Origin of the sequence: Bradyrhizobium hipponense (assembly GCF_008123965.1) — a bacterium.
Taxonomy (GTDB): domain Bacteria; phylum Pseudomonadota; class Alphaproteobacteria; order Rhizobiales; family Xanthobacteraceae; genus Bradyrhizobium; species Bradyrhizobium hipponense.
This window is the reverse complement of sequence record NZ_VSTH01000092.1, coordinates 1-47,972: the sequence shown is the minus strand read 5'-3', so window position 1 is coordinate 47,972 and position 47,972 is coordinate 1. Positions and strand designations below refer to the sequence as shown.

The window sequence follows — 47,972 nt, the reverse complement described above, 5'->3', positions numbered from 1 at the left end:
CATTACAGTTGCTTTTGTTGCGGGCTTCTGAATCCATGGGTAACCATGATTCGGAGGTCGTGGACGCCAGCAGCGTCGATCGAGGAGACGCTTGCGTTGTGGGCGGCGTCGCTTCGAGAGATCAAGAAACGGATACGTCCGTTGTTCACGCAAGAGCGTGTGGCGACGAATGCAGGCCTGTTCCTGGAAGGTCTGCTCGGAGATGAGCAGCGCAAGACCGGTTGGATGCGGGCGGAGGCGGCTGGCGATCCCGGCCCATGGCGGCAGCAGGCAATTCTGGGCCGTGGGGATTGGGACGCTGATGCCCTGCGCGATATCGTGCGCGACTATGTCATCGAACATTTGGCGGATGACGATGCAGTGCTGGTGATCGACGAGACCGGCTTTCTCAAACAGGGCAAAGCGTCATGCGGAGTGGCGCGGCAATACACTGGTTCGGCAGGGAAGATCACGAACTGCCAGATCGGCGTCTTCGCTGCCTACGTTTCGCGTCATGGCCATGCGTTCATCGATCGCGCGTTGTATCTTCCGAAGGAATGGACCGACGATCCAGATCGTCTGGAAGCCGCCTATGTGCCTGCCGATGTCGGCTTTGCGACCAAACCAAAGCTTGCGACGAGAATGATCGCACGCGCGATAGCCGCGTCTGTACCATTCAAGTGGGTTGCCGGTGATACCGTCTACGGTGTTGGCAACATCGAACAGCAACTGCGTCGGGCAGGCAAAGGCTACGTGCTTGGGGTCAGCAGCGCTCATGTGTTTCGATCCTGGGGCAAACGACCGCCGGTCGCCGGTACGGCCGCAGACATCGCCCGGACGCGGCGCTCATCCGACTGGAAGCGCCTGTCGGCGGGAGCCGGAACCAAAGGACCGCGGCTGCACGATTGGTGTTATCTCGAATTGGCGGATCTCGAGGCCGAGCAGTCCAACAGTGCAAATGACGGTTTGTGGACGCGCGGTCTACTGATCCGTCGTCGCATCGCCGATGATGACCTCGCCTTCTTCACCACCTGGTGCCCAGCGGGAACAGCCATTGAAACGCTGGTCGCGGTCGAAGGCCATCGATGGGCGATCGAGGACAGCTTTGAAACCGCGAAAAACGAGTTCGGGCTCGATCACAACGAGAGCAGATCCTGGCATGGCTGGCACCGTCATGTGTCCTTGGTGATGCTCGCCTTCGCCATGATGGCCGCGATCCGACATCGCGCTAACCCGCCACCGCCCAAAAAAACGAAACGGCGCCCCCCGGCAAAAGCCAAAGCATAACCACGGCGCCACTGATCTGCTGGTCAATCCAGGAAATCCGCCGCATCGCTATCAGACTTGCTCGAAAGCGGATTCGACCCGCACACATCATCGCATGGTCTTGCTGGCGCAGAGCTCACCAGGCTGCCGCTCAACGCGCCCACTTCAAATCAAAAAAACAACTGTAATGCTAATGTTTCAACCGGTATTCTTACGGTATGGAACGCTTGTAGGTGCCGGGTGCACCGAGGCGTGCATGTCACCCGATCCGCTTCAGGCCCTTCTTGAAGCGCGGGCCGTTGGCGACGTAGAATCTTGCCGCGCTCCCCATCCTCTGCACCTGGGTGTCGTCAAGCGTGCGGACCACGCGCGCGGGCGAGCCGATGATCAGGGAGCGCTCGGGAAATTCCTTACCCTCGGTGATGACGGAGCCGGCGCCAACGATGCTGTTGCGGCCGATCCTGGCGCCGTTCATCACGATCGAGCCCATGCCGACGAGCGCGCCCTCCTCGATGGTGCAGCCGTGCAAAATGACGTTGTGGCCGACGGTGCAGTTGTTACCGACGACCAGCGGAAAGCCGAGATCGGTGTGGCAGGTCGAACCGTCCTGCACGTTGGCGCCCTCGCCGATCTCGATCCACTCATTGTCGCCGCGCAGCACCGCGCCGAACCAGACGCTCGCGCCCGGCTTCAGGCGTACGCGGCCGATCACGGTCGCGGTCTCCGCGATGAAATAGTTGCCGTCGGCGGGAAGATCGGGCGCCTGCCCGTCGAGCTCGTAGATGGCCATGGGGGTCTCCTGTCACGCCACCTGCATAGCGAAACGCGCCGCATCAGGCAAAGAGCCACCTGCCCGGGCGACCGCGTCGGTCAGGTCAGGTCAGAACGCCGGCTGCGCGCAGCGTCATCAGGAAGAAAGTGCCGCTCATCATGCTCCAAAAGCCGGCGATGACGGTCGCCATCATCACGAACTCGACACGGCGGCTTTCCACCCGCATGCCGCGCAGCGTGTTGCGCATGATGATGAAGGGGGCGGCGAAGACCAGGAACGGCACTGCCGCAAAAGTCTTGGGGGCCACGCCCTCCTGCAACAGCCCGAAGCCGGCGGGCCGCTGCGCCAAGGCTTGGTATCCGTTCACGAGGGCGCCCGCGAGCGCGAAGCCGATGCAGATCGAGAAGAAAGTATTGAAAGTTTCAGGTGTCATCGGAACGGTCCGCCCTTACGCAACGCCGGCGTCTTCCTGTGACAAATAGTGCCGGTTAACGCTACATTATCCTTAAGCGAAGGTTAACGCCGCCGCCCCGCCAGCGCAGAGCCCTCTCCCGTTTCCCGGTAGCCAGGAACCCTCCGCGAAATCGCCGCCGCGTGGCATATTCGCGCTGATTCGTCGGCCACCGGCCGACCTCCGGCTCAATCGCGCAAGCTCCATGACGTTGTTTTCGGCAACTTCCCCTCCGTCCCGCAGCACGCGAACCCGGGCTCATTTGCTCCCGATCGCGCTGAGCGGCGGTTGCGCGGTGATTGCCATCGCGCTGGTCGCTTATCTGTTGTGGCCGACGTGGGGCGCCGGTGGCGGCGCGAACGCTCCGGATAAGCTTCCGGTGAGCGTCGGTGGCACGCTGTTCAACCTGCCGGCGGCCGCGATCCGAATGAAGATCCAGCGCCACTCCGGGCCGCAGGAGCGCATCGACCTCGACTTCCTTTATCCCTCGCTCGAGTCGCCGGGGCCACCGAAGCATGTCACCGTCGACAGCGTGGATACGACGCTGCAAGCGATCGACCGCATCTTCCTGTCGATCGCAGCGCATCACGATGCGCTGGCGCCGGAGCAGCGCGTCGGCACGATCTATCCGCGCTATCTCGACCAGGCCGTGACGACGCCCGAGGACGGGCTGACGATGCGAATGTTTCGCAGCGATACGCCCTATGCCGGCGAAGACCTCTATTCGGCTGCAAGCCCAGCACTGACCGCACGTTGCACGCGCGACGCGGCCACCCCGGGCATGTGCCTTTCCGAACACCGCGTCGGCGGCGCCGACCTCACCTTCCGCTTTCCGCGCAAATGGTTGTCGCAATGGCGCGAGGTGACTGAAGCGATGGACAGGCTGGCGCTGCAGTTGCGCGGGCCGAGGGGCTGAGCGCGGCCCCGCCGCGGGATCGGCTGGAGCCTCCAAAATAAAAACTCGAAAACAACCCCATGCACAGTAGCCAAGCATTGGCAGCATCGAGCATTTTCGTATTTTTCGAATAGCCGTTGATCCGTCGGGCAAAACAAGCGCATAATGGGCATCATGGGGCAATCGATTTGAAACGATGCGGTGATACATCTCCTACCTGAGCCGAGTTGCTTGGACGGCCGCAGAGATGTGTGACTGACATCACTGATCGCAGATTTGCTTTTGGCCATTCTGCGAATAATCTGACGCTATTGCATTCGGGGGCTGGAATGCGGCTTCGGCTGTTTGGTTTACTGATTATTGCGAGCTGCCTAGCGACCTGGCTTGGGACCGGCTCTGCGCTGGCGGAGAAGCGCGTCGCGCTCGTCATGGGCAATTCGGCCTACAAGAACGTGGCGAAGCTGGCGAACCCGGCGAACGATGCCGCGCTGGTCGGCGGCATGTTCAGAAAGGCCGGCTTCGATACGGTCGACGTCAAGCTCGACCTGAACGTGGCCGAGATGCGCAAGGCGCTGCGCGATTTTGGCGGCAAGGCACGCGAGGCCGACGTTGCGGTGGTCTATTATGCCGGTCACGGCATTGAGCTCGACGGGACCAATTACCTGATCCCCACCGACGCGACGCTCGAGACCGACAGCGACGTCCTCGATGAAACGCTGCCGCTCGACCGTGCCCTGTTTGCCGTCGAACCCGCCAAGCAGCTCCGCCTCGTCATCCTGGACGCCTGCCGCGACAATCCGTTCGCCAAGACCATGAAGCGGACGATTGCCGCCCGGGCCATCGGCCGCGGCCTTGCCAAGGTCGAGCCGACCAGCCCGAACACCATGATTGCCTTCGCGGCGAAAGCGGGCTCGACTGCCTCGGACGGTGACGCGAAGAACAGCCCGTTTGCCACGGCGCTCGTCGAACGTCTGCCGATGCCGGGCCTCGACCTGCGCAAGGCCTTTGGCTTCGTCCGTGACGACGTTCTCAAGACCACCGGCTACAAGCAGGAACCATATGTGTACGGCTCGCTTGGAGGCGATGACGTGCCGCTGGTTGCAGCGAAGCCCGTTGTCGCCGGGCCGCAGGCCAACCCGGATGCCGAAATCCGGCGCGACTATGAGCTGGCGCTCCAGCTTGGCACGCGTGACGGATGGACAGCCTTTCTCAACCGCTTTCCCAGCGGTTTTTATGCCGACCTCGCCAAGGGGCAATTGAACAAGATCGCCGCTGAAGAAACCCGCGCTGCCGCTGCGGAAAAGGCCAGGCAAGCCGAGGACGAGAAGGCAAGGCTGGCACTCGACCGCACCAAGAAGACCGAACAGGAGAAAGCCGCTGCAGCCGCGAAGGCCGCTGAGGACGCCAAGGCGGCGGCGGAGAAAGCCAAGCAGGTCGAGGAGGCCAAGGCGGCCGCAGCCGAGCAGCGCCGGAAGGAGGCCGAGGCCGCAGCGGCCAAGGCGCTGGCCGACAAGCAGGCCGCCGAGAAGGCGCTTGCCGAGAGGCTGGCAAATGACACCAAGCAGGTCGCCGAACAGCGGACTACAGAGAAGCAGCAGGTTACCGACACCCCACAGAAGGTTGCGGCTGTCGCACCAACCGCATCGCAGCCGAGTCTGTCCCCCGCAGAGACGGCGAAGCTGGTTCAGTCCGAGCTGCGCCGCGTCGGCTGTCTGACGACCGCTGCCGATGGCGACTGGAATGCGTCGTCGCAACGTTCGCTGACGCTGTTCAACAAATATGCCGGGACGAAGTTCGACGCCAAGCTCGCGAGCTTCGACGCGCTCGATGCCATCAAGGCCAAGCCGGGCCGGGTCTGCCCGCTGGTGTGCGATCACGGTTTCAAGGCCGATGGCGACGCTTGCGTGAAGATCGCCTGCCGCGCCGGCTATCGCGTCAATGACGATAATGAATGCGAGAAAGTTCAGGACAAGAAGCCCGTTGCGACCCGCGAGGATACCAAGAAGCGAGACGCGGAGCGGAAGCAGATCGAAGCCGCACCCGCGAAGCCGCAGGCGTCTGGTCAAATCCTTTGCAACACTGGAGGCTGTCGGCCGGTCAAGTCCGGCTGTCGCATTGTTAACCCGAGGAATGGAAACCTCGGAGGATCTCAAACGGAAGTGTGCGACTGAGCCGCGACCGAGACGCAAGCATTCCCTTGCAGGCCAGATACGTAGGCGCCAATGCGGCGACCGACTGTTGAAGGGATCTCTTGACGACGCGGCAGCAAATCTGCCACCAGGCGCCCAATTGCTTGGACGCGAATGGCTCGGCTTGGACGAGGGCGGGCATGCCTGATCCATTTCCACGCGCAGCCCGCACCAACAGTCATGGGACGATCCAACGTGTATTCTTGGCCGCCATGCTGGATTCCGCCACCGGGATGGGCGCTGGCCGCGCTGTCGCCCGACCTGACGGTGGTCACAAAGAGCCTGAATACACGCTTCCTGAAGCCCGCGACGGTTGGGCCGATCACGGCGCAAGCGCGCGTTGTCGAGCGGACGGAGCGCGACATGATTGTGCAAGCGGAGCTCATCGATACGGAGGGGCGCATCGTCGCTGATGCCACGGCCCGCCTGCGCATTCTTGCAAGAGATAGAGTTATGCAGCCGCGACGCTGATGCTCGTCACTGCGAGCAAAGCAAAGCAACCCAGAATCCCTCCGCAGAAAGATTTCTGGATTGCTTCGCTTCGCTCGCAATGACGGAGAGAGAGCGCGCCTATTCCTGATCGACGAGATCGTCCTCGAGGATCGCCATCTGGAACTGGAACGAGCGATCATCGTCCTCGTCGTCGACGAACAGCACGCCGATGAACTCCTCGCCGATATAGACCTCGGCGGAATCATCCTTCTTCGGCCGCGGCACGACGCGGATCTTCGGATTGCCGAATACGCGCTTCAAATACGCGTCGAGCTTCCTTACTTCCTTGACGTCCACGGCAAGTCTCCAATCCAAATCTGGGTTGGCGGGGTTTTAGGACGAGACGCGACGAACCGCCAGCATCAATTGTCAAAGAATTTGGGGGCGAGAAAGGGCCGGAAAATCAGGCCCTCTTCAAGCTCAAAGCCCCACCTCAGAGTCCCATCGCGTTGATCATCTGATCCATGGTGCGCGAGGGCTCGGCGCAGCCAGCTTCGCCGACGATCTTGGCGGGCACGCCGGCGACCGTGACGTTGTGCGGCACCGGCTTCACCACGACCGAGCCGGCGGCGATGCGCGCGCAATGGCCGATCTCGATATTGCCGAGGATCTTTGCGCCTGCACCGATCAAGACACCGTGGCGGATCTTGGGATGACGGTCCTCGTTCTCCTTGCCGGTGCCGCCGAGCGTGACGCCGTGCAGGATCGAGACGTCGTCCTCGATGACAGCGGTCTCACCGCAGACGAAACCGGTGGCGTGGTCGAGGAAGATGCCGCGGCCGATGCGCGCGGCGGGATTGATGTCGGTCTGGAACACCGCCGACGACCGGCTCTGGAGGTAATACGCAAAATCCTTGCGGCCCTTCAGCCAGAGCCAGTGCGCCAGGCGATGGGTCTGGATCGCGTGAAAGCCCTTGAAGTAGAGCAAGGGATCGATGAAGCGCGAGGTCGCGGGATCGCGGTCGTAAACGGCGACGAGATCGGCGCGGAAGGCGTTGCCGAGATCCGGATCGTCGCGCAGCGCCTCATCATAGGTCTGGCGCACGAGATCGCCCGACAGCGCGGTGTGATCGAGCCGGTCGGCGAGGCGATGGATCACCGAATCTTCCAGACGGCTGTGATGCAGCACCGTCGAATAGATGAAGGTCGCAAGCTCTGGCTCGCGATGGACGATGTCCTCCGCTTCGCCCCGGACCCGCTGCCAGATCGGGTCGAGCGATGCGAGCTTTCCTCCCGGATTGACCTGATGCACTGCCATGGAAACTGCTCTTTCGAATTGGCCCGCTTTGCTGGCTCTATAGCACAGTATAGGCGACAAAGTCCTGACCGGCTTGCCTGAGAGTGAACTGCACCTTGCCCCGCGAAAGCCTGCCAACGCCTTGAATCACAACACTTTCCCCTGACGCCCCAGGCGGCAGGGTCGGCTCAAAGTGGTCAGAGTTCTGCCAAATTCAAGCCGGGCGGCGTCAAACTATTGGTGAATTCCGTCCGGACCCTTATTGCGGTCATGGTCCGAACGACGATGGAGCGGTTTTGAGCACCACCACCGAAAGTTTGCGCGCGCGCGCCGCGGGCTCGTTCTGGCTGCGGCTGGCCGCGCTGGCCCTGCCCCTCTTCATGCTCGCGCCGGCGTTCTGGAATGGCTACCCCCTGCTTCAATGGGATACCGGCGGCTATCTGGCGCGCTGGTACGAGGGCTATCTCGTCCCGAGCCGCTCCACCGCGTTCGGCCTCTATCTGCACTATGGCGAAAGCTACGGCTTCTGGATCAACCTCGCCGTCCAGTCGCTGGCGACGCTGTGGCTGCTGCAGCTCACGCTACGCGTGCTCGGATTGATGCAGACGTACCGGTTTGTCGCGATCAGCCTGCTCCTGATCCTGTCGACCGCCCTGCCCTGGCTTACCAGCATGCTGCTCACCGACATCTTTGCAGGGTTGTCGGTGCTGTCGCTGTTTCTCCTCGTCGTCGGGGGACGTCGGATCTCGGCACTCGAAAAGGTCGCACTGTTCGTCTTCACCGCCTTTGCCGCGGCGACCCACAGCGCCACGCTCGGCGTGCTGCTCGGGCTCTGCGCCGCCGGCTGGATGGCGCGGCCGCTGGTGGGACGCCGGCTGCCGCTGTCGGGGTTGGCGCAGGCGAGCCTGTCCATCGTCGCAGGCAGCCTGATGCTGGTGTCGGCGAATTTCGCGCTGTCGGGCCAATGGGCCTGGACGCCCGGCGGCTACGGCGTCGCGTTCGGCCGCATGATGCAGGACGGCATCGTCGCGCGCTATCTCAGCGATCACTGTCCGCGCGAACGATTCAAGCTCTGTCCCTATCGCAATGAACTGCCGGCGACCGCAGACGAGTTCCTGTGGGGCAAGAGCATGTTCAACACGCTCGGCCGGTTCGAAGGCATGAACGACGAGATGAGCTACATCGTCGTCCATTCGCTCTCCGACTATCCGGCCTGGCAGGCCGGTGCCGCCTTGCGGGCGACCGGGCAGCAATTGCTCCATGTCGCGACCGGCGAAGGCGCCAATGGCTGGATCCCGCACACCTACGGCATCATCGAACGCTATATTCCGGCGCAGGTCGCGCCGATGCGCGCGGCGCGCCAGCAGCACTGGGCCGTCAATTTCGACACCGTCAACTGGCTGCACGTTCCGGTGGCGCTGGTCTCGATGCTGGCGCTCGTCGCACTGCTCGCGCATTCGCTGGCGAAGCGCAGGCTCGACGATCTGACGCTGCTGGCGGCGACCGTCACCTTGGCACTGCTCGGCAATGCCTTCATCTGCGCCGTCATCTCCGGTCCGCACGACCGCTACGGCGCGCGGATGGTGTGGCTGGCGACCTTCGTGGTGCTGACGGCGCTGACACGCCGTTTGGGCGACGACGAGCCCGCGGACGACATCTCAGCCGCGGCGTGAGAGGAAATCGAGCACGCCGGTCTTGTAGACCTTGTCGCCGACGGCACGCATGTGGTCGCGGTTGGGGATCTCAAGCACTTCCGAGCCGGGGATGAGTGCGCCGAGTGCGCTGGCGGAGCCTGCGACGTCGTCGGTGCTGCCGACCGCGATCAGCACGGGCACGTCGATACCCGCGGCTTCCTCCTTCGTCATGAGGTCGCGCGTGCCGCGCAGGCAGGCGACGAGCGCATGACGGTCGGAACGGGTCTGATCGGCGAAGGCGCGGAAGGTGCGGCCCATGGGATCGGTGACGTCATCGAGCGAGGGTGCTTCCAGCGCCTTCGCCACGTTCTCTCCCGGCCCGGTCCCATCGATCAGGCCGCCGATGCCGATGCCGCCGAGGATCGCCGAGCGCAAGCGCTGCGGTTCGTTGAGCCCGAGCCACGCGGTCATCCGCCCGCCCATCGAATAGCCCATGATGTCGGCCTGCGGGATCGCGAGATGATCCATCAGCGCGAGCACGTCGCCGGCCATGGTCGGGATCGAATACTGCGCGGGCTCGTAGAGCTTTGCGCTTTCGCCATGGCCGCGATTGTCCAGCGCGATGACGCGGCGTCCGTTCTTGCGCAGCTCGGAGACCCAGGTCGGATAGACCCAGTTCACGTTCTTACTGGAGGCAAAGCCGTGCACCAGGATGATGGGGTCGCCCTCGCCCTCGTCGAGATAGGCAATTTCAACGGCGCCGTTGTGAAAGCTCGGCATCACTTGTTCCGCGGTCTTGAGGGGAAGGTTGTGGTTATTGTTTGAGCATGATCTTTTCGGAAAGCCGCTGGGCACTTTTCCGGATCATGCTGTGAGGGCCGCGTTCGCCAGATCGGCTTCGCCGGCGATCCGCGCCCGGCGAAGCCGCCGCGCTCGTCTGCGATCGCACCAGGACTGGGTCAGGCGCTCGGCGGTCGTCTTGATCGAGGACAGAAGGCCAAACAGCGTCAATGCGGCGCCGAACAGCCAGAGCGTGAGATCGAACGCGCCGCCCACGAGCAGCAGCGCGCCGCGACCGAGCAGCTTCATGATCGCGCGCGTCTTGCCGCCCTGCGCTTGCGCAAGCCGCGCCGCACGCGCGACATCTTTCGGGCCTTCGGCAATACGCAGCGTGTCCATGGCACCGCGCGCGCCGGTCTTTTCGGCGACGCGCGTGACGTCCTTGCCGAGCCGGACCAGCGCGCCGGCCTTTTCGGCGTGGAATGCTGCCTTAATGGCGCGTGCGGTCTCGCCCGGACGTAGCACCGAACCAGAGGCGACCGCGTTCTGAAGCATCGGCGTATCGACCACCTCGCGCGCCGACCGGCCGGCCCATTTGGCCAGCCCCTCGCCGAGCCGCCCGACCTTCCGGGCATCCTTGACCAGCGTCAGCCCGGCGCGAACCGGCGCCGCGCCCCCGACGGACACGTAGGTTGCCGCCGTCACCGCAAGCCCCACGGCCGCGAGCCCGAGAACGAGACGGTCAGTGTCCTCGCCCATAGCGAGATGCTTGCCTTCGCGAACGACGTCCCTGATGTCGCCGATCACGAAGAGATCGCCGGCTACGGTTCCGGACAGGCTTGCGACGTCATCCGCGCTGCCGGTGACGAGGCCGGTGGCGAATCGCCTGGCGAAATACGAGGTCGAATTTTCCTCTTTGACCGCGTCACTCACGCGCGTGAGGATGTCATCGGGAAGCGCGATATTGCGCTCGCGCGCGAGCACGACGAAACTGTTCGCGAGATCGGCATCGCCCGATGCGAGCGCAGCCTCGATGTTGTCCTGAACCAACCGCTCGTTCTGTCGCAGAACCGTATCGAGCTTGAGCTCGGACAGCGCGGCCGGATCGTCCTGGGCGGCGAAGATCGCGCCGGCCTGGCGAGCATGCGGCGCTACCTGCGCGAGCACGAAGCTGCATGCCGCAATCCCGATCAACGCTGTGCTGATTCGCAGCCACTTCATGCTGAAAGCCTGGACGCCTGCCTGATGGTTGGTTTTTTGCCGCAATTACCCTCGTGCGCAGACATAGTATGCCAAAATTGCGACACAACGTCCCCGACGAAAGAAGGGCTTCTCTCAGGCCGCAAGATTGTGTCGAATTTGCAAGAGCAAATGAGCATGGGGCATTGCGAACCTTTCGGTTCCGCCGGACTAGCAATCACCTTCCCTCGCCAGTATGGTCCGCGGCGCCTTAAAGAAGCCGCGCCAGTTGTTGATTGTGTTCGCTACCATTGCCACTCCAGGATGAGTTACGATGTCCGACCATGTCGTCCCGCACTTCCATAACGATGCCGGTGTTCCCGTCATCGAGATCGGCTCGCAAGAGTTCATGTGCGTGGGCGCCAATCCTCCGTTCGATCATCCGCACGTGTTCCTCGACCTCGGCAACGACAACGAGATCATCTGCCCCTACTGCTCGACGCTGTACCGCTTTGCCGCGGACCTGAAGCCCGGCGAGGCGCGTCCGCCGGAATGCGTCCTGAAGGACAAGGTGGCCTGACGGTCGCTTCAACCAGGGGTGGCGCTCTCTCGAACAATCGTCATCGCCGGTGCCGGAATCGGAGGCCTGACGGCCGCACTCGCGCTCGCGGTCCGTGGCTTTCGTGTCGTGGTGCTGGAAAAAGCCGAGCGCCTCGAAGAAGTCGGCGCGGGCCTGCAACTCTCCCCCAATGCCAGCCGTGTCCTGGTCGAGCTCGGCCTGACCGAGCGCCTCAGGCTCCGTGCGGTGACCCCCGAGGCGGTCAGCATCATGAGCGCGCGGGCCGGCGGCGAATTGCTGCGCATGCCGCTTGGCGAGGCGGCCTCGGCGCGGGCCGGAGCCCCCTATTGGGTTGTGCATCGTGCCGACCTGCAAGCGGCGCTGGCCGGCGCGGTCTCCGACCATCCCGACATCGAGTTGAAGCTCGGCGCGACCTTCGAGGATGTCGCGTCTCACGCCAAGGGACTGACGGTTGTCCATCGCAGCGGCACGATACGCCGCAGTGATCTCGCGAGCGCGCTGATCGGCGCCGACGGCATCTGGTCGACGGTACGCCAGCATCTGTTTCCCGAGGTGCAGCCGCGGTTCTCCGGACTGATCGCCTGGCGCGGCACGATCGATGCCACGCAATTGCCGAAGGACTACACCGCGCGCCGGGTGCAGCTCTGGATGGGGCCAAACGCCCATCTGGTCGCCTATCCGATCGCGGGCGGGCGCCAACTCAATGTGGTGGCAGTGCTGCCGGGCACATGGAACAGGCCGGGCTGGAGCACGCCGGGCGATCCTTTCGAGGTGATGGACGCCTTCGCCGCGCCGCGCTGGCCGCCACAGGTGCGGATGATGCTCGCCGCGGTCGACAGCTGGCGCAAATGGGCGCTGTTCGGCGTGCCCGAGGGCTGCCCCTGGAGCAAAGGCCAGGTGGCGCTGCTCGGCGACGCCGTGCACGCGATGCTGCCCTTCGCCGCCCAGGGGGCCGGCATGGCGATCGAGGATGCCGCCGTGCTCGCCAGGCACTTGAGCTTTGAGGCAGCCGAAAGCGCAAGCAGCATCGCTGCAGCGCTGAAGCAATACGGCCGAACGCGCCAGGCACGCGTGCGGCGCGTGCAGCGAACGGCACGGCAGCAGGGCCGCATCTATCATTTGAGCGGTCCGCTTGCGCTCGCGCGCGACCTTGCGATCCGCTCGCTCGGGCCGGAGCGCATGCTGGCGCGGCAGGACTGGATCTACGGCTGGCGGGGCTGAAGCGCGGTGCGATTAGCGGCGATCGTCATCGTCAGTGGATGGCGTCGCCGGATTTCGAGCCCAGCAGCTTCGACGGCTTGGCCGCGCCTGCCGGTGCAGGCACAGGTGTCGGCTGAGCCGGCGGATTGGCTGCCTCCATGTCGCTCTCGCGGCATCTGTCCCTCCGCCAGGTCTCTTCCAGCAACTTTTGCTGTCCGCGCACGGCGAGGTAGTCGTTGCGATAGGCAAGCTCCGACACGACTGCGCCGCCTGCCCCGGTTTCAGCCTTCGCCATCAGCCGCTCCAGCTCGTCACGGCGCTTGATGAGGGTTTTCCGCTCGGGCGCGAGTTGCTTGCAATCCCAGAGGTCATAGCGGGCCGGATCGACGAAGGCCGGGCTGATGGTCTCGGTGATACCCGCGCAGCCGCCAACCACCGCGCAGAGTCCCAGCAGCGGAAGCAGCACACGCGCAAGGCGAGTTTGGTGGAGAAACGAGACAGGCATGTCGGATTGGTAGTCCCCGTAGATTGAGATTGCCTAAAGCAAGCCGAGATGTCCGGATTGAGGCTTTGCCTTGCGCGGGCGGCTCGCTTAAGGAAGAGACAACCCGTCCGGCTTCCGCCACCAAAAGCGGCCGAAACGGGACTTAAGTCGTTGATCTCGTTGGATGTTGATCTCGTTGGATCAAGCGGGCATGGCGGAATTGGTAGACGCAAGGGACTTAAAATCCCTCGGTGCGCAAGCGCTGTGCCGGTTCGACCCCGGCTGCCCGCACCACCTGAACTGACGGCGCCGATCGCGCCAACAGCATGATCCAGAAGCAGGCGAGCGCGACCGCGATCTGAATGAAACTGCCCTCGATCGTCTCCCCCGTGAGCGAGACAACAGTCGGGATGGCGACGCCGATGGTCAGCACGGCTGCAAGCGTCGCGGCCGGAAGATCGACGATCAGGACGGCGGCGTAGACCGCCAATTCGAGAAAGGCATATTCCTTGAGGCGCGGCGAACAGAGATAAAGTCCGTACATCGCAAGCACGCTGAAGCGCATGGCTGCATCCGGATGATCGATCAGCCAGCGGTCGAGGCGCGCCGGCAGCGATCCCTCACCATTGCCGATCGTGCGCAGCATCGACCAGCCGAGCGGCGCCAATACCAGCGCGGACGCTGCCAACGCATAGACGGCGAACACGATCGCCTCGCTGTCGGCGAGGCCGACGCGGTCCATGACGCTTCGGGCCAGCAGCAGCAGCGACGGATTGATTTCGTCAAGCTGGACCGAATGCTGGTCGGGAATCCCTCCCGTGATCGCGAGCAACCAGCTCGATGACAGCTGTGGATAGAAGGCGATCGAGGACAGGATCGGGAGCGCGAAGCCGACGGCACCCACGATGATCAGCACGAGTTTCCGCCGACGCGGCAGCGGCAGGAAATAGAGCGCGGCCAGCACCGGGCAGAACACCAGCTTGAGCGAAAGGACGAGCCCGAGCAATGCAGCCCCTATGATGCGAAATAGCTCATCTCGACCATCGCGCGCCGCAGGTGCGGCGGGGCGAAGCAGCAGCGCAAGCGCGACGGCGGTCAGCGCGCCACCCAGGATCGCGAAATTCCCCGAGGCCACAACCCATTCGAAGCCGACAAATGCGCCGAGCACCCAGAGAATCCTGAGTGCGACGTCAGGCAGATTGCGCGTCCGGCCGAGACCAGGCAGCAGCAGGCCGCAGAGGATGGCGAGAGCGAGATAGAGTCCTCTGTAATGACCGACGAGAAAGCCGCCCGCGCACAGAGGGCGGAAGGCGTCCAACGTCACCGGCAGATAGGGATAGGAAAGCTTGGTGCCCTTCAGATTCTTGACGAAGTAGGGATCGAGCCCATCGACATGGGCTTCGACTGCCGCGCAATTGACGCGAACATCCCAGCCATACTTCATGTCGAGCCTGGCGTCGTTGACGAGATTGCCGAGCACCAGCAGCGCCACCAGCACGATCAGGCGGACAAGCCAAACGCTCCGCCGCTCGGCCATGTCGGCCGACGGCCCAAACCATCGTGCTGTTCCGGTCACGTCGGACACAAATAGATACCTTTGCCTGGACTTCCCTCAGCGCCGCCAACGCTGCGCCTCATCGATCGGCCACCACAGTGAACAGGATGGGTTTTCATTTCATCCTGCCGTATCGATAGACGCTGCCGGGGCGCCGATCTTTGGACGCACATGGTAAATCGCTGGTTTCGGGCCGGCAGCCAGGGCGCTCCCATCCGCCGAATCTGCGGCGCCCTCACCAATTCTTGTCCGTCCCCGCCCCGCCTGACAGCCATCTCGAAACAAGGGTTGTGCATCGCAGCATGAGGGGTAGACAAGCCTCTGAAATCAGAGGTGAGCTTCCTTGTCCGACGTTAACGCCGACAGTTGGGTGTCCTCGGGACACCGCCCGATGGGCTTTCCCGAATTCGTCATCGTGGTGGCGTCGATCATGGCGCTGAATCCGCTCGCCATGGACATGATGCTGCCGGCGCTGCCCAATATCGGGGCGGCATTCAAGATTCCCAACGCCAACCATCTCCAGCTCGTGTTGTCGACCTTCCTGATCGGCTTCGGTGTGGGCCAGTTCGTCATGGGCCCGCTGTCCGACCGCTTCGGCCGGCGTCCGATGCTGCTGGGCGGCATGGCGGTCTATGCGGTGGCGAGCGTGCTGGCGGTCGCCGCACCCTCGTTCGAAACATTGCTGCTGGCGCGGGCGCTGCAGGGGCTCGGCACCTCGGCGACGCGCGTGATCGCAACCTCCATTGTGCGCGATTGCTATGTCGGGCGCCGCATGGCCAGCGTGATGTCGCTCGCCATGATGGTGTTCATCGCGGTACCCGTGATCGCGCCCTCGTTCGGACAGGCGGTGCTGCTGGTGACCCAATGGCGCGGCATCTTCGTGGTGCTGATGCTCTACGGTCTGCTCGCGCTGGCGTGGAGCGTGTGGCGGTTGCCGGAGACGCTGCCCGAATCGGAGCGCAGGTCGCTCGCGCCCGCCGACGTGCTCGCGGCCTTCCGCCAGACCGTGACCAACCGCCAGACCATCGGCTACGCCGCCGCCGCCGGCAGCGTCATGGGCGCGCTGTTCGCCTATGTGTTCTCGGCCCAGCAGGTCTTCACCGGCATCTATCATCTCGGGCACTATTTCCCCCTCGCCTTTGCCGCGATCGCCGCCGGCACCGCCATCGCCGGCTTCCTCAACGCAAAACTGGTCGGACGGCTCGGCATGCGCGTGATCTCTCACGGTGCGCTGACGCTCTACACCGCGGTGGCGGGCGTGATGCTGCTGACGGAAAGCCTGGGCGCGCTGCCGCTTGCCTTGTTCATGGCGCTGTCTGCCCTGATGATGTTCTCGTTCGGTATGATGGTCGCCAACTTCACCGCGCTCGCGATGGAGCCGCAGGGCCATATCGCCGGCACCGCCTCCTCGCTCTACGGCTCGATCACGACACTGATCGGCATTGTCGTCGGCATGGCCATCGGCCAGAGCTTTGACGGCACGCTGCTGCCGTTCTCGGTCGGCTTCTTCCTCTCGACGCTCGCAGCGCTCGCGATCGTGCTGGTGGTGGAGAAGGGACGGCTGTTCAAGCCGCATCATCGCCCGATCGCGTGAGGAACTTCCTGGCCGCCTCGATGTTGTATTGCAGCAATCGAAAAGCCTTCTGATGAAACCGGAACACCGCGAAGACAGCCACAAGCCGGAACCGCAGACAGAACGGCAGACGAAGGAACGTCCGGAGCCGAAGGCTGAGCAGGCCACGTTCACAGCGCCCTTCGCGAGCGAAGGACTCGAGCAGGTGCGAGACAATCACTGCTGAGCGCGAGACTATTCGGTCGGTCGCCGGCTGGCGCTGAAATCATCCGCAGCGCTCTCGGGCACCGCGCCGCTACCACCCGGCGGCGCCATCAGCACGATTACTTCCCGCGTCAGACCGGGCCAGCCCCACAACGACGCCTGCACGGTAAACTCGCGCCTGACGACGTGCCCCTCCTGGGCGGCCACCCACTCCATCCACCGGTTGCAAGAGTCCTGGTCGCGGAAACAAAGCGCCGCCCAGCCGGGCTTGGGCGGCGCTTTGCGCGGTAGACCCCAAGTGGATTGATAGTCGAACGGCCGCGCGCAGTGTGGGTGATCGGAGCTATAGAACGCCACCGCGAAGGCCAGCGCCTCATCGCCACTCACGGCGCTGAGCGGCTTGCCGGTCAGTTCCCGCCACTCGCGGGTCAATTCAGCTGCCGCCTGCGCGTAAAAATTCCGGCCCTCCTCGTAGCCGTAACTGTTGCGATAGACGGCATGGATCGGTGCTGCGACCAGAACGGCGGCGAGCGCGATGCCGGCCGCGATCACCGTGACGTTGACGGTATAGAAGCGCTCGATCGGGTAGCGCGCGCCGCAGACGACGAGCATGACGAACAGGAACAGCCCCTGCAACGCCCAAAGCGACGGCAGATCCGTGCCCAATGCCAGCGATGTCAGGACCGGCAGCGCGATAGTGCCGATCGCGGTGTAGAAGAGAAGCCGCAGGCCCGGACTCATCGCGGCGAAGTCGGCCGGAAACTGCTTGAGCCGCCTGCCAGCGATGAACACCCAGGAGATCGCAACTGCGCTCATGGCCGCCATAAGTCCCAGAAGGAAGTTCTTCACTTCGCCGAGCGAGCTCACGGCATCGCCGTTGGCGTGGACCAGCGCATAGGTGAAGGTCGACGCGCCCGTGGCTACGAGCCAGTAGATGTGCGGCGACAGCACCGCGAGCCCGGTGACCAACGAGATCCAGGGCGAAGCAGAGGTGAAATAGGTGCGTCGCGCCGGATGGGCCAACGCGGCCAACGCAAAACTCGCGACAAGGAAGACCGAATAGTACTTGCCGACCATCGCCAGCGCCGTTGCGCATCCCACCGCGACCGCCCAGAAGGCGCTGCGGGTTTCGAACGCGCGCAGGAAGCAATAAGTTGCCAGCGGCCAGATTGCGAGCAGCACCGCATTGGCGTTGAAGCGCTGGGCGTGGAATTGATAGGCCGGCGTCAGCATTAGCAGCAGCAGGACCAGGATGCGCTTGTGCCCTCTTGCGAATTGCCGCGAGATCAGGTCGACGAAAAACAGGGCGAGCCCCGCATTCGTCATCGCCATCAGCTGCAGCGACCAGTCGCTGAGCGGGAAGACGAAAGTCCACGCCGCCGTGACCCATCCCATCAGCGGCGGATGCTTGTGATAGCCCCAGGCGAAATTCCGCCCCAGCGTCCAGCCCTCGAGCGTATCGGGATGCAGGCCGCTGCCGGCATAGGCGATGACCAGATAGAGGGTCCAGAGCGCAACGAAGCAGGCCAGTAGCAGCGGTACGGCCCAGCACGCCTCGACCGCGTCGAGCCAACCGAGAAAAGGTCGGCGCCATCGCGCCGGCGCGCGATCGGACCGTTCGGCCATCGCCTGAAATGCAAAATCGATCGGCACGGGAATCAAATGGAGGAAGGGAGAGTGATGCGATGAGACGGCACATCTATTTCAGAATGGAAACAAATAGCAATGATTGGATACTGGAAGTCTTCAAGGCTCCAGGCCTTTTGCCGTAGCGAGGAGAAAACGAAAACGGCGCCGCTGCTGACAGCGGCGCCGTGTCCTGATCGGGACGAAGGGCGCGGAGCGCGCCCTCTCCTCACTCCGACTTGTCGACGTTCCAGAACACCGGGGTTGCCGGGCCGTCAAGCAAGCCGGTGAGCGACTTGCGCCAGCCGCTCGGCAGAAGATACTGGCCGAGCGGAATGTAGATCACTTGCTCATAAGCTTCCTTCTGGATCTCGGTCGCGATCTTCTTCTGCTCGTCGAGCGAGGGCGCGCGCACGAAGGCGTCCTTGAGCTGCTCGATCTTGGCGTCTTCCGCCCAGCCGAACCAGCCGCCTTTCTTGCCCTGGCCGCCGATCGAGAGATTGGCGATCGGATTGGACACGTCGGCCGCGACCCAGTTGGTGAAGAACATGTTCCAGCCGCCCTCCTTCGGCGGTTTCTGGCTGGCGCGACGGCTCACCACCGTCTGCCAGTCGGTTGCCTGCAGGTCCACCTTGAAGCCGGCTTCGCGCAAGAGCTGGGCCGCCACGATCGGCTGCGCCTTCAGCGTGGTGACATCGCCCGGAGCCATGACCACCACCGGCGTGCCGTCATAGCCGGACTCGGCGAGCAGCTTCTTGGCTTCCGCCATGCCACTGCCCTTGATCAGGCTCTCGGCGCCGGCGTCGCTCGCAAACGGCGTGTCGCACACGAAGAAAGCGCCGCAGATTTTCTGATATTTGGGGTTGCCGACGAGCGCGTCGAGAACGTCCTTCTGGTTCATCGCCAGCAAGGCAGCGCGGCGCACCTTGACGTTATCGAACGGCGGATAGAGGAAGTTCATGCGCCCGAGCGTCTGGAATCCGAACTTGTTCGAGACCTCGAGCGTGAGCTCCTTGTTCGCCTCCAGCACCGGAAGCATGTCGTACGGCAGATTTTCCATGAAATCGATGTCGCCCGACTGCAGCGCGTTCACTGCGGTCTGCGAGTCCGGCATGGTGATCCATTCGACACGGTCGACCTTCACCACCTTGCCGCCGGAGGTCCAGCTCGACGGCTCCTTGCGCGGGACATAGTCGGTGTTCTTGACATAGACCGCCTTCACACCGGGCTGGAATTCCGACTGCACGAACTTGAAGGGGCCGGAGCCGATCTGTTCGGGGATCTGCTTGTCCGGCGGCGTCTCCGCGAGGCGCTTCGGCATCATGAAGGCAACGCGCGAGGACGGCTTGCCGATCGACTCGAGCACCAGGCTGTAGGGCTCCTTCAGCTTCAGCGTGATGGTCTTGGCGTCGGTCGCCTCGATGCTCGCGGTGAAGTCCATCAGCTTCTGGCCCATGCCGTCGACCGCACCCCAGCGCTTCAGCGAGGCGACGCAATCCTCCGCCGTCACCGGCGCGCCGTCATGCCACTTCAGGCCATCGCGCAGCGTAAAGGTGTAGGTGAGCTTGTCGTCGGAGATCTTCCAGTCCGCCATCTGCGGCTGGATCTTGAAATTCGAATCAGTCGCGATCAACGTGTCGTAAACCATGTAGCCGTGGTCACGCGTGATGTAGGCCGTGGTGAAGATCGGATCGATGATGCGCAGATCCGAATGCATCACCGCCGTGAGGGTCTTGCCGGCCGCAAGCACGGGCGAGGCCAGTGCCGTCGAAAGCGCGACGACCGACAGCGCAAGTTTGGAGGCGAACGCGCGGCGCCCCCGGCGCATGAGTTGGAACATTGAAGTTTCTCCTGACGTGAAACTGGTCAAAGGCAGGTTATTGGTTGAGCAATCGGATCGTTCTTTAGGCGAACTAACCTCATGCAATGCCTTCATCTTTTCGAGACTTGCAGAGAGCATCGAGTCCGTCAATCCGCATTCAGTGCATGCCCATGGGGGCCTTCGCACGGGCTCCACAATGATCGCTTTCACTCTACAACGTTGTCCGCCGATCCTCCCCCATCGCGCGCTGCACGCGCAAATCCATCGTTCTAAGCCGAAGAGACCCAGATGAATCCAGCCAATCTTCCCTTTGATTCCGAGGCAATGCTCGAGGGCCTGCGCAGCTGGGTGGAATGCGAAAGCCCGACCTGGGACGCCAACGCCGTGAACCGCATGCTTGATGTCGCAGCGCGGGACATGGCGGTCATGGGTGCGACGATCGAGCGCATCGCCGGCCGTCAAGGTTTTGGCGGCGTCATCCGCGCGCGTTTCCCGCACCCGAAGCAGGGCGAGCCGGGCATCCTGATTGCGGGGCACATGGATACCGTCCACCCGGTCGGCACGATCGAGAAGCTGAAATGGCGGCGCGAGGGCGGCAGGTGCTACGGCCCCGGCATCTACGACATGAAGGGCGGTAATTATCTCTCGCTGGAAGCGATCCGGCAGCTGGCACGCGCTGCCTTCACGACGCCTCTGCCGGTCACCGTGCTGTTCACGCCGGACGAGGAAGTCGGCACGCCCTCGACGCGCGACATCATCGAGGCGGAGGCCGCGCGCAATAAATATGTGCTGGTGCCCGAGCCTGGCCGTACCGACAACGGCGTCACCACGGGACGCTATGCGATCGCCCGCTTCAATCTCGAGGCAACCGGACGGCCGAGCCACGCCGGCGCGACGCTGTCGGCGGGACGCTCGGCCATCCGCGAGATGGCGCGGCAGATCCTCGCCATCGATGCGATGACGAGCGAGGACTGCACGTTCTCGGTCGGCGTCGTGCACGGTGGACAATGGGTCAATTGCGTTGCTACGACCGCTACCGGCGAAGCCCTTTCAATGGCCAAGCGCCAGGCCGATCTCGACCGCGGCGTCGAGAGGATGCTGGCGCTGTCGGGCACAACCAATGATGTCAGCTTCAAGGTCACCCGCGGCGTGACGCGACCGGTGTGGGAACCGAATGCCGGCACCATGGCGCTCTACGAAAAAGCCCGCGATATCGCCAATTCTCTCGGCGCGGAACTGCCGCATGCAAGCGCCGGCGGCGGCTCCGACGGCAACTTTACCGGTGCGATGGGCATCCCGACTCTCGACGGCCTGGGCGTGCGCGGAGGCAACGTCCACACGCTTGAGGAGTATATCGAGGTCGACAGCCTGGCCGAACGCGGTCGGCTGATGGCGGGGTTGCTGGCGACGCTGGAGTAATCAAGTCATTTGCGAGTCCGAGGCGATGCGACGGCATCGACCTCGGGAATGGCTGAATGAGGCGTCCCCCAAACGACTAGCCGCACTGCAAAACCTGTGGCCCCGATGGCACGGGAATTGCTGAAATGTTAGGCTGGTGGCAGAACAGCCAAAGACCGCTGCTGCCGACTTGACTCTAATCTGACGGATCCAACTTGCTCGGATATCTCCTTCGCCGAATTTTCGCCGCCGTGCCTGTGATGGGCGTGGTCGCTCTGTTCGTCTTCCTTCTGCTCCGACTCACCCCCGGCGATCCCGCCGCGATTCTCGCCGGCGACAACGCGACGCCGGAGCGGCTGGAGCGCATCCGCACCTCGCTCGGCCTCAACGATCCCCTGATCGTGCAATTCGTCACCTGGGTGGGCAAGCTCCTGCACGGCGATCTCGGGACTTCGCTGATCTCCAATCTGCCAGTCATGAAGATGATCGGTCAGCGCGTCGAGCCGTCGATCTCGATCGCGCTGTCAACCATCATCCTCGCCGTCGTCGTCGCCGTTCCCCTGGGGGTGATCGCAGCCTGGAAACACGGCACCTGGATCGACCGCTTCGTGATGGGGCTGTCCGTGCTCGGCTTCTCGGTCCCGGTGTTCGTGGTCGGCTACGTCCTGATCGAAGTCTTCGCCATCGATCTGCGCTGGGTGCCGGTGCAGGGCTTCCGCAGCATCTCGAACGGCTTTGGGCCGTTCTTCGAGCGCATCATCCTGCCGACCTGCGCGCTGTCCTTCATCTATATCGCGCTGATCGCGCGGATGACGCGCGCCGCGATGCTCGACGTGCTCGGCGAGGATTATGTCCGCACCGCGCGCGCCAAGGGCATCAACGAAGTCGCCGTGATGATGCGGCACGCGCTGCGCAACGCCGCCGTGCCCGTGATCACCGTGATCGGCACCGGCTTTGCGCTTCTGATCTCCGGCGTCGTCGTCACCGAGAGCGTGTTCAATATCCCCGGCATCGGCCGCCTCACGGTGGATGCGGTGCTGGCGCGCGATTACCCGGTGATCCAGGCGATGATCTTGCTGACGTCGCTGATCTACATCGTCGTCAATCTCTTGATCGACGTCGCCTACACCCTGCTGGATCCGCGGATCCGGTACTGAGGCAAGGACAACCAAGGACAAAAATGTCGGTCGATACCCTTCCCCAGTCGTCCATTCCGATCACGTCGCCGCTGCGGCCGCGCTTCGGATTCCTCACCTCGACGCCGATCATCGCGGCGGCAACGGTCTGCCTCGCGCTGATCGTGCTGGTCTCGATCCTGGCGCCGCTAATCGCGCCGCACGATCCGATCCAGCTTGCGCCGTCGCAGCGGTTGAAACCCACCACCGCGCAATTCCTGCTCGGTACCGACGCCTATGGCCGGGACCTGCTGTCGCGTGTCATGTATGGCGGCCGCATCTCGCTCCTGATCGGCATCGGTTCGGCGGTCATGGCGATCGTCATCGGCCTGGCGATCGGCCTCGTCTCCGGCTTCTTCAAGCTGGTCGATGCCGTCATGATGCGCGTCATGGACGGCCTGATGGCGATGCCGAGCATTCTGCTGGCGATCGCCGTGGTGTCGCTGTCCGGCGCCAGCATCTGGACCGTGCTGATCGCGATCACGATCCCCGAAGTTCCGCGCGTGGCCCGCCTGGTGCGCTCGGTCGTGCTGTCGGCGCGCGAGGAGCCCTACGTTGAAGCGGCGATCTCGGTCGGCTCGTCCCTGCCGAAGATCATGTGGCGGCATTTGATGCCGAACACGATCGCGCCCCTGATCGTGCAGGGCAGCTACGTCTGCGCGTCCGCGATCCTCACCGAGGCCATCCTCTCCTTCCTCGGCGCCGGCATCTCGCCGGAGACGCCGACCTGGGGCAACATCATGGCCGAGGGCCGCCAGTACTTCCAGCTCAAGCCGACGCTGATCTTCTGGCCGGGCCTGTTGCTGTCGATCGCGATCCTCAGCATCAACCTGATCGGCGACGCCGCCCGCGACGCACTTGACCCCCGCATGAAGCAGCGGGAGGGGAAGTGAGGATCATCAATTCAGTCATTCCGGGGCGCGACGAAGTCGCGAGCCCGGAATCCATTTCACCACCGACGCCGCGGCCCGATGGATTCTCAGGTGCGCAATTGCGCACCGTAGTTCGCGCTACGCGCGCCCCGGAATGACGGCGGAGAGAATTGACGTGACCAACCCTATCCTCGACATCAACAACCTCGTCGTTTCCATCGGCAGGAAGCCGAAGGGTGCGAGCATCCTCGACGGCATCTCGATCCAGGTCCACGAGCGCGAGACGCTGTGCCTGGTCGGCGAAAGCGGCTCGGGCAAGTCGGTGACATCGCTCACCACGATGGGCCTGTTGCCGAAGGGCACGCTGGTTCCGTCCGCCGGCAGCGTCAAGCTGGTCGGCGAGGAGTTGCTCACCGCCACCGACCGCCGGCTGCGGCAGCTGCGCGCCACGCAGATGGCGATGATCTTCCAGGAGCCGATGACCGCGCTCAATCCGGTGGTGCCGGTCGGCCGCCAGATCGACGAGGTCTTGCGGGCCCACACCGATCTCGACGCGAAAGCGCGAAAGAAGCGCATCCTCGACATGATGGAGCAGGTGCGCCTGCCCCAGGTCGAGCGCATCTTCGCCTCCTACCCGCACCGCCTCTCGGGCGGCCAGCGCCAGCGCATCATGATCGCGATGGCGCTGGTGCTGGAGCCAAAACTCTTGATCGCCGACGAGCCGACCACCGCGCTCGACGTCACCACCCAGAAGCAGATCCTGACCCTGATCCGCGACCTCCAGCGCGATCACGGCACCGCGGTGTTGTTCATCACCCATGACATGGGCGTGGTGGCCGAGATCGCCGACCGCGTCGCGGTGATGCGGCAGGGCCGGCTGGTCGAGACCGGCACGCTCGATTCCATCCTGCGCAATCCGACCATGGAGTACACCCGCAACCTGCTCGCCGCGGTGCCGAGCCTGGTACCGCGCGCTCCACGCGAGGAGACCAAGGAACCGGTGGTGCTGGAGGCCAACGATCTCAGCAAGGTCTATCGCGAGCGCGCGTTCTTCGGCAAAGGCCGCGAGGTCGTCGCCGCCGACAAGGTCACCCTCACACTGCGCAAGGGCCGCACGCTCGGCATCGTCGGCGAAAGCGGCTCGGGCAAGTCGACGGTGGCGCGCTGCATCGTCCGCCTGATCGACCCGACCTCCGGCGGCGTACGCCTTGCCGGTCGCGAGATCTCCGACATCTCGCGCCGCCTGCTGCAGCCGCACCGGAAGAAGATCCAGATCGTGTTTCAGGATCCCTACCGCTCGCTCAACCCGCGCGTCACCGTCGGCGAAAGCATCGCGGAAGGCCCGATCAACTATGGCGTCTCGCACGCCGACGCGATGAAGCGGGCCCGCGAGCTGCTTGAGCTCGTCGGCCTGCCCGCCGACGCGGGGTCGCGCTATCCGCACCAGTTCTCCGGCGGCCAGCGCCAGCGCATCGCCATTGCCCGCGCGCTCGCGCTCGATCCCGACGTGCTGGTCGCGGACGAAGCGGTCTCGGCACTCGACGTCTCCGTGCAGGCGCAGGTGCTGGAACTCTTCGACGAGATCCAGAAGCGGCTCGGCATCGCGATCCTGTTCATCACCCACGATCTGCGCGTCGCAGCGCAAATCTGCGACGAGGTCGTGGTGATGCAGCACGGCCGCGTCGTCGAGCAGGGTCCGGCCGCCGAAGTACTGACGCATCCGAAGGAGGCGTACACCAGGGCCTTGCTCGAGGCAGCTCCGGGCCGAGGCTGGGATTTTGCGAACTTCCGGCCGGTGGCGGAGAGTTTGGCGAGCGCGTAGCCCCTTCCTTTCGTCATTGCGAGCGCAGCGAAGCAATCCAGACCGTCTCTGCGGAGGGACTCTGGATTGCTTCGCTTCGCTCGCAATGACGGTGATTGTGGCAAGTATTCCCAAAACAGCTTGAGGCCATGCGCAGCACGATTGTCTGCCTCGCTTGCTCTTGCCGCAAAGGCGGGTAACGTCGCGAGCATCATTTGCGTGGGACTGACTTGATGACACGTATCGCCGTCGGCGGCTTTCTGCACGAGACCAACACTTTTGCGCCGACCAAGGCGACCTTCGCTGACTTCCAGCATGGCGGCGGCTGGCCGGCGATGACGCAAGGCGCCGACGTGCTGAAGGTGATGCGGCGCATCAATGTCGGCCTCGCCGGCTTCGTCGAGAGCGCCGAAGCCAATGGCTGGGAACTCATTCCGACGATCGCCTGCGGCGCGAGCCCGTCGGCGCATGTCACCAGGGATGCGTTCGAGCGCATCGTCAAGGTGATGATCGACGGCATCGCAGCCGCCGGCTCGCTCGATGCCGTCTATCTCGACCTGCACGGCGCGATGGTGACCGAGCATCTCGACGACGGCGAAGGCGAGATCCTGGCGCGGGTGCGCCGCGTCATCGGCAAGGACATTGCGCTGGTCACGAGCCTCGACCTCCACGCCAACGTCACGCCCGAAATGATGGAACATGCGGACGCGCTGATCGCCTACCGCACCTATCCGCATGTCGACATGGCCGAGACCGGACGCGCCTGTGCAGAACATCTCGCCCTGCTTCTGAACACGAAGCAGCGCTTCGCAAAAGCGTTCCGGCAAGTGCCGTTCCTGATCCCGATCAGCTGGCAATGCACCAACGACCGGCCGACCAAAGGCATCTACGACAAGCTCGCCGCCCTCGAAAACGACATCGTGCCGACGCTGTCCTTCGCCCCCGGCTTTCCCGCCGCCGATTTCCGCGACTGCGGGCCGAGCGTGTTCGCCTATGGCAAGACGCAAGCGGATGCCGACCGCGCGGCGGATGCGATCGTCAAGCTGATCGAAAGCCATGAGGACGATTTCGATGGCAAGATCTGGTCGCCTGACGAAGGCGTGCGCCATGCCATGGAACTCGCGAAGGGCGCGAGCAAGCCGATCATCATCGCCGACACCCAGGACAATCCCGGCGCCGGCGGCGATTCCGACACGATGGGCATGCTGCGCGCGCTGGTGCGCAACAGAGCCAGCGCCGCGACCGGCGTGATCTACGATCCGGAATCGGCCAAGGCTGCGCATACAGCCGGCGTCGGCGCCAGCGTGACGCTGTCGCTCGGCGGCAAGTCCGGCATTCCCGGCGACGAGCCCTATCGCGAGACCTTCGTCGTCGAAAACCTCTCCGATGGCCGCTTCATCGCACCCGGCCCCTATTATGGCGGCCGCGAGATGGAGATGGGCCCGTCCGCCTGCCTTCGCATCGGCGACGTCCGCGTGGTCGTGAGTTCGCACAAGGCGCAGCTCGCCGACCAGGCGATGTACCGCTATGTCGGCATCGAGCCGACCGCGCAGAAAATATTGGTCAACAAGAGTTCGGTGCATTTCCGCGCCGACTTCGAGCCGATCGCGGCAAAGCTGATGATCTGCGCCGCGCCCGGCGCGATGCCGGCCGACACCGCATCCCTGTCCTGGACTCGCCTGCGTCCCGGCATCCGCATCAAGCCGAACGGCCCCGTCTTCAATCCCCCATCACGCTAACCGGACAGAACACATGCCCACGATCGACCGTATCGACGGCTACGCCGACGAACTCACCGCCATTCGCCGCGACCTCCACGCCCATCCGGAAATCGGCTTCGAGGAGGTGCGCACCTCCGGCATCGTCGCCGACAAGCTGACGAGCTGGGGCATCGAGGTGCATCGCGGGCTCGGCGGCACCGGCGTGATCGGTGTCATCAAGGGCAAGGGTTCGGGCGGCAAGCGCATCGGGCTTCGCGCCGACATGGACGCGCTGCCGATGGAAGAGAACACCAATCTGCGCTGGCGCTCGACCATTCCCGGCCGCTTCCACGGCTGCGGCCATGACGGCCACACCACCATGCTGCTCGGCACCGCGCGCTATCTCGCCGAGACCAAAAACTTTGACGGCACCGTGCATCTGATCTTCCAGCCGGCCGAGGAAGGCCTCGGCGGCGCCCGCGCGATGATCAAAGACGGGCTGTTCGAGAGGTTCCCCTGCGACGAGCTCTATGGCCTGCACAACGCGCCGGACCTCAACCTCGGCGAGATCGCGATCCTGCCCGGCCCGGCAATGGCCGGCGCCGACTTCTTCGACCTCCGTATCACCGGCTATGGCGCGCATGGCGCGATGCCCGAGCGCTCCAAGGATGCGGTGATCATCGCGACCACGCTGGCGCAGGCGATCCAGACCATCGTCAGTCGCAACGTCGAGCCGCTGCAATCCGCCGTCATCTCGATCACCCAGATCCATGCGGGCTCCGCGTATAACGTGATCCCCGGCGAAGCGCATCTCTGCGGCACCATCCGCACCTTCTCGAACGAAGTCCGCGCCATGATCAGCGAGCGCATCCGCACGATCTGTGCCGGTATCGCAAGCGCCTTCCAATGCGAGATCGAAGCCGATATTCGCGACACTTTCGGCGTGCTGGTCAACCAGGTCGAGCAGTCCAAGGTGGTCGAGGCCGCCGCGCGCACCGTCGTCGATCCCGCCAAGGTGATCACCCGCACCCAGCCGAAGATGGGCAGCGAGGATTTCGCCGACATGCTGCAAACCATTCCCGGCGCCTATTTCTGGGTCGGCCATGACGGCTCAGTGCCGGTGCATAATCCCGGCTATGTGCTCGACGACAAGATCCTGCCGATCGGCGCCAGCGTGTTCGCTCGCATCATCGAGACCCGTATGCCGGTAGGTGCCCATGCATAAAAAGGGGGTCGAAGAGGCGGTCACCCCGCTGCACGATCTCTCCGCGGTCGATCTGATCGCGGGCTATCGCGCAAAGCAGTTCTCGCCGAGCGAGGTGCTGGAGGACGTGCTCGAGCACGTCGCCGCGTGGGAGCCGCACCTCAAGGCGCTTTATGCGTTCGACCCCGACGCCGCACGCGAGGCCGCAAAGGCCTCGACTGCGCGCTGGACCGGCGGCGAGCCGTCCGGCCCGCTCGACGGCGTGCCGGTCACGATCAAGGACAACATCGCGACCAAGGGCGTGCCGGTGCCGCTGGGCGCGGCCAGCGTCAAGCTCGTGCCGGCCGAGAAGGATGCACCGCCCGCCGCGCGCCTGCGCGAGGCCGGCGCGATCATCTTCGCCAAAACCACCATGCCCGACTACGGCATGCTGTCGTCCGGCCTCTCCAGTTTCCACGCGCTCGCGCGCAACCCCTGGAACCTCGCCAAGAATCCCGGCGGCTCCAGCGCTGGTGCAGGTGCTGCCGCTGCTGCCGGGTATGGTCCGCTGCATCTCGGCACCGACATCGGCGGCTCGGTGCGCCTGCCCGCCGGCTGGTGCGGCCTGGTCGGACTGAAGCCGAGTTTTGGGCGCGTGCCGATCGAACCGGCCTATGTCGGCCGCGTCGCCGGACCCATGACCCGCACCGTCGACGATTGCGCGCTGATGATGAGCGTGATCGCAAAGCCCGACCGGCGCGACGGCATGAGCCTGCCCGCCGAGCCGCTCAACTGGAAGGGGCTGGAGAAGTCTCCGCGCAAATTGCGCATCGGGCTGATGCTCGATCCCGGCGTCGGCCAGCCGCTGGAGAAGCCGGTGCGCGACGTCGCGGTGAAGGCGGCGAAAGCGTTCGAATCCGCCGGCGCCGTGATCACCGAAGTCGACGGCATCCTCACGCGCGAGATGCTCGACGGCCTCGACAATTTCTGGCGCGCGCGGATGTGGGATGATCTGTCGAAGCTGACGCCCGCCGAGCAGGCCAAGGTGCTGCCCTACATCTTCAAATGGGGGCAATCCGGCGCAAAGCTGTCCGGCGTCGACGTGATCCGCGGCTTCAACCAGACCATGGCGATCCGCGCCGCAGCGTCAAAACTGTTCTGCGAGCTCGACTATGTGATCTCGCCGACCGCACCAAACGTGAACTATCCGGCGGAGTGGGCATCGCCGACCAACGATCCCATGAAGCCGTTCGAGCACATCGCCTATACCGTGCCGTGGAATATGTCGGAGAACCCGGCGATCTCCATCAACGGCGGCTACGACGCCAAGGGTTTTCCGATCGGCGTGCAGATCGTCGGCCGCCGTTTCGACGATATCGGCGTGCTCGGCATAGCCAAGGCGTTCGAAGGCCTGCGCGGCCCGCAGCGGCCGTGGCCGAGCCCGCCGGCGAAATAGCTGAACGCCCGTCATTCCGGGGCGCGCCTTCTTGGGCGCGAGCCCGGAATCCATTCATCGACCATACGAGCTACGCAATGGATTCCGGGCTCGCGCTTCGCGCGCCCCGGAATGACGTGATAGAGATGGCAACAAGAAACAAGCGGAAGGAAACCACCATGGCGTATGAGACGATCAAATACGAGGTCGCCGAGCAGATCCTCACCATCACGCTGAACCGGCCCGACAAGCTCAACGCCTTCAACGCGCGGATGCAGGCCGAGCTGATCGACGCGTTCGATGCCGCCGACAAGGACGATAACGTCCGCGCCATCATCGTCACGGGTGCCGGCCGCGGCTTTTGCGCGGGCGCCGACCTTTCCTCCGGCGCCGACACGTTTGATCGCGACGCACGCCGCGGGCCGGTGAAACGCTTCGCCGACGGCAAGGTTGATTACAGCGATCCGCAGGTGCGCGACGGCGGCGGCCAGGTGACGCTGCGCATCTTCAAATGCCTCAAGCCCGTGATTGCCGCGGTGAACGGCCCCGCCGTTGGTATCGGCGTCACCATGCAGCTGGCGATGGATATCCGCATTGCGTCCGAGGCCGCACGCTTCGGCTTCGTGTTCTCCCAGCGCGGCATCGTGCCGGAGGCCGCCTCGAGCTGGTTCCTGCCGCGCATCGTCGGCATCTCGCAGGCGCTGGAATGGTGCTATTCCGGCCGCGTCTTCCCGGCGCAGGAAGCCCTCGCCGGCCGCCTCGTCAGCAGGGTCGTGCCGCCGGATGATCTCTTGCCCACCGCACGCGCGCTCGCCAGGGAATTTTGCGCAAAGACCGCGCCGGTATCGGTGGCGCTGATCCGCCAGATGATGTGGCGCATGATGGGCGCGGACGATCCGATGGAAGCCCACAAGGTCGACAGCCGCGGCATCTACGCCCGCGGCCGCTCCGATGATGTCAAGGAAGGCGTGGTGTCGTTCCTGGAGAAGCGCCCCGCCCAGTTCAAGAACAAGGTGTCCAGCGATATGCCGGACTATTTCCCGTGGTGGAACGAGCGGGAGTACAAGTGAGGCGTCGTAGGGTGGGCAAAGCGAAGCGTGCCCACCATTCCGGCTTCGCCCGTCGATAGATGGTGGGCACGGCGCAAGGGCGCCTTTGCCCACCCTACAGCACCGTCATTCCATCACCAGCGCGACCCGCCCGATCGCCTTGCGGTCGATCAGCAGCCGCATCGCCTTGGCGCAATCCTTAAGCGGCAGGCGATGCGAGACGTTGGGGCGCAGCTTGCCCTCCTCCGCCCACTTCAGCAGCGCCTTCAGGCGCACCTCGCCAAGCGCCGGATTTTTCCGCACGGCTTCGCCGGCACGCACGCCGAGCACGCTTGCGCCCTTGATCAGCAGCAGATTTGTCCTGGCCGAGCCGATGCCGCCGGTGAAGCCAATCACCAGCAGCCGCGCGCCCCACGCAATGCAACGCATCGAGTCCTCGAACACCTCGCCGCCGACGGGATCGAACACGACGTCGGCGCCGCGGCCATCGGTGATGCGCTTGACGGCATCGCGAAACGACTCGCGGTCGTAACGCACGAGATGATCGGCGCCGCGCGCCTTGGCAATGGCGAGCTTCTCGTCGCTGGAGGCAGTTGCGATCACGGTCGCGCCCAGCATCTTGCCGATCTCGACAGCGGCAAGGCCGACGCCGCCGCCGGCGCCGTGCACCAGCAACACCTCGCCGGGCTCAACCCGGCCGCGGTCGATCAGCGCGTGATAGGCGGTGCCGTGGCCGGCGAGGTAAGTTGCAGCTTCCGCATAATTGAACGTCGACGGCATCGGCGTCATCTGCGACGGCGTCACCACCGCTTCTTCGGTGAACGCGCCGTGACGCATTTTCACGATGACCTTGTCGCCGACCGCAATGCCCGTCGCCTGCGCGCCAATTTCGGTCACGTCACCCGCGGCCTCCATGCCAGGCGTGAACGGCAGATCGGGCTTGAGCTGATAATCGCCCGCCGCCATCAGGACGTCTGGAAAATTCAACCCGGCGGCGCGGATCGCCACGCGCACCTCGCCCGGCCTCAGCGGCCGCGACGGAAACTCCTCCAGCCGCAATGTCTCAGGCGCGCCGAGTTCGCGGCAGACGACCGCCCGAACCATCAGGCCGCACTCGCCTTGCGGCGCAGCAGCGCCTCGCGGATCAGCGGCAAGCGGTCGTTGCCGAAATACATGTCGGTCTTGCCGACGAAGATCGTCGGCGATCCGAACCCGCCGCGCGCAACGACCTCCTCGGTGTTGGCCTTGAGCTGGTCCTTGATCGCCTGCTCCGAAATGCCGGCGAAGAATTTCTGCTCGTCAATTCCGACCTTCCTGCAGATCTCGGCGAGCACCGCGTCCTGCGAGATATCCTTGTCCTGGCCCCAATAGGCCTCGAACAATGCGGTCGCGAACGGTACCATGTCTTTCCCGAGCCAGATGCAGCCGCGCATCGCCTTGACGCTGTTCACCGGGAACACCGTCGGCGGCATCTTGATCGATAGGCCCGCTAAACGTGCCCAGTCCTCAAGATCCTTCTTCATGTAGCGTGCCTTCAACGGCACCGGCGTCTCGCGCTGCGCATAGACGCTCGGATTGACGGTGTTGAAGATGCCGCCCACCAGGATCGGCCGCCAAATGATCTCTCCGCCGAACTCCTTTGCCATAGGTTGGATGTTGTGGAAGGCGAGATAGGTCCAGGGGCTGGAACAGTCGAAGAAGAATTCGATCATGGTGTTTCCTTGTGTTTGTTCCGCTCTCCCCTCGTCTTGCGAGCGCAGCGAAGCAATCCAGGCTGCCACCGCGGAAAGATTCTGGATTGCTTCGCTGCGCTCGCAATGACGAGTATGGGAGGAAGCCACCTTTCTTGTTCTGTACCTCGACGTTAAGACATGGCAGGAAGGGACGCAATCACAACCCGCCGGGAGGGCCGCCATGCTGTTTCCAACCACGATCGCCGGCTCCTTGCCGAAACCGGAATGGCTCGCCGAGCCCAACATGCTCTGGGCGCCCTGGAAGTCGCAAGGCGAGGAGCTTTCTCGCGCCAAGCGCGACGCGACGCTGATCTGGCTGAAGCTCCAGGAGGACGCCGGCATCGACATCGTCACCGAGGGCGAGCAGGCCCGGCAGCATTTCGTGCACGGCTTCCTCGAGAAGGTCGAGGGCATCGATTTCGCCCACAAGGTCGAAATGGGCATCCGCAAGGACCGCTACAAGGCGATGGTGCCGCAAGTGGTCGCGCCGCTCCGCCTCAAGGGCCGCGTCCATGCCGACGAGGCACGCGTCGCACGCACGCACACCAAGAAGAAGCTGAAATTCACCCTGCCCGGCCCGATGACCATCATCGACACCATCGCGGACCGCTACTATGACAATCGCGTCAAGATGGCGTTCGCTTTCGCCGAGCTCCTGAACGAGGAGGCCAAGGCGTTGCAGGCCGATGGCGTCGACCTCGTGCAATTCGACGAGCCCGCCTTCAACGTCTACATGGACGAGGTCAACGATTGGGGCATCAAGGCGCTGGAGCGCGCGGCGCAAGGCCTCACCTGCGCTACGGCCGTGCACATCTGCTACGGCTACGGCATCAAGGCAAATACCGACTGGAAGGAGACGCTCGGCGCGCAGTGGCGGCAGTATGAGCAGATCTTTCCGGCCATCGATGCAAGCCCGATCCAGCAGGTCGCGATCGAGTGCCGCAATTCGAAGGTGCCGCTCGATCTGCTCGCGCTACTCAACAACAAGATCGTACAGGCCGGCGTGATCGACGTCGCCAGCGATACGGTCGAGAGCGCCGATGACGTGGTGCAGGTGATCGATGCGGTGTCGAAATTCGTTCCCAAGAGCAACATCATCGCCACCACCAATTGCGGCATGGCGCCGATGCGGCGGGAGGTCGCCGAAGCCAAGCTGATGGCGCTCGGCGCCGGCGCCGCGCTGGCGCGCGAGAAGCTGGGGTGATTGCCGAGTCGCTGCGCTAGGGCAGCGCCGTCGGATGCAACACTGGCGAGTAGCCGGAGTTCAATGTCCGCAGCGTCGAGGGCGGTGTCAGCAGAGCTGCTTCGCCAAGCTGGCGCTCGACCGCGGAATAGCCCGCCGGCGACCACAACAGCGCTCTGCCCTGCGTCACCAGAAAGCTCTCCGTGCCCTGCTGAACCATCGCACCATCGGGGAGCTGGTCGAGCGGTACCAGCAGTGCGTGCAGTCGTTTCCTGCCGCGATCGAGCCGCTCGTGATGCAGCACCGTGTCGATATCGTGCATGCGGACATCATGCACGCGGTTGCCTTGCTCCCACGCGGCCCGGAATCGGTTGGCTTCGTCCCGGCGGCAATAGAAGCAGGGACGATGCCCGGCGGCGAACGCAGTGGCCTCGTCGAGGAAGAATAGCTCAGTCCAGCTTCGCTGCGCCATCACCTCGCGGCGGCGGCCGCGGAACTCGCAGGCACAGGTGAGCCAGGCCGGCGACGACCAGCGCTTGCTGAGCAGCGTCTTGGTCGCGGGATCATGGATGATGCCGCGATTGCCGGTGAACATCCCGCGATGCGGCGTGGCGATGATGTCGCCGGTAGGCGTGACGCGGTTTTGCAGGGGCATGGGTGCCTCCGCGTCATTGCGAGCGAAGCGAAGCAATCCAGAAATGCATCCACGGAAGTAGACTGGATCGCTTCGCTTCGCTCGCAATGACAGCGATGATCACGCCGCGCCGTCGCGGAGCGGCGGGAGGTAGGAGAGCGCGGTGTCCCAGGGGAAGAAGATCCAGGTGTCCTGCGAAACTTCGGTGATGAAGGTATCGACCAGCGGGCGTCCCTTCGGCTTGGCGTAGACCGTGGCGAAATGCGCATCGGGCAGCATTTCGCGCACCAGCTTGCCGGTCTTGCCGGTGTCGACGAGATCGTCGACGATGAGAAGTCCCTTGCCGGTGCCGCCGCCAAGCTTCATCGCCGCGTCGGATATGCCCTTGAGGACCTGAAGGTCGCCTTGCTTGGTGTGGTCGTAGCTGGCGATGCAGACGGTATCGATCACGCGCACGCCGAGCTCGCGCGCCACGATCGCGGCCGGCACCAGGCCGCCGCGGGTGATCGCGATCACCGCGTGAAACGGACCGACCTCGTTGAGCCGCCAGGTCAGCGCCCGGCAATCCCGGTGGAATTGGTCCCACGAGACCGGAAAGGCCTTGCCTGCCCGCTCCTGCGCGCTCAGTTCCGGTGTTTCACCGCCCATCGTCCTCTCCTGCCAATCATCGTCCAGCAGCTTTCCTGCCCAAGCATGATCCGGAAAAGTGCGTAGCGGTTTTCCGACAAGATCATGCTCAAATAAAGAGCTAAAGCGCACGGCAAGCCGGGCGCTTTAGCGGGTGACGTTCAATCCCGCGAGCATTTCCTTTACCGCCGCCATCGCCGCCGCGAGCTTATCCGCATCGCGCGAGCGCACGACCAAATTGGTGTTCGGCTTGGAGTCCTCGTCCATGAAGGGATAGCTGCCGATGATGGTGTCGGGGTGTTCGGCGGCGATCGCCCGCAGCGGGCCGCCGATATCGCCCTCCCGCGCGTTGGCGCGGACCGATTCGGAGAGCATCCGGACACCAGACTTCAGCTTGGGCGAGACGATGTCCATCATGGCCTGCATGATCGACGGCACGCCCGCCATCACGATGACATTGCCGATCTTGAAACCGGGGGCGAGGATGGTCGCGCTCTGGATCAGCTCGGCGCCCTCGGGGATGCGGGCCATGCGCAGCCGGGCCTCGTTGAGGTCCTGCTCGCTCCAGCGCTCGCGGAAACGCGCGACCACCTCGGGATGGTGGTCGATGCCGACGCCGAACGCCTTGGCGACGCTGTCGGCGGTGATGTCGTCATGGGTCGGCCCGATGCCGCCGGTGGTGAAGACATAGGTGTAGCGATGCCGCAGCGCATTCAAGGCGGCGATGATGTCGTCCTCGTCGTCGGAGACGACCCGGACTTCCTTGAGGTCGATGCCGATATTGGTCAGGTATTCGGCGATGAAGCCGATATTCTTGTCCTTGGTCCGGCCCGACAGGATTTCATCCCCGATGACCAGAATGCCCGCCGTGACGATCTCGCTCATGCCTTAAGTCCCTCACCTGTCGGGCCGAATTTGCCGGGGTAACGCGTTGAAGTCACGCGGTTTTGCTGCCGAAATAAGCAGTCCTCAGCCATTTTTTCAGGCAAACTTTCGGCCGTCCTCGCCAAATGCCGTCAGTCCATTGCATATCGCGCTGGCCCGGCCCTTGCTACCACCTAGGGAAGTCATGCACTCTTGCCGCATGGCCACAGGACGTTGCGGTCTTCACCGAGGCCAACGACCTGAGCATTGGGCCGCAACGCCTGGGGAAAACAGTCGGGATCTATGGCAGTCGCCTTTGATGAAATGAACATTCCCGGTGGGGACCTTCGCCCCGCCTACCAGGAGCTGGCGCGCTGGCTCAAGGAGACACCTCCTGAGGCGCTCGAATATCGCCGTCAGGAGGCCGAGCTCCTGTTCCGCCGGATCGGCATCACCTTCGCCGTCTATGGCGAGGCCGAGTCGACCGAGCGCCTGATCCCGTTCGACGTGATTCCGCGGATCATGTCCGGCAAGGAATGGGCGCTGCTGGAGAAGGGCCTGAAACAGCGCGTGCGCGCGCTCAACATGTTCCTGCGCGACATCTATCACGGCCGCGATATCCTGCGGGCCGAGGTCGTGCCCGACGATCTGATCTTCCAGAACCCAGTGTTCCGTCCCGAGATGAACGGCCAGCAGGTGCCGCACGACGTCTACGTGCACATCGCCGGCATCGACATCGTCCGGATCGACGCCGAGGACTTCATCGTGCTGGAGGACAACGCACGCACGCCGTCCGGCGTGTCTTACATGCTGGAAAACCGCGAGATCATGATGCGGCTGTTTCCGGACCTGTTCGCCCGCCACAGAGTGGCGCCGGTGGAGCGCTATCCGGACGAGTTGCTCTCCGCCCTGCGCTCGGTGGCGCCGCAAGGAGCCTCGGGCGAGCCGACGGTCGCCCTGCTCACGCCCGGCGTCTACAACTCTGCCTATTACGAGCACTCCTTCCTCGCCGACAAGCTCGGTATCGAGCTTGTCGAGGGGCGCGACCTCATCATCAAGAACAACGAAGTGTTCATGCGGACGACCGAGGGGCTGAAACGGGTCGACGTGATCTACCGCCGCGTCGACGACGATTTCATCGACCCCCTCACCTTCCGCCCCGACTCCGTGCTCGGTGTCCCTGGCCTGATGTCCGCCTATGCCGCCGGCAACATCACGCTCGCCAACGCCGTCGGCACCGGCATCGCCGACGACAAGGCGATCTACTCCTACATGCCGGACATCGTAAAATTCTATCTCGGCGAGGAGCCGATCCTGAAGAACGTGCCGACCTGGCGCTGCCGCGAGCCGAAGGATCTGGCTTACGTGCTGGACAATCTCGGCGAACTCGTCGTGAAGGAAGTGCACGGCTCCGGCGGTTACGGCATGCTGATCGGACCCGCCGCCACCAAGGCGACCATCGAAGCCTTCCGCGAAAAGCTCAAGCGCGAGCCGGAAGGTTTCATCGCCCAGCCGACGCTGGCGCTCTCGACCTGCCCGACCTGCACGGCAAGCGGCCTCGCGCCGCGCCATGTCGATCTGCGGCCCTTCGTGCTCACCGGCAGCAAGAGCACCACCATCGTGCCGGGCGGGCTCACCCGCGTGGCGCTGAAGGAAGGCTCCCTGGTGGTGAATTCGAGCCAGGGCGGCGGCACCAAAGACACCTGGATCCTGGACGAGTAGAGAGATGCTGTCGCGCACCGCCGAAAACCTCTACTGGCTCGCCCGCTACGTCGAACGGGCCGAGTATCTTGCACGCACCATCGATGCGACGCTGCGCGTCACCGCGCTTCCGGCTGCCTATATCGGCAAGACCAATGAATGGGACTCGGCGCTGCTGACCGCCGGGGTCGCAGCGAGCTTCTATCAGACCTACGAGGAAGCCAACGAGCACAATGTCGTCGACTATCTCTCGTTCTCGGCGAGCAATCCCTCCTCGATCCGGAATTGCATCGAGGCGGCGCGGCTGAACTCGCGCTCGGTGCGCACGGCGCTGACCAGCGAGATGTGGGACACCATCAACTCGGCCTGGATCGAATTGCAGGAAGTCTGGAGCAAGGGCACCTCGACACGCGAGGAGCTGGCAAAATTCCTGCGCTTCGTTCAGGAGACTTCGCTGCGCTTTGATGGCTCGGCCTACCGGACCATGCTGCGCAACGACGCCTACTGGTTCTCGCGCCTCGGCCTCCATCTCGAACGCGCCGACAACACCGCGCGTATTCTCGACGTGAAGTATCACGTGCTGCTGCCCGAGGAGGAGCACGTCGGTGGCCCGCTCGACTTCTATCAGTGGAGCTCGATCCTGCGCTCGGTCTCGGCGCTGACCGCCTATCACTGGGTCTATCGCGAGACGCTGAAACCCTGGCTGATCGCGGATCTCTTGATCCTCAACGACACGCTGCCGCGGTCGCTGGCAAGCTGCTACGGCAATCTGGTGCGCAATCTCGACCAGATCGGCGTCGCTTATGGCCGCCAGGGCCCGGCCCAGCGCCATGCCCGCGGCATCCGCAACCGGCTCGAGCACAGCAATATGAACGATATTTTCCAGCATGGCGTGCATGAATTCATTCAGGAATTCATCGCCGACAATTCCAGGCTGGGCGAAATCGTCACGAAGCAGTATTTGATCTGATGTCCCCCGGCTGACGAAATGGGATATCGTCATGGCCGGGCTTGTCCCGGCCATCCACGTTCTTGCTTCCACGCGTCGAGGAAGAGCGTGGATGCCTGGGACACGCCCGGGCATGACGAGTTCCTTCGCGGTAGGCAGTCGGGCCTAACCACTAGCTGCACGGTCCACCATGCGCCTGCGAATCCTGCACACAACAACCTATCGCTACGAGCCGCCCGTCACCGGCGTGATCCAGATCCTGCGCATGACGCCGGGCAGCCATGACGGGCAGTACGTGGCGGAATGGCAGATCGACGTCTCGACGGATACCAAACTCGACACCCATGAGGACGCGTTCGGCAACGTCACTCATGTCCTGTCCTGCGGACCCGTCGGCGACATCAAGATCACCGCCGAGGGCCTGATCGAGACCCACGATACCGGCGGCGTGCTGCGCGGCGCCGACGAGCGCTTTCCGGCGGGCATGTTCCTGCGCACGACTGAACTCACCGAGGTCAATCCGGCGATGGCGGCAGTGGCGCGGCAGTTGCGCAGCGAGGCCGAGAGCGACACGCTCGGTTTCCTGCACACGCTGATGACCCAGATCGGCGAGCACATGACCTTCGACGAGGACCCGACCAACAGCGGCACGTCGGCAGCCGAAGCGTTCACGCTCAAGCGCGGCGTCTGCCAGGACTACGCGCACATCTTCATCGCCTGCGCCCGCACCGCCGGCGTGCCGGCGCGCTTCGTCTCCGGCCACTTCTTGCGGTCCGACGGCACGGTCAACCAGGAGGCGGGGCACGCCTGGGCGGAAGCCTTCGTGCCTGATTTGGGGTGGGTCGGTTTCGATCCCGCCAATAGCATCTGCACCACGGACGCCCATGTCCGCGTCGCGATCGGACTGGATTATTTGGGCGCAGCGCCGGTGCGCGGCACCCGCTATGGCGGCGGCACGGAGACGCTGACGGTCGCGGTCAAGGTCGAGCAGGCCGGCCGCGGCGGCCAATCGCAGTCTCAATCGCAGTGGCAGAGCTAACTGTCATTCCGGGGCGTGCTTAGCGCGAACTATGATGCGCAATCGCGCATTTGAGAATCCATCTACCCGCCGGCACTGTGGCCCGATGGATTCCGGGTTCGCGCTACGCGCGCCCCGGAATGACACCCCCCGGGGAATTGGGGTTGGACCAGCCCCTTGAAATTGGCTAGTAATTCCGCGCAAACGCTCGCGTTCGGGGATTGGAAATGACCTATTGTTGCGGAATCCTGGTTCGGGACGGGCTCGTAATGATCGCCGACACGCGCACCAATGCCGGCCTCGACAACGTCTCGACTTTCCGCAAGCTCCACATCTTCTCCAAGCCCGGCGAGCGCATCATGGCGATCGCCAGCGCCGGCAACCTCGCCATCAGCCAGTCGGTGCTCTCCACGCTCACCGAAGGCCTCGAAGATCCCGACACGGGCGACATCGAGACGCTGATGAACGCGCCGACCATGTTCCAGGCGGCCCAGCGCATCGGGCGGGCGATCCGGGCGGTGCATGCGACCGAAGGCCCGGCGCTGAAATCCGAGGACGTCTCCTTCGACGTCTCCTTCCTGTTCGGCGGCCAGATCAAGGGCGCGCGGATGCGCCTGTTCATGGTCTATACCGCCGGCAATTTCATCGAGTGCACCACCGACACGCCATACCTGCAGATCGGCGAGCACAAATACGGCAAGCCGGTGCTCGACCGCGCCATGCATTACGACGTCGAGCTCTACGAGGCGCTGAAGACCGGGCTGATCTCGATGGACTCGACCATGCGCTCGAATCTCGGCGTCGGCCTGCCGATCGACGTGCTGGTGGTGCGCAGCGATGCCTGCGAGGCCGATCTCAACCATCGCATCGAAGCGGGCGAGCCCTACTTCCACGATCTACGCTCGCGCTGGTCGGCGGCGTTGCGCGCGGCGCACCAGAACATCCCGCGGCCGCCCTACAAGAACGAAAAAGAACCCAAAACCTGACAGCATAAGAGAAAAGGCAGGAAACGATGAGCGAAGCAAACAAGATCGCAGTGGTGACGGGCGCCGGCACCGGAGTCGGGCGCGCGGCAGCACTGGCGCTGATGAACGCCGGCTTCACCGTGGTGCTCACGGGGCGCCGGCTGGACAAGCTCGAGGAGACTGCAAAGCTCGGCCCCGAAGGAAAGAGCCTTTGCGTCTCCGCCGACATGACCGATCCCGGCTCGATCGCTGCGCTGTTCGCCAAGGTGGCGCAGACCTATGGCCGGCTGGATGTGCTCTTCAACAATGCCGGCATGGGCGCGCCGCCGGTGAATTTCGAGGATCTGAGCCTCGAGCAGTGGCAGGCGGTGGTGAACACCAACCTGACCGGCCCGTTCCTGTGCACCCAGCACGCCTTCCGCATCATGAAGGACCAGACCCCGCGCGGCGGCCGCATCATCAACAACGGCTCGATCTCGGCGCACGCGCCGCGGCCGTTCTCGGCAGCCTACACCTCGACCAAGCACGCCATCACGGGCCTCACCAGGGCCTCCAACCTTGACGGGCGCATGTATGACATCGCGGTCGGCCAAGTCGACATCGGCAATGCGGCCACGCCGATGACCGACCGCATGGTCGCCGGCCCCGGCGTGATGCAGGCCGACGGCACCATGAAGCACGAGCCGCGGATGGACGCCAAGGCGGTCGGCGATGCCGTCGCCTACATGGCCGGCCTGCCGCTGGACGCCAACGTGCTGTTCATGACGGTGATGGCAACCAAGATGCCGTTCGTGGGACGGGGCTAGATAAAAACGCGGCGCCTCCACAATCGTCATTGCGAGCGCAGCGAAGCAATCCAGAATCTTGCCGCGGAGACAGTCTGGATTGCTTCGTCGCAAGAGCTCCTCGCAATGACGGCGGAGAGTGCGTAGCCCTATTCCAAACTCTCCACCTGCCGCAGGCTCGGAAACAGCTTCATCCAGAGCAGCGCCACCGCGACGGTAGCGACGCCGCCGAGCACGGCGGCGGGCATGGCGCCGAGCAGCGCGGCCGCGACCCCGCTTTCGAACTGGCCGAGCTGGTTCGAGGCGTTGATGAAGAGGAAGTTGACCGCACCGACGCGGCCGCGCATCTCGTCGGGTGTCGAGAGCTGCACCAGCGAGAAACGGATCACGACGCTGATCGTATCGGCGGCACCGAGGATGGCGAGCGAGAGCACCGACAGCCACATCCAGGACGACAGCGCGAACACGATTGTGGCAATCCCGAACACGATCACGGCCTGGAACATGCGCAGTCCGATATGCCGCGAAATGGCGTGACGCGCCAGCACCATGGTCATCGCCAGCGCGCCGACGGCCGGCGCAGCGCGCAGGATGCCGAGCCCCATCGGGCCGGTCTGGAGGATGTCGCGGGCATAGATCGGCAACAGCGCGGTGACGCCGCCGAACAGCACCGCGAACAAATCGAGCGAGATGATGCCGAGGATCGCCCGATTGCCGCGGATGAAGCGAACGCCGGCAAAGATATTGTCCGCGTCCACCATACCCTTGGCGACGGCCTGCGGGCGCGGCCGGATGAAACCGGTCAGGATCATCCCAACAATCCAGAACAGCACCATCGCGGCGTAGGCCAGATGCGGCGCGACCGCATAAGCGATGCCGCCGAGCGCCGGCCCGGTGATGGTCGCAACCTGCGCCGCGCCGCTCGCGACGGCTGTTGCGCGCTGGAGCGAGCCTTGCGGCGCGATCAGCGGCAGCAGCGCCGCGGTGGTCGGGCTTTCGAAAGCGCCGGCAATGCCGAGCACGAAGCTCGCTCCGAAAATCTGCACCTCGCCGACCGCGCCCAGATAGGTGGTGACGGCGAGATAGAGCGCGGTTGCGGCATTCGCGAGCTGGCAGAGCTGGACGACGCGCTTGCGCTCATAGCGGTCAGCGGCATGGCCGGCGACGAACACCAGCAGCGCGGTGGGCAGGAACTGCACCAGGCCAACCATGCCGAGGTCGAAGGCCGAGCCGGTGAGCTCGTAGATCTGCCAGCCGATCGCGACCGCCGCGATCTGGCTGGAAAAGCGCGACAGGTTGCGCGAAAGCAGGAAGAACAGGAAGGCGCGGTGGGCGAGGAGCACGCGGGCGCTGACCGGCGGATTCGCTGAAACTGGCTGCTCTGGCATTGCCTCGTTGGTCACGCGCGGACCATCCGCCTCCTGATGTCAATGCGCCCCGCGTGGCCGAGACGGGGCTGCTTGTCAACAGCGGGACGTTTCCCTGCTTTCCCGGCATTGCGTTTGCAACGCACGCGCGGCCATAATCATTGAGGGTTTGGGGACATCATGCTGCGCCTGCAATCGGCACTCGGCATTTTCGCATTGCTACTGATCGCCTGGGCGCTGGCGGAGAATCGCCGCAAGGTCTCGGCCCGTCAGGCCGCGATCGGTCTTGTCGTCACCTTCGTCACCGCGTTCGTCCTGTTGAAGCTGCCCGTCGTCGCGCATGCCTTCGGTGCCATCAACGATGCGGTCGGCGCGATCTCGGCGGCCTCGCGCGCCGGCTCCTCCTTCGTGTTCGGCTATATCGGCGGCGGCCCCCTGCCGTTCGATCTGAAGACGCCGGGCGCCGATTTCATCCTGGCGTTCCAGGCGCTGCCGATCGTGCTGGTGATGAGCGTGCTGACAACGCTGCTGTTCTACTGGCGGGTGCTGCCGCCGGTCGTGCGCGGAATGGCCTGGCTGCTCGAACGCACGCTCGGGGTCGGCGGCGCTGTGGGTCTATCGACCGCCGCCAACATCTTTCTCGGCATGGTCGAGGCCCCGCTGTTCATCCGGCCATATCTGGCGCAGATGACGCGCAGCGAGCTGTTCCTGGTGATGACCGGCGGCATGGCCGGCATCGCCGGCACGGTGCTGGTGCTCTATGCGACGCTGCTGGCGCCGCTGATTCCAGATGCCGCCGCGCATTTCGTCATCGCCTCGGTGCTGGGCGCGCCGGCTGCAATCCTCGTCAGCCTGATCATGGTGCCGGAAACCTCAGACAAGCGTACCGGCGGCGCGTTGGAAGATCCCGAAATGAACGTCTCCAGCACGATGGATGCGATCGTGAAAGGGACCAGCGCAGGAATCGAGCTGCTGATCAACATCGTCGCCATGCTGCTGGTGCTGGTGGCGCTGGTCTATCTCGTCAATGCCATCCTCGGCCTGCTGCCGAATATTGGTGGCGCTGCGATCTCGCTGCAGCGTCTGCTTGGCCTCGTGATGGCGCCGGTGTGCTGGCTGATGGGATTGCCCTGGGATCAGGCGGTGACGGCCGGCAGCCTGATGGGCACCAAGACCGTGCTCAACGAACTGATCGCCTATGTCGACCTGTCGAAACTCGGACCGGACACGCTCGATGCGCGCTCGCGGCTGATCATGCTCTATGCGATGTGCGGCTTCGCCAATTTCGCCAGCCTCGGCATCATGATCGGCGGCTTAGGGGTGATGGCGCCGGAACGGCGCGAGGAAATCAACGCGCTCGGGCTGAAGTCGATCGTGTCGGGCACGCTGACGACGTGTCTGATGGGGGCGATCGTGGGGGTGCTCAGCTAGTGCGCAGCCGCGGTCCTTCCAGGGGCGCGGGTAGTGTGTCGCGACGGTTGGGAAACCGCTTTCGGTTCGTTCACATCGGCGGATGCTCTAAGCCAAAACTCCAGCCACGGTGCGAAATGCGGCGACAGCGCGATCGATATCGGCATCATCGATATGGCGATGGGTCACACAGCGCAAGCGATTCCGACCCCAAGGCCTCGCCCTCAGGCCCGCCTTCTCAAGCGCCCCCGACCACGCGGCGCTGTCGCGCCCGGAGAGCGAGACATCGACCTGCACGATATTCGTCTGCGGGATTGTCGCGCTGAGCTTTGGATTGATCGCGTTCAGCGCATCACTCAAGCTTCGCGCACGCCGGTGGTCCTCGCCCAGACGCGCACCCATGACCTGAACCGCCTCCAGGCCGGCGGCAGCCAGGATGCCGATCTGGCGCTGCGTGCCTCCCAGCATGCGGCGAAACCTGCGGCTCCGGTCGATCACGACGCGCGGCCCGGCGAGCACAGCACCGGCGGGTGCGCTCAGGCCTTTCGACAGACACAGAGAGACCGTGTCGCAATATCTCGCAACCTCGGCCGGCGCTGTTTCAAGGGCGACCGCGGCGTTGAAGAGCCGCGCGCCATCGAGATGCACCGGGACGCCGCGAGCCGAGGCCATGGCGTGCACCGCCTGCATATGCTCCAGCGGCAGCACGGCGCCGCTTGCGTTGTTGTGCGAGGTTTCCATCGCGACAAGGGCGGTCCTGAGCTTGAGCCCTTCGCCCTGCAAGGCGTCTTCCAGCAAATTCAGGTCCATCGCGCCGTCGCTACCGGCAATGGCGAGGTAGAACTGCCCTGTAAACGTCGCCGCCCCCCGTTCGGAGATGTACATATGGGCATTCGCTTCCAGCACGATCTGCTCGCCGCGCTGCGACTGCGCCAGCGTCGCCAACAGATTGGCCATGGTGCAGCTCGGCACAAACAGGCCGGTGTCCTTGCCCAACGCCGCAGCTGCGACGGCCTCCAGCTCCTGCACCGTGGGGTCACCGTCCAGCCCGTCATCACCGAGCGGCGCCGAGGCCATGCGGGCATACATTGCTTCGGTCGGCTTGGTGATCGTATCGCTGCGCAGGTCGATGGGCAGCAACTCTGCGCCCGCCGAGTTCGTCTCGTGTTGATGTGCCATTGCCGGACCTCTACTGCACTTGGCGTGTCATTCGTAGACTGCCGGGTCGCCGGAATCGGTCGGGTTGGCCAGCGCGCGCTTGAGGGCGGCGCCCATCGGAAATTTCAGGTTGAGACCGTGCGGCGGGATTGGTGAATTGAAGTATTTGTCGTAGAGCGCCGCAATCTGTCCGCTCTTCATCAGGTCGATCACGGCCTCGTCGACCATCTTCTTGAAAGCAGGATCATCCTTGGGTTCGACGATGCCGTAGGGCGCCATCTCGAGACTCCTGCTGCCGATCAGGAAGTCATCCGGCGTCCTGGCCGAGGCGACCGTGGCATAGGCGAGACCGTCATCGTTGGCTGTGCCGGCCACCCGGCCCGTCGACACCAGCAAGAAGGTCTCGGCGGTGTCCTTGGCCGGCACGACCGTGATGCCAAGATTGTTCCTGGCATTGATCTGCGTAATTACCTTGAAAGTCTGGCCGCCGGCTTGGGCGGCAATGGCCTTGCCGCGAAACGAAGCCGGGTCGTTAACATCGACCCCGCCATCCTTGCGCGCGACGAGGACGACCTGCGCGACGAAGGTGGTGGGCGCAAAGGCGACGAGCTTATGCCGCTCGACATTGTTGGTCGTGTTGCCGCATTCGAGGTCGATCGTCCCGTTGGCGAGCAGCTGAATACGTGTCGCCGAGGTTATGGGGTTATAGCGAATCTCGAGCTTGGGGAGCTTGAGGGCCGTCTTGATCGCCTGCACCACCCGTTCACAGATTTCCACAGTATAGCCGACCGGCTTCTGGTTGCCGTCGAGATAGGCGAAGGGCACCGAGGTCTCGGGATATCCCAATGTGATCGAGCCGTTCTCGCGGATCTTGTCCAGCCTGCTCGCGCCCTGGGCCATGGCCTCGCCGGAAAGAAGACCTGCAGCGACGGTCGCCGCGGCGAGTGCCTTGATCGTCGTCGCTTTCATGTCGTCCCCTTTTTCTTCGCGAATGTCCGTGACGCCGTCCGCGCTGCGTGAGCAACGACAGGACAGCTCCGTGCGAACAGCTTCATGCTCTGGACTATCGTCCAAAAGCCCGATCTGATGAAATTCCAGTTTCACACTCCCCTATACGGATTTGATATGGCCACCAGACGCATGGGCTTGAAGCATGTGGAGGCTTTTCGGGCGGTCTTCGTGACGGGATCGATGACGCAGGCGGCTCAGCGCATGCATACCTCGCAACCCCAGATCAGCCGCCTGATCGGACAGTTGGAGGCGATCACGCAATTCCCGCTGTTCGACCGCAGTGGCGGCCGTCTCCGTCCCACCGTGGACGGATCGCGCTTTTTCCAGGAGGTCGAGAAGACTTTCATTGGCCTGGCGGGACTGGAGGCCAGCGCAGCCAGCATCCGCTCGTTCGGCATGGGTCGGCTAAGCGTTGCGGCGATGCCGCGCTTGGCCGGCGGCCTGCTGACGCGCATCGCGGCGCGCTTCAAGGTTGATTATCCGCATGTGATGATCTCGATCCGATCCGGCACGGCGAGCGCCGTGCACGACTGGGTCAATTCCGGGCTTTGCGACACCGGGCTCGCGATGCTCTACGGCGAGGTTGCGGGAGTGCATGTCGAGCCGGTGCTCAAGACCCGTTGCGTCGCGATCATGCCGAAGGCGCATTGTCTTGCGCAGAAGAAGACGCTGCGCCCTGCCGATTTCGCCAATGAGGCCTTCATCTCCTTCGCCACGGGGAGTCCGCTCCACGATCGCATCGATACGATCTTCACGCAGGCCGGCGTCACGCGCCGCGTCGTTGCCGAGACCGATCTGGGCGCATCCGTTTGTGCCCTGGTCGCCGCGGGTCTCGGCATCAGCATTATCAACCCGATTGCCGCGCATGACGAGAGCTCTGGCGCGGCCCTGATTGCGCGCCCCTTCAACCCTGCTGTTCCCGTCACGATCGCGCTGCTCTATCCGCCCTATGCCGCGCGCGGCCGGTTGATCGATGTCTTTGGCGAATATGCGCGCAAGGTCATGAGCGAAGAACTGGGCTATCTTGAGCGATAGTCGGCCGATCCGGCAATGCCGTGAGATCGCCGCGAGGAGATCAACGCGCTCGGGCTGAAGTCGATCGTGTCGGGCACGCTGACGACGTGTCTGATGGGGGCGATCGTGGGGGTGTTGGCGTAGGCACCCGTAGCCCGGATGGAGCGAAGCGCAATCCGGGAAGACCGCCTGCAACGGACGCACTGTCCCGGATTTCGCTGCGCTCCATCCGGGCTACAAGTAACTCGTCATTGCGAGCGAAGCGAAGCAATCCAGAAATGTATCCGCGGAAGCAGTCTGGATTGCTTCGTCGCTAAGGGCTCCTCGCAATGACGACGGAAAGACTTACGCCGTTAGCTCCACCGTCTTGAACTCCGCCGGCAAAATCACCTCTAGCAGTTCGACATCATCCGAATAATCCAAAATCATGTGCTTGATCTTCGGCGGCTGGGTCCAGGCGCTGCCTTCTTTCATCAGCGTCTCGCCCTGGCCGTCCATGTAGGTCTTCACCCAGCCCTTGAGCACGTAGACCATCTGGAAGTCGACGTCGTGGAAGTGCAGCTTTGAGACTTCGGCCGGATTGCACGGGCCCTGCAGGCGGATCACGTGCGCCCGCGCCAGCCCATGCGTCGCGTCGGCAATGCCGAGGTCGCGATATTTGGCGTACGTGCGCAGGCCGTCGGCCTTGAAGTCTTCCTCGCGGTGATGGCTGATCGCGATGCGCTGCTTGCGCCGCGCGGTTTTCTTCGGTGAGACGGTGCGAGCCTTTGCCTTCACCGCTTTGCGTGCCGATGATCGCGCCGCGGCCTTGGTGCCACTCCGCTTCTTCACCGCGGCCTGTGCCGCGCTGCGCGATTTTGCCTTCTTGGCCGATTTTGCCTTCTTGGCCATGGGCCGCCTCCCGTTGTTGTTATGCGGAGAGGCTAGCACAGAAACGAGTTTGGTAGGGTGGGTTAGCCGAAGGCGTAACCCACCTCTTTCGCGTCCGCGAAGACAAACAGCGGTGGGTTACGCTTCGCTAA

At 64.1% G+C, this 47,972-nt stretch carries 44 protein-coding genes and 1 tRNA gene; 27 read left to right on the top strand and 18 right to left on the bottom strand.

All coding sequences use genetic code 11. The annotated features are described in order from the left end of the window. Window positions 1-45 precede the first annotated feature (45 nt). On the top strand, window positions 46-1,266 hold the full coding sequence (locus tag FXV83_RS26015; RefSeq protein ID WP_148742466.1) for an IS701 family transposase: 1,221 nt from the start codon (window positions 46-48) through the stop codon (window positions 1,264-1,266). Window positions 1,267-1,504: 238 nt separating this feature from the next. On the opposite strand, the gene FXV83_RS26010 is transcribed toward FXV83_RS26015, so the two are convergent. Then, the gene (locus FXV83_RS26010) at window positions 1,505-2,035 is read right to left on the bottom strand and encodes a gamma carbonic anhydrase family protein (RefSeq protein WP_148742461.1); all 531 of its coding nucleotides are present in this window, start codon (window positions 2,033-2,035) and stop codon (window positions 1,505-1,507) included. Between the two features lie 85 nt (window positions 2,036-2,120). Further along, window positions 2,121-2,450: a DUF6949 family protein gene (locus FXV83_RS26005; RefSeq protein ID WP_148742460.1), complete on the bottom strand. Its 330-nt coding sequence runs from the start codon at window positions 2,448-2,450 to the stop codon at window positions 2,121-2,123. 223 nt (window positions 2,451-2,673) lie between these two features. Here FXV83_RS26005 and FXV83_RS26000 point away from each other — a divergent pair, with 223 nt between their 5' ends. The 3 genes from FXV83_RS26000 to FXV83_RS44235 all read left to right on the top strand — a co-directional run bounded on the left by FXV83_RS26000 (window position 2,674) and on the right by FXV83_RS44235 (window position 6,023). Next, window positions 2,674-3,384, top strand: coding sequence for a hypothetical protein (locus FXV83_RS26000; RefSeq protein ID WP_148742459.1), 711 nt, complete (start codon window positions 2,674-2,676; stop codon window positions 3,382-3,384). 308 nt (window positions 3,385-3,692) lie between these two features. Further along, complete coding sequence (locus FXV83_RS25995) at window positions 3,693-5,534, top strand: caspase family protein (RefSeq protein ID WP_148742458.1); 1,842 nt, start codon at window positions 3,693-3,695, stop codon at window positions 5,532-5,534. 132 nt (window positions 5,535-5,666) lie between these two features. Beyond that, window positions 5,667-6,023 carry a PaaI family thioesterase gene (locus FXV83_RS44235; protein WP_347341084.1) on the top strand — a complete coding sequence of 119 codons (357 nt, stop codon included), beginning with the start codon at window positions 5,667-5,669 and terminating at the stop codon, window positions 6,021-6,023. Window positions 6,024-6,122: 99 nt separating this feature from the next. Here FXV83_RS44235 and FXV83_RS25985 read toward each other — a convergent pair whose 3' ends face one another. Next, a complete protein-coding gene (locus tag FXV83_RS25985; protein WP_007602550.1) occupies window positions 6,123-6,341 on the bottom strand; it encodes a DUF3126 family protein in 219 nt (72 codons plus the stop codon). Window positions 6,342-6,477: 136 nt separating this feature from the next. Next, window positions 6,478-7,302, bottom strand: coding sequence for a serine O-acetyltransferase (gene cysE, locus FXV83_RS25980; RefSeq protein WP_148742457.1), 825 nt, complete (start codon window positions 7,300-7,302; stop codon window positions 6,478-6,480). A 275-nt stretch (window positions 7,303-7,577) separates the two neighbouring features. Between cysE and FXV83_RS25975 the strand changes: the two genes are divergently transcribed. Beyond that, window positions 7,578-8,954: a hypothetical protein gene (locus FXV83_RS25975; protein WP_187436158.1), complete on the top strand. Its 1,377-nt coding sequence runs from the start codon at window positions 7,578-7,580 to the stop codon at window positions 8,952-8,954. Here the strand turns inward: FXV83_RS25975 and FXV83_RS25970 are convergent. After that, complete coding sequence (locus FXV83_RS25970; protein ID WP_148742456.1) at window positions 8,940-9,695, bottom strand: alpha/beta fold hydrolase; 756 nt, start codon at window positions 9,693-9,695, stop codon at window positions 8,940-8,942. The genes FXV83_RS25975 and FXV83_RS25970 overlap by 15 nt on opposite strands. An 84-nt stretch (window positions 9,696-9,779) precedes the next feature. After that, window positions 9,780-10,916 (bottom strand): hypothetical protein, encoded by a 1,137-nt coding sequence (locus FXV83_RS25965; protein WP_148742455.1) that lies wholly within the window; start codon window positions 10,914-10,916, stop codon window positions 9,780-9,782. 292 nt (window positions 10,917-11,208) lie between these two features. On the opposite strand from FXV83_RS25965, the gene FXV83_RS25960 reads away from it, so the two are divergent. Further along, a complete protein-coding gene (locus FXV83_RS25960; RefSeq protein ID WP_008562814.1) occupies window positions 11,209-11,454 on the top strand; it encodes a zinc-finger domain-containing protein in 246 nt (81 codons plus the stop codon). Between the two features lie 18 nt (window positions 11,455-11,472). Continuing rightward, complete coding sequence (locus FXV83_RS25955) at window positions 11,473-12,675, top strand: FAD-dependent monooxygenase (protein ID WP_148742454.1); 1,203 nt, start codon at window positions 11,473-11,475, stop codon at window positions 12,673-12,675. Between the two features lie 31 nt (window positions 12,676-12,706). Here FXV83_RS25955 and FXV83_RS25950 read toward each other — a convergent pair whose 3' ends face one another. Beyond that, complete coding sequence (locus tag FXV83_RS25950) at window positions 12,707-13,120, bottom strand: twin-arginine translocation pathway signal (protein WP_235940175.1); 414 nt, start codon at window positions 13,118-13,120, stop codon at window positions 12,707-12,709. Window positions 13,121-13,343: 223 nt separating this feature from the next. Between FXV83_RS25950 and FXV83_RS25945 the strand changes: the two genes are divergently transcribed. From FXV83_RS25945 to FXV83_RS25935, 4 genes are all read left to right on the top strand, one after another. After that, window positions 13,344-13,432: transfer RNA gene (locus tag FXV83_RS25945), tRNA-Leu, on the top strand. 283 nt (window positions 13,433-13,715) lie between these two features. Further along, window positions 13,716-13,982, top strand: a complete 267-nt coding sequence (locus FXV83_RS43010) for a hypothetical protein (protein WP_187436157.1) — start codon at window positions 13,716-13,718, stop codon at window positions 13,980-13,982. 426 nt (window positions 13,983-14,408) lie between these two features. After that, window positions 14,409-14,729, top strand: coding sequence for a hypothetical protein (locus tag FXV83_RS43005; RefSeq protein ID WP_187436156.1), 321 nt, complete (start codon window positions 14,409-14,411; stop codon window positions 14,727-14,729). A gap of 307 nt (window positions 14,730-15,036) precedes the next feature. Further along, a complete protein-coding gene (locus FXV83_RS25935; protein ID WP_148742452.1) occupies window positions 15,037-16,287 on the top strand; it encodes a multidrug effflux MFS transporter in 1,251 nt (416 codons plus the stop codon). A 213-nt stretch (window positions 16,288-16,500) separates the two neighbouring features. On the opposite strand, the gene FXV83_RS25930 is transcribed toward FXV83_RS25935, so the two are convergent. Together FXV83_RS25930 and FXV83_RS25925 are read right to left on the bottom strand one after the other, a co-directional pair. Next, complete coding sequence (locus FXV83_RS25930; protein WP_148742451.1) at window positions 16,501-18,096, bottom strand: glycosyltransferase family 39 protein; 1,596 nt, start codon at window positions 18,094-18,096, stop codon at window positions 16,501-16,503. A 229-nt stretch (window positions 18,097-18,325) separates the two neighbouring features. Then, the gene (locus tag FXV83_RS25925; protein ID WP_148742450.1) at window positions 18,326-19,936 is read right to left on the bottom strand and encodes an ABC transporter substrate-binding protein; all 1,611 of its coding nucleotides are present in this window, start codon (window positions 19,934-19,936) and stop codon (window positions 18,326-18,328) included. A gap of 270 nt (window positions 19,937-20,206) precedes the next feature. On the opposite strand from FXV83_RS25925, the gene FXV83_RS25920 reads away from it, so the two are divergent. From FXV83_RS25920 to FXV83_RS25885, 8 genes are all read left to right on the top strand, one after another. Beyond that, complete coding sequence (locus FXV83_RS25920) at window positions 20,207-21,337, top strand: M20/M25/M40 family metallo-hydrolase (RefSeq protein ID WP_148742449.1); 1,131 nt, start codon at window positions 20,207-20,209, stop codon at window positions 21,335-21,337. A gap of 194 nt (window positions 21,338-21,531) precedes the next feature. Further along, a complete protein-coding gene (locus FXV83_RS25915) occupies window positions 21,532-22,473 on the top strand; it encodes an ABC transporter permease (protein WP_187436155.1) in 942 nt (313 codons plus the stop codon). Window positions 22,474-22,496: 23 nt separating this feature from the next. Beyond that, complete coding sequence (locus FXV83_RS25910) at window positions 22,497-23,384, top strand: ABC transporter permease (protein ID WP_148742448.1); 888 nt, start codon at window positions 22,497-22,499, stop codon at window positions 23,382-23,384. A 154-nt stretch (window positions 23,385-23,538) separates the two neighbouring features. Then, on the top strand, window positions 23,539-25,185 hold the full coding sequence (locus FXV83_RS25905; RefSeq protein WP_148742447.1) for an ABC transporter ATP-binding protein: 1,647 nt from the start codon (window positions 23,539-23,541) through the stop codon (window positions 25,183-25,185). A 212-nt stretch (window positions 25,186-25,397) separates the two neighbouring features. Further along, window positions 25,398-26,903, top strand: coding sequence for a M81 family metallopeptidase (locus tag FXV83_RS25900; RefSeq protein WP_148742446.1), 1,506 nt, complete (start codon window positions 25,398-25,400; stop codon window positions 26,901-26,903). A 13-nt stretch (window positions 26,904-26,916) separates the two neighbouring features. After that, on the top strand, window positions 26,917-28,089 hold the full coding sequence (locus FXV83_RS25895) for a M20 aminoacylase family protein (RefSeq protein ID WP_148742445.1): 1,173 nt from the start codon (window positions 26,917-26,919) through the stop codon (window positions 28,087-28,089). Further along, window positions 28,082-29,503: an amidase gene (locus FXV83_RS25890; RefSeq protein WP_148742444.1), complete on the top strand. Its 1,422-nt coding sequence runs from the start codon at window positions 28,082-28,084 to the stop codon at window positions 29,501-29,503. Before FXV83_RS25895 ends, FXV83_RS25890 begins: the two co-directional genes overlap by 8 nt. A gap of 158 nt (window positions 29,504-29,661) precedes the next feature. Next, window positions 29,662-30,552, top strand: a complete 891-nt coding sequence (locus FXV83_RS25885) for a crotonase/enoyl-CoA hydratase family protein (RefSeq protein WP_148742443.1) — start codon at window positions 29,662-29,664, stop codon at window positions 30,550-30,552. 105 nt (window positions 30,553-30,657) lie between these two features. Here FXV83_RS25885 and FXV83_RS25880 read toward each other — a convergent pair whose 3' ends face one another. Next, complete coding sequence (locus tag FXV83_RS25880; protein WP_148742442.1) at window positions 30,658-31,635, bottom strand: NADPH:quinone oxidoreductase family protein; 978 nt, start codon at window positions 31,633-31,635, stop codon at window positions 30,658-30,660. Then, window positions 31,635-32,243: a 2-hydroxychromene-2-carboxylate isomerase gene (locus FXV83_RS25875; RefSeq protein WP_148742441.1), complete on the bottom strand. Its 609-nt coding sequence runs from the start codon at window positions 32,241-32,243 to the stop codon at window positions 31,635-31,637. Before FXV83_RS25875 ends, FXV83_RS25880 begins: the two co-directional genes overlap by 1 nt. Window positions 32,244-32,445: 202 nt before the next feature. Here FXV83_RS25875 and FXV83_RS25870 point away from each other — a divergent pair, with 202 nt between their 5' ends. Continuing rightward, on the top strand, window positions 32,446-33,468 hold the full coding sequence (locus tag FXV83_RS25870) for a methionine synthase (RefSeq protein ID WP_148742440.1): 1,023 nt from the start codon (window positions 32,446-32,448) through the stop codon (window positions 33,466-33,468). Between the two features lie 16 nt (window positions 33,469-33,484). Here FXV83_RS25870 and FXV83_RS25865 read toward each other — a convergent pair whose 3' ends face one another. The 3 genes from FXV83_RS25865 to FXV83_RS25855 form a co-directional block, all read right to left on the bottom strand. Further along, window positions 33,485-34,102: a hypothetical protein gene (locus FXV83_RS25865; protein ID WP_148742439.1), complete on the bottom strand. Its 618-nt coding sequence runs from the start codon at window positions 34,100-34,102 to the stop codon at window positions 33,485-33,487. 99 nt (window positions 34,103-34,201) lie between these two features. Then, complete coding sequence (gene gpt, locus FXV83_RS25860; RefSeq protein WP_148742438.1) at window positions 34,202-34,729, bottom strand: xanthine phosphoribosyltransferase; 528 nt, start codon at window positions 34,727-34,729, stop codon at window positions 34,202-34,204. 126 nt (window positions 34,730-34,855) lie between these two features. Then, window positions 34,856-35,593, bottom strand: coding sequence for a competence/damage-inducible protein A (locus FXV83_RS25855; protein WP_148742437.1), 738 nt, complete (start codon window positions 35,591-35,593; stop codon window positions 34,856-34,858). Between the two features lie 282 nt (window positions 35,594-35,875). On the opposite strand from FXV83_RS25855, the gene FXV83_RS25850 reads away from it, so the two are divergent. From FXV83_RS25850 to FXV83_RS25830, 5 genes are all read left to right on the top strand, one after another. Next, window positions 35,876-37,294 (top strand): circularly permuted type 2 ATP-grasp protein, encoded by a 1,419-nt coding sequence (locus tag FXV83_RS25850; RefSeq protein ID WP_148742436.1) that lies wholly within the window; start codon window positions 35,876-35,878, stop codon window positions 37,292-37,294. Between the two features lie 4 nt (window positions 37,295-37,298). Continuing rightward, window positions 37,299-38,243, top strand: a complete 945-nt coding sequence (locus FXV83_RS25845; protein WP_148742435.1) for an alpha-E domain-containing protein — start codon at window positions 37,299-37,301, stop codon at window positions 38,241-38,243. A 169-nt stretch (window positions 38,244-38,412) separates the two neighbouring features. Further along, the gene (locus FXV83_RS25840) at window positions 38,413-39,261 is read left to right on the top strand and encodes a transglutaminase family protein (RefSeq protein ID WP_148742434.1); all 849 of its coding nucleotides are present in this window, start codon (window positions 38,413-38,415) and stop codon (window positions 39,259-39,261) included. A gap of 206 nt (window positions 39,262-39,467) precedes the next feature. Further along, window positions 39,468-40,226, top strand: coding sequence for a proteasome-type protease (locus tag FXV83_RS25835; RefSeq protein WP_148742433.1), 759 nt, complete (start codon window positions 39,468-39,470; stop codon window positions 40,224-40,226). Window positions 40,227-40,252: 26 nt separating this feature from the next. Beyond that, window positions 40,253-41,011 carry an SDR family oxidoreductase gene (locus tag FXV83_RS25830; RefSeq protein WP_148742432.1) on the top strand — a complete coding sequence of 253 codons (759 nt, stop codon included), beginning with the start codon at window positions 40,253-40,255 and terminating at the stop codon, window positions 41,009-41,011. Window positions 41,012-41,139: 128 nt separating this feature from the next. On the opposite strand, the gene FXV83_RS25825 is transcribed toward FXV83_RS25830, so the two are convergent. Further along, complete coding sequence (locus FXV83_RS25825) at window positions 41,140-42,378, bottom strand: MFS transporter (RefSeq protein WP_148742463.1); 1,239 nt, start codon at window positions 42,376-42,378, stop codon at window positions 41,140-41,142. A 159-nt stretch (window positions 42,379-42,537) separates the two neighbouring features. On the opposite strand from FXV83_RS25825, the gene FXV83_RS25820 reads away from it, so the two are divergent. After that, the gene (locus FXV83_RS25820) at window positions 42,538-43,788 is read left to right on the top strand and encodes a NupC/NupG family nucleoside CNT transporter (RefSeq protein WP_148742431.1); all 1,251 of its coding nucleotides are present in this window, start codon (window positions 42,538-42,540) and stop codon (window positions 43,786-43,788) included. A gap of 87 nt (window positions 43,789-43,875) precedes the next feature. Here FXV83_RS25820 and FXV83_RS25815 read toward each other — a convergent pair whose 3' ends face one another. Both FXV83_RS25815 and FXV83_RS25810 read right to left on the bottom strand, forming a co-directional pair. Continuing rightward, window positions 43,876-44,946, bottom strand: coding sequence for a threonine aldolase family protein (locus tag FXV83_RS25815; RefSeq protein ID WP_148742430.1), 1,071 nt, complete (start codon window positions 44,944-44,946; stop codon window positions 43,876-43,878). Between the two features lie 27 nt (window positions 44,947-44,973). Next, a complete protein-coding gene (locus FXV83_RS25810) occupies window positions 44,974-45,894 on the bottom strand; it encodes an amino acid ABC transporter substrate-binding protein (RefSeq protein ID WP_210250757.1) in 921 nt (306 codons plus the stop codon). 156 nt (window positions 45,895-46,050) lie between these two features. On the opposite strand from FXV83_RS25810, the gene FXV83_RS25805 reads away from it, so the two are divergent. Further along, window positions 46,051-46,971, top strand: coding sequence for a LysR substrate-binding domain-containing protein (locus FXV83_RS25805; RefSeq protein ID WP_148742429.1), 921 nt, complete (start codon window positions 46,051-46,053; stop codon window positions 46,969-46,971). Window positions 46,972-47,295: 324 nt separating this feature from the next. On the opposite strand, the gene FXV83_RS25800 is transcribed toward FXV83_RS25805, so the two are convergent. Then, complete coding sequence (locus FXV83_RS25800) at window positions 47,296-47,841, bottom strand: cupin domain-containing protein (protein WP_148742428.1); 546 nt, start codon at window positions 47,839-47,841, stop codon at window positions 47,296-47,298. Window positions 47,842-47,972 lie beyond the last annotated feature (131 nt).

Coding starts and splice junctions, on each gene's coding strand:
- FXV83_RS26015 (WP_148742466.1), top strand. CDS start 46: ATGATTCGGAGGTCGTGGACGCCAGCAGCGTCGATCGAGGAGACGCTT.
- FXV83_RS26010 (WP_148742461.1), bottom strand. CDS start 2,035: ATGGCCATCTACGAGCTCGACGGGCAGGCGCCCGATCTTCCCGCCGAC.
- FXV83_RS26005 (WP_148742460.1), bottom strand. CDS start 2,450: ATGACACCTGAAACTTTCAATACTTTCTTCTCGATCTGCATCGGCTTC.
- FXV83_RS26000 (WP_148742459.1), top strand. CDS start 2,674: ATGACGTTGTTTTCGGCAACTTCCCCTCCGTCCCGCAGCACGCGAACC.
- FXV83_RS25995 (WP_148742458.1), top strand. CDS start 3,693: ATGCGGCTTCGGCTGTTTGGTTTACTGATTATTGCGAGCTGCCTAGCG.
- FXV83_RS44235 (WP_347341084.1), top strand. CDS start 5,667: ATGGCTCGGCTTGGACGAGGGCGGGCATGCCTGATCCATTTCCACGCG.
- cysE (WP_148742457.1), bottom strand. CDS start 7,302: ATGGCAGTGCATCAGGTCAATCCGGGAGGAAAGCTCGCATCGCTCGAC.
- FXV83_RS25970 (WP_148742456.1), bottom strand. CDS start 9,695: ATGCCGAGCTTTCACAACGGCGCCGTTGAAATTGCCTATCTCGACGAG.
- FXV83_RS25965 (WP_148742455.1), bottom strand. CDS start 10,916: ATGAAGTGGCTGCGAATCAGCACAGCGTTGATCGGGATTGCGGCATGC.
- FXV83_RS25960 (WP_008562814.1), top strand. CDS start 11,209: ATGTCCGACCATGTCGTCCCGCACTTCCATAACGATGCCGGTGTTCCC.
- FXV83_RS43010 (WP_187436157.1), top strand. CDS start 13,716: ATGATCGATCAGCCAGCGGTCGAGGCGCGCCGGCAGCGATCCCTCACC.
- FXV83_RS43005 (WP_187436156.1), top strand. CDS start 14,409: ATGACCGACGAGAAAGCCGCCCGCGCACAGAGGGCGGAAGGCGTCCAA.
- FXV83_RS25930 (WP_148742451.1), bottom strand. CDS start 18,096: ATGGCCGAACGGTCCGATCGCGCGCCGGCGCGATGGCGCCGACCTTTT.
- FXV83_RS25925 (WP_148742450.1), bottom strand. CDS start 19,936: ATGTTCCAACTCATGCGCCGGGGGCGCCGCGCGTTCGCCTCCAAACTT.
- FXV83_RS25920 (WP_148742449.1), top strand. CDS start 20,207: ATGAATCCAGCCAATCTTCCCTTTGATTCCGAGGCAATGCTCGAGGGC.
- FXV83_RS25910 (WP_148742448.1), top strand. CDS start 22,497: ATGTCGGTCGATACCCTTCCCCAGTCGTCCATTCCGATCACGTCGCCG.
- FXV83_RS25900 (WP_148742446.1), top strand. CDS start 25,398: ATGACACGTATCGCCGTCGGCGGCTTTCTGCACGAGACCAACACTTTT.
- FXV83_RS25895 (WP_148742445.1), top strand. CDS start 26,917: ATGCCCACGATCGACCGTATCGACGGCTACGCCGACGAACTCACCGCC.
- FXV83_RS25890 (WP_148742444.1), top strand. CDS start 28,082: ATGCATAAAAAGGGGGTCGAAGAGGCGGTCACCCCGCTGCACGATCTC.
- FXV83_RS25885 (WP_148742443.1), top strand. CDS start 29,662: ATGGCGTATGAGACGATCAAATACGAGGTCGCCGAGCAGATCCTCACC.
- FXV83_RS25880 (WP_148742442.1), bottom strand. CDS start 31,635: ATGGTTCGGGCGGTCGTCTGCCGCGAACTCGGCGCGCCTGAGACATTG.
- FXV83_RS25875 (WP_148742441.1), bottom strand. CDS start 32,243: ATGATCGAATTCTTCTTCGACTGTTCCAGCCCCTGGACCTATCTCGCC.
- FXV83_RS25870 (WP_148742440.1), top strand. CDS start 32,446: ATGCTGTTTCCAACCACGATCGCCGGCTCCTTGCCGAAACCGGAATGG.
- FXV83_RS25865 (WP_148742439.1), bottom strand. CDS start 34,102: ATGCCCCTGCAAAACCGCGTCACGCCTACCGGCGACATCATCGCCACG.
- gpt (WP_148742438.1), bottom strand. CDS start 34,729: ATGGGCGGTGAAACACCGGAACTGAGCGCGCAGGAGCGGGCAGGCAAG.
- FXV83_RS25855 (WP_148742437.1), bottom strand. CDS start 35,593: ATGAGCGAGATCGTCACGGCGGGCATTCTGGTCATCGGGGATGAAATC.
- FXV83_RS25850 (WP_148742436.1), top strand. CDS start 35,876: ATGGCAGTCGCCTTTGATGAAATGAACATTCCCGGTGGGGACCTTCGC.
- FXV83_RS25845 (WP_148742435.1), top strand. CDS start 37,299: ATGCTGTCGCGCACCGCCGAAAACCTCTACTGGCTCGCCCGCTACGTC.
- FXV83_RS25840 (WP_148742434.1), top strand. CDS start 38,413: ATGCGCCTGCGAATCCTGCACACAACAACCTATCGCTACGAGCCGCCC.
- FXV83_RS25835 (WP_148742433.1), top strand. CDS start 39,468: ATGACCTATTGTTGCGGAATCCTGGTTCGGGACGGGCTCGTAATGATC.
- FXV83_RS25830 (WP_148742432.1), top strand. CDS start 40,253: ATGAGCGAAGCAAACAAGATCGCAGTGGTGACGGGCGCCGGCACCGGA.
- FXV83_RS25825 (WP_148742463.1), bottom strand. CDS start 42,378: ATGCCAGAGCAGCCAGTTTCAGCGAATCCGCCGGTCAGCGCCCGCGTG.
- FXV83_RS25820 (WP_148742431.1), top strand. CDS start 42,538: ATGCTGCGCCTGCAATCGGCACTCGGCATTTTCGCATTGCTACTGATC.
- FXV83_RS25815 (WP_148742430.1), bottom strand. CDS start 44,946: ATGGCACATCAACACGAGACGAACTCGGCGGGCGCAGAGTTGCTGCCC.
- FXV83_RS25810 (WP_210250757.1), bottom strand. CDS start 45,894: ATGAAAGCGACGACGATCAAGGCACTCGCCGCGGCGACCGTCGCTGCA.
- FXV83_RS25805 (WP_148742429.1), top strand. CDS start 46,051: ATGGCCACCAGACGCATGGGCTTGAAGCATGTGGAGGCTTTTCGGGCG.
- FXV83_RS25800 (WP_148742428.1), bottom strand. CDS start 47,841: ATGGCCAAGAAGGCAAAATCGGCCAAGAAGGCAAAATCGCGCAGCGCG.